At 40.4% G+C, this 57,671-nt stretch carries 58 protein-coding genes (2 of these 58 running past the window's edge); 14 read left to right on the top strand and 44 right to left on the bottom strand.

What is annotated here, in order from left to right; all coding sequences use genetic code 11:
* The 16 genes from JW886_RS09090 to pheS form a co-directional block, all read right to left on the bottom strand.
* Positions 1-172 carry the start of a cystathionine gamma-synthase gene (locus JW886_RS09090; RefSeq protein ID WP_205871912.1) on the bottom strand. Its footprint begins 920 nt before the window's first position, so the window shows 172 of its 1,092 coding nt (coding positions 1-172); its start codon is at positions 170-172; its stop codon lies beyond the left edge, outside the window.
* 20 nt (positions 173-192) lie between these two features.
* Positions 193-1,149: a homoserine O-succinyltransferase gene (locus tag JW886_RS09095; protein WP_205272020.1), complete on the bottom strand. Its 957-nt coding sequence runs from the start codon at positions 1,147-1,149 to the stop codon at positions 193-195.
* 141 nt (positions 1,150-1,290) lie between these two features.
* Positions 1,291-2,376, bottom strand: a complete 1,086-nt coding sequence (locus JW886_RS09100; protein ID WP_420844227.1) for an NADH-dependent flavin oxidoreductase — start codon at positions 2,374-2,376, stop codon at positions 1,291-1,293.
* The gene (locus tag JW886_RS09105) at positions 2,370-2,951 is read right to left on the bottom strand and encodes an NUDIX hydrolase (RefSeq protein ID WP_241003762.1); all 582 of its coding nucleotides are present in this window, start codon (positions 2,949-2,951) and stop codon (positions 2,370-2,372) included. The genes JW886_RS09100 and JW886_RS09105 overlap by 7 nt, the downstream gene beginning before the upstream one ends.
* Positions 2,952-2,956: 5 nt before the next feature.
* Positions 2,957-3,865: an AEC family transporter gene (locus JW886_RS09110; RefSeq protein ID WP_205871914.1), complete on the bottom strand. Its 909-nt coding sequence runs from the start codon at positions 3,863-3,865 to the stop codon at positions 2,957-2,959.
* Positions 3,866-3,972: 107 nt separating this feature from the next.
* Positions 3,973-4,842, bottom strand: a complete 870-nt coding sequence (locus tag JW886_RS09115) for an aldose 1-epimerase family protein (RefSeq protein ID WP_075525856.1) — start codon at positions 4,840-4,842, stop codon at positions 3,973-3,975.
* 116 nt (positions 4,843-4,958) lie between these two features.
* The gene (locus JW886_RS09120; RefSeq protein ID WP_075525857.1) at positions 4,959-5,903 is read right to left on the bottom strand and encodes a 3'-5' exoribonuclease YhaM family protein; all 945 of its coding nucleotides are present in this window, start codon (positions 5,901-5,903) and stop codon (positions 4,959-4,961) included.
* A 150-nt stretch (positions 5,904-6,053) separates the two neighbouring features.
* Positions 6,054-7,355: a DNA recombination protein RmuC gene (locus JW886_RS09125; protein WP_205871915.1), complete on the bottom strand. Its 1,302-nt coding sequence runs from the start codon at positions 7,353-7,355 to the stop codon at positions 6,054-6,056.
* Positions 7,356-7,407: 52 nt separating this feature from the next.
* Positions 7,408-8,082, bottom strand: a complete 675-nt coding sequence (gene rpe / locus JW886_RS09130) for a ribulose-phosphate 3-epimerase (protein ID WP_205871916.1) — start codon at positions 8,080-8,082, stop codon at positions 7,408-7,410.
* Between the two features lie 18 nt (positions 8,083-8,100).
* Entirely contained in the window at positions 8,101-8,361 is a 261-nt protein-coding gene (locus JW886_RS09135) for a hypothetical protein (protein WP_205871917.1), read from the bottom strand.
* Complete coding sequence (locus JW886_RS09140; RefSeq protein WP_200407496.1) at positions 8,336-8,587, bottom strand: hypothetical protein; 252 nt, start codon at positions 8,585-8,587, stop codon at positions 8,336-8,338. Before JW886_RS09140 ends, JW886_RS09135 begins: the two co-directional genes overlap by 26 nt.
* Positions 8,584-8,844: a hypothetical protein gene (locus tag JW886_RS09145; protein WP_075525862.1), complete on the bottom strand. Its 261-nt coding sequence runs from the start codon at positions 8,842-8,844 to the stop codon at positions 8,584-8,586. Before JW886_RS09145 ends, JW886_RS09140 begins: the two co-directional genes overlap by 4 nt.
* Positions 8,816-9,757, bottom strand: a complete 942-nt coding sequence (gene rsgA, locus JW886_RS09150) for a ribosome small subunit-dependent GTPase A (RefSeq protein WP_205871918.1) — start codon at positions 9,755-9,757, stop codon at positions 8,816-8,818. The genes JW886_RS09145 and rsgA overlap by 29 nt, the downstream gene beginning before the upstream one ends.
* Positions 9,758-9,812: 55 nt before the next feature.
* Entirely contained in the window at positions 9,813-11,006 is a 1,194-nt protein-coding gene (locus tag JW886_RS09155) for a 3D domain-containing protein (protein WP_205871919.1), read from the bottom strand.
* Between the two features lie 254 nt (positions 11,007-11,260).
* Entirely contained in the window at positions 11,261-13,654 is a 2,394-nt protein-coding gene (gene pheT / locus JW886_RS09160; protein WP_205871920.1) for a phenylalanine--tRNA ligase subunit beta, read from the bottom strand.
* Positions 13,655-13,691: 37 nt separating this feature from the next.
* Positions 13,692-14,732, bottom strand: a complete 1,041-nt coding sequence (pheS, locus tag JW886_RS09165; RefSeq protein WP_075525866.1) for a phenylalanine--tRNA ligase subunit alpha — start codon at positions 14,730-14,732, stop codon at positions 13,692-13,694.
* 591 nt (positions 14,733-15,323) lie between these two features.
* Between pheS and JW886_RS09170 the strand changes: the two genes are divergently transcribed.
* Complete coding sequence (locus JW886_RS09170; RefSeq protein WP_075525867.1) at positions 15,324-15,857, top strand: phenolic acid decarboxylase; 534 nt, start codon at positions 15,324-15,326, stop codon at positions 15,855-15,857.
* Between the two features lie 146 nt (positions 15,858-16,003).
* Positions 16,004-16,564: a PadR family transcriptional regulator gene (locus tag JW886_RS09175; protein ID WP_205871921.1), complete on the top strand. Its 561-nt coding sequence runs from the start codon at positions 16,004-16,006 to the stop codon at positions 16,562-16,564.
* Between the two features lie 14 nt (positions 16,565-16,578).
* On the opposite strand, the gene JW886_RS09180 is transcribed toward JW886_RS09175, so the two are convergent.
* Positions 16,579-17,871: an adenylosuccinate synthase gene (locus JW886_RS09180; RefSeq protein WP_205871922.1), complete on the bottom strand. Its 1,293-nt coding sequence runs from the start codon at positions 17,869-17,871 to the stop codon at positions 16,579-16,581.
* 278 nt (positions 17,872-18,149) lie between these two features.
* On the opposite strand from JW886_RS09180, the gene hslO reads away from it, so the two are divergent.
* From hslO to JW886_RS09200, 4 genes are all read left to right on the top strand, one after another.
* Entirely contained in the window at positions 18,150-19,019 is an 870-nt protein-coding gene (gene hslO, locus JW886_RS09185) for an Hsp33 family molecular chaperone HslO (RefSeq protein WP_075525870.1), read from the top strand.
* Positions 19,020-19,077: 58 nt separating this feature from the next.
* Positions 19,078-19,614 (top strand): dihydrofolate reductase family protein, encoded by a 537-nt coding sequence (locus tag JW886_RS09190; protein ID WP_205871923.1) that lies wholly within the window; start codon positions 19,078-19,080, stop codon positions 19,612-19,614.
* A 99-nt stretch (positions 19,615-19,713) separates the two neighbouring features.
* Positions 19,714-20,718, top strand: a complete 1,005-nt coding sequence (gene dusB, locus JW886_RS09195) for a tRNA dihydrouridine synthase DusB (RefSeq protein ID WP_205871924.1) — start codon at positions 19,714-19,716, stop codon at positions 20,716-20,718.
* A gap of 95 nt (positions 20,719-20,813) precedes the next feature.
* Positions 20,814-21,044, top strand: coding sequence for a hypothetical protein (locus tag JW886_RS09200; RefSeq protein ID WP_004254795.1), 231 nt, complete (start codon positions 20,814-20,816; stop codon positions 21,042-21,044).
* Positions 21,045-21,131: 87 nt separating this feature from the next.
* Here JW886_RS09200 and JW886_RS09205 read toward each other — a convergent pair whose 3' ends face one another.
* The 11 genes from JW886_RS09205 to yfmF all read right to left on the bottom strand — a co-directional run bounded on the left by JW886_RS09205 (position 21,132) and on the right by yfmF (position 33,147).
* A complete protein-coding gene (locus JW886_RS09205) occupies positions 21,132-21,653 on the bottom strand; it encodes a hypothetical protein (protein WP_205871925.1) in 522 nt (173 codons plus the stop codon).
* A gap of 26 nt (positions 21,654-21,679) precedes the next feature.
* Positions 21,680-22,090 carry a hypothetical protein gene (locus JW886_RS09210; RefSeq protein ID WP_200407504.1) on the bottom strand — a complete coding sequence of 137 codons (411 nt, stop codon included), beginning with the start codon at positions 22,088-22,090 and terminating at the stop codon, positions 21,680-21,682.
* 103 nt (positions 22,091-22,193) lie between these two features.
* Positions 22,194-23,078: a YitT family protein gene (locus JW886_RS09215; RefSeq protein ID WP_075525875.1), complete on the bottom strand. Its 885-nt coding sequence runs from the start codon at positions 23,076-23,078 to the stop codon at positions 22,194-22,196.
* A gap of 151 nt (positions 23,079-23,229) precedes the next feature.
* Positions 23,230-24,105 carry a YitT family protein gene (locus JW886_RS09220; protein ID WP_075525876.1) on the bottom strand — a complete coding sequence of 292 codons (876 nt, stop codon included), beginning with the start codon at positions 24,103-24,105 and terminating at the stop codon, positions 23,230-23,232.
* A gap of 184 nt (positions 24,106-24,289) precedes the next feature.
* Positions 24,290-25,219 (bottom strand): YitT family protein, encoded by a 930-nt coding sequence (locus JW886_RS09225; protein ID WP_205272005.1) that lies wholly within the window; start codon positions 25,217-25,219, stop codon positions 24,290-24,292.
* On the bottom strand, positions 25,203-26,972 hold the full coding sequence (gene aspS, locus JW886_RS09230) for an aspartate--tRNA ligase (RefSeq protein ID WP_205871926.1): 1,770 nt from the start codon (positions 26,970-26,972) through the stop codon (positions 25,203-25,205). The genes JW886_RS09225 and aspS overlap by 17 nt, the downstream gene beginning before the upstream one ends.
* Before the next feature lie 89 nt (positions 26,973-27,061).
* On the bottom strand, positions 27,062-28,357 hold the full coding sequence (hisS, locus tag JW886_RS09235; RefSeq protein ID WP_200407507.1) for a histidine--tRNA ligase: 1,296 nt from the start codon (positions 28,355-28,357) through the stop codon (positions 27,062-27,064).
* Positions 28,358-28,715: 358 nt separating this feature from the next.
* Entirely contained in the window at positions 28,716-29,288 is a 573-nt protein-coding gene (gene pgsA / locus JW886_RS09240) for a CDP-diacylglycerol--glycerol-3-phosphate 3-phosphatidyltransferase (protein ID WP_075525881.1), read from the bottom strand.
* A 92-nt stretch (positions 29,289-29,380) separates the two neighbouring features.
* The gene (locus JW886_RS09245) at positions 29,381-30,268 is read right to left on the bottom strand and encodes a helix-turn-helix domain-containing protein (protein ID WP_205871927.1); all 888 of its coding nucleotides are present in this window, start codon (positions 30,266-30,268) and stop codon (positions 29,381-29,383) included.
* Between the two features lie 277 nt (positions 30,269-30,545).
* Positions 30,546-31,829 carry an EF-P 5-aminopentanol modification-associated protein YfmH gene (gene yfmH / locus JW886_RS09250; RefSeq protein WP_205871928.1) on the bottom strand — a complete coding sequence of 428 codons (1,284 nt, stop codon included), beginning with the start codon at positions 31,827-31,829 and terminating at the stop codon, positions 30,546-30,548.
* Entirely contained in the window at positions 31,819-33,147 is a 1,329-nt protein-coding gene (gene yfmF / locus JW886_RS09255) for an EF-P 5-aminopentanol modification-associated protein YfmF (RefSeq protein WP_241003764.1), read from the bottom strand. The genes yfmH and yfmF overlap by 11 nt, the downstream gene beginning before the upstream one ends.
* Positions 33,148-33,357: 210 nt before the next feature.
* Between yfmF and yaaA the strand changes: the two genes are divergently transcribed.
* From yaaA to JW886_RS09270, 3 genes are all read left to right on the top strand, one after another.
* On the top strand, positions 33,358-33,720 hold the full coding sequence (gene yaaA, locus JW886_RS09260) for a S4 domain-containing protein YaaA (protein WP_200407511.1): 363 nt from the start codon (positions 33,358-33,360) through the stop codon (positions 33,718-33,720).
* Positions 33,720-34,808: a DNA replication/repair protein RecF gene (gene recF / locus JW886_RS09265; protein WP_205871930.1), complete on the top strand. Its 1,089-nt coding sequence runs from the start codon at positions 33,720-33,722 to the stop codon at positions 34,806-34,808. Before yaaA ends, recF begins: the two co-directional genes overlap by 1 nt.
* 147 nt (positions 34,809-34,955) lie before the next feature.
* Positions 34,956-35,333: a MerR family transcriptional regulator gene (locus JW886_RS09270; protein WP_205871931.1), complete on the top strand. Its 378-nt coding sequence runs from the start codon at positions 34,956-34,958 to the stop codon at positions 35,331-35,333.
* Here the strand turns inward: JW886_RS09270 and JW886_RS09275 are convergent.
* From JW886_RS09275 to JW886_RS09310, 8 genes are all read right to left on the bottom strand, one after another.
* Complete coding sequence (locus tag JW886_RS09275; RefSeq protein WP_205871932.1) at positions 35,330-36,265, bottom strand: alpha/beta fold hydrolase; 936 nt, start codon at positions 36,263-36,265, stop codon at positions 35,330-35,332. The two genes, JW886_RS09270 and JW886_RS09275, sit on opposite strands and share 4 nt — an antisense overlap.
* 106 nt (positions 36,266-36,371) lie before the next feature.
* Complete coding sequence (gene galE / locus JW886_RS09280) at positions 36,372-37,352, bottom strand: UDP-glucose 4-epimerase GalE (protein ID WP_075525889.1); 981 nt, start codon at positions 37,350-37,352, stop codon at positions 36,372-36,374.
* 139 nt (positions 37,353-37,491) lie between these two features.
* Positions 37,492-40,524 carry a beta-galactosidase gene (locus tag JW886_RS09285; protein ID WP_205871933.1) on the bottom strand — a complete coding sequence of 1,011 codons (3,033 nt, stop codon included), beginning with the start codon at positions 40,522-40,524 and terminating at the stop codon, positions 37,492-37,494.
* Positions 40,525-40,652: 128 nt separating this feature from the next.
* Entirely contained in the window at positions 40,653-42,140 is a 1,488-nt protein-coding gene (galT, locus tag JW886_RS09290; protein WP_205871934.1) for a UDP-glucose--hexose-1-phosphate uridylyltransferase, read from the bottom strand.
* A gap of 79 nt (positions 42,141-42,219) precedes the next feature.
* Positions 42,220-43,419: a galactokinase gene (locus tag JW886_RS09295; protein WP_205871935.1), complete on the bottom strand. Its 1,200-nt coding sequence runs from the start codon at positions 43,417-43,419 to the stop codon at positions 42,220-42,222.
* A 3-nt stretch (positions 43,420-43,422) separates the two neighbouring features.
* On the bottom strand, positions 43,423-44,445 hold the full coding sequence (locus JW886_RS09300; protein WP_205871936.1) for an aldose epimerase family protein: 1,023 nt from the start codon (positions 44,443-44,445) through the stop codon (positions 43,423-43,425).
* Positions 44,446-44,558: 113 nt separating this feature from the next.
* Positions 44,559-45,947, bottom strand: a complete 1,389-nt coding sequence (locus JW886_RS09305; RefSeq protein ID WP_075525894.1) for a glycoside-pentoside-hexuronide (GPH):cation symporter — start codon at positions 45,945-45,947, stop codon at positions 44,559-44,561.
* Between the two features lie 151 nt (positions 45,948-46,098).
* Complete coding sequence (locus JW886_RS09310; protein WP_200407519.1) at positions 46,099-46,839, bottom strand: MurR/RpiR family transcriptional regulator; 741 nt, start codon at positions 46,837-46,839, stop codon at positions 46,099-46,101.
* Positions 46,840-46,952: 113 nt separating this feature from the next.
* On the opposite strand from JW886_RS09310, the gene mgrA reads away from it, so the two are divergent.
* Positions 46,953-47,963, top strand: a complete 1,011-nt coding sequence (mgrA, locus tag JW886_RS09315) for an L-glyceraldehyde 3-phosphate reductase (RefSeq protein ID WP_205871937.1) — start codon at positions 46,953-46,955, stop codon at positions 47,961-47,963.
* A 45-nt stretch (positions 47,964-48,008) separates the two neighbouring features.
* Here the strand turns inward: mgrA and JW886_RS09320 are convergent, their stop codons facing one another.
* From JW886_RS09320 to JW886_RS09330, 3 genes are all read right to left on the bottom strand, one after another.
* On the bottom strand, positions 48,009-49,148 hold the full coding sequence (locus tag JW886_RS09320; protein WP_205871938.1) for a nicotinamide-nucleotide adenylyltransferase: 1,140 nt from the start codon (positions 49,146-49,148) through the stop codon (positions 48,009-48,011).
* Between the two features lie 101 nt (positions 49,149-49,249).
* Positions 49,250-50,548 carry a peptidase U32 family protein gene (locus tag JW886_RS09325; protein ID WP_205871939.1) on the bottom strand — a complete coding sequence of 433 codons (1,299 nt, stop codon included), beginning with the start codon at positions 50,546-50,548 and terminating at the stop codon, positions 49,250-49,252.
* A gap of 318 nt (positions 50,549-50,866) precedes the next feature.
* Positions 50,867-51,790, bottom strand: a complete 924-nt coding sequence (locus tag JW886_RS09330) for a peptidase U32 family protein (RefSeq protein ID WP_205871940.1) — start codon at positions 51,788-51,790, stop codon at positions 50,867-50,869.
* Between the two features lie 222 nt (positions 51,791-52,012).
* Here JW886_RS09330 and JW886_RS09335 point away from each other — a divergent pair, with 222 nt between their 5' ends.
* Positions 52,013-52,294 carry a DUF3270 family protein gene (locus JW886_RS09335; protein WP_205871941.1) on the top strand — a complete coding sequence of 94 codons (282 nt, stop codon included), beginning with the start codon at positions 52,013-52,015 and terminating at the stop codon, positions 52,292-52,294.
* 28 nt (positions 52,295-52,322) lie between these two features.
* Here JW886_RS09335 and JW886_RS09340 read toward each other — a convergent pair whose 3' ends face one another.
* Positions 52,323-53,144, bottom strand: a complete 822-nt coding sequence (locus tag JW886_RS09340) for a putative RNA methyltransferase (protein ID WP_205871942.1) — start codon at positions 53,142-53,144, stop codon at positions 52,323-52,325.
* A 307-nt stretch (positions 53,145-53,451) separates the two neighbouring features.
* Between JW886_RS09340 and JW886_RS09345 the strand changes: the two genes are divergently transcribed.
* A complete protein-coding gene (locus tag JW886_RS09345; protein ID WP_200407525.1) occupies positions 53,452-54,075 on the top strand; it encodes a copper homeostasis protein CutC in 624 nt (207 codons plus the stop codon).
* A gap of 39 nt (positions 54,076-54,114) precedes the next feature.
* Here the strand turns inward: JW886_RS09345 and JW886_RS09350 are convergent, their stop codons facing one another.
* Together JW886_RS09350 and JW886_RS09355 are read right to left on the bottom strand one after the other, a co-directional pair.
* Positions 54,115-55,131, bottom strand: coding sequence for an ABC transporter permease (locus JW886_RS09350; RefSeq protein WP_205871944.1), 1,017 nt, complete (start codon positions 55,129-55,131; stop codon positions 54,115-54,117).
* Positions 55,124-55,897, bottom strand: a complete 774-nt coding sequence (locus JW886_RS09355) for an ABC transporter ATP-binding protein (protein ID WP_200407527.1) — start codon at positions 55,895-55,897, stop codon at positions 55,124-55,126. The genes JW886_RS09350 and JW886_RS09355 overlap by 8 nt, the downstream gene beginning before the upstream one ends.
* Positions 55,898-56,034: 137 nt before the next feature.
* Between JW886_RS09355 and JW886_RS09360 the strand changes: the two genes are divergently transcribed.
* Entirely contained in the window at positions 56,035-56,436 is a 402-nt protein-coding gene (locus tag JW886_RS09360; protein ID WP_205871945.1) for an HIT family protein, read from the top strand.
* An 11-nt stretch (positions 56,437-56,447) separates the two neighbouring features.
* Positions 56,448-56,669, top strand: coding sequence for a hypothetical protein (locus tag JW886_RS09365; RefSeq protein WP_075525906.1), 222 nt, complete (start codon positions 56,448-56,450; stop codon positions 56,667-56,669).
* A 12-nt stretch (positions 56,670-56,681) separates the two neighbouring features.
* Here JW886_RS09365 and JW886_RS09370 read toward each other — a convergent pair whose 3' ends face one another.
* Together JW886_RS09370 and JW886_RS09375 are read right to left on the bottom strand one after the other, a co-directional pair.
* Complete coding sequence (locus JW886_RS09370) at positions 56,682-57,023, bottom strand: hypothetical protein (RefSeq protein WP_075525907.1); 342 nt, start codon at positions 57,021-57,023, stop codon at positions 56,682-56,684.
* A 56-nt stretch (positions 57,024-57,079) separates the two neighbouring features.
* Positions 57,080-57,671, bottom strand: partial view of a pilin N-terminal domain-containing protein gene (locus JW886_RS09375; protein ID WP_205871947.1) — the 3' portion only. The gene runs 128 nt beyond the window's last position; only the last 592 of its 720 coding nucleotides appear in the window; its start codon lies beyond the right edge, outside the window — the gene reads right to left on this strand; it ends in the stop codon at positions 57,080-57,082.

The following is a 57,671-nucleotide window of genomic DNA, read 5'->3' on the forward strand; positions in this document are numbered from 1 at the left end:
CTAAGGTTGCCCGGGTCGGATTTTTTGTTCGAGTATAATCATAGCCGGTCGAATGACCAAACTCGGGATGTTGATAAGTGGTGGAAAAATGCAGAGGGGCGACCAAAGCACCCGTTATTTGGTCATGACGTGTCCCAGCTTGGGCTAATAAAGTATCTAATCTTGTTACCATCTTTTGTTCCTTTTCTAAGATTATTCCGCTTGATTAAAATCATAGTCTTCTTCATAGTGGCTGCTTAACCGCTCACCTACATAAGGGGTTGCTTGATAGACAGCATAGTTCAGCCAGTTTGAAAAAAAGAGCGAGGCAGCAGAAGCCCAGGTTTTAACGGGCGGTTGCTGCTCATCATCTTCTGGAAAATAATTTTGGGGTCGCACGGCAGTTAGTCCCGCCGCTTTATCGCGTTGATATTCCCATTCTAAAGTTTCACGATCATACTCTAAATGGCCAAATAAATAAATTTCTCGCAAGTTTTTCTTAGCAACAATACCCAAACCTGCATGTTGTGAATGAGAAAGAATTTCAAAATCATCTAAAATGCGAATTTGTTCTTCAGCACAAGCTGTATATCGTGAATGAGGAAAAGAAAAATAATCATCAAAACCCCGAAAAAGAGGATGCCTGTGGTTTTCCACTGTGCTTTTAAAAACCCCACAGACTTTCTGCGGCAGCTGCTGCTTGGTTATGCCATAGCGCGCATAAAGGCCAGCTTGAGCTCCCCAGCAAATATGAAGGGTCGAATAAACATGACGTTTGCTCCACTCAATAATCTCTAAAAACTCTAACCAATAATCAACGGCCTCAAAAGCCATTTGCTCTAAGGGTGCCCCCGTTATTATCAACCCATCATAATACTTTGCTCTGACCTCTGAAAAAGAGTGATAAAAGCTGTCAAGATAAGACTGTTGTGTGTTCTTTACCACATGGCTGCTAGGATAAAGCAAATCCACGTTGATTTGAAGAGGGGTATTGGATAGCAACCGTAAAATCTGGGTTTCAGTCACCATTTTACGGGGCATTAAATTCACAATAAGTAAATTGAGCGGTCGAATATTCTGTTGCTCAGCCCTTTCACTATCCATTACAAAAATATTATCCGCCCGCAATTGTTCAATCGCAGGAAGATTTTTGACTACTTTTACTGGCATTCTACCCTCTTTTCTAATTTCAATTAGACTTAATTATAGACTTCTAGACCATTTTTTCAAGAGGTTCAGATTAAAATTTTGTGATGGACTTATTTAATTTTTTTAAGTTGAGAAGGATAAAAAACTTGCCCTAGAGCAAGTTTATTTATAGCGTTTTTCTAAGTATTTAAACATAGGATGTGGCATTGGCAAATCCTTAATTGCTTCACCAAAAGGTTTACTGACAGGGTCGTCAGTAATTTCTCCAGTTACTTTTAAAGGAAATTCTGGGTCGACTAGGAGCTGCTGCGCAATGGCCGCTGCATCAGCATTTTCAAGGAGCGCTTCAACATCTTCTTTTGTACGCACACCTCCTACCCCAATGACAGGCATAACACCCGCTACCGCTTCATGAATGTAAGCCAATTCTGATTTTTCTTGATAGGCTTGCGAATTAGCACGGCGAGTGAAGTGTTTTAAAGAAATATGTAAATAATCGAGAGGCTTTGTTTTCAATTGTTCTACAAAAGCGAGCGTATCTTCAAAACGGATTCCTGGTACTGTCGCTTCTACAGGAGAAAGACGATAACCGATGGCAAATGGGCGTGAAGTTTTCGCTACTTCTTGTGCCACACGGTCAATAACAGCAAGAGGAAAGTTCATCCGTTTTTCTAGACTCCCCCCCCAGTGATCCGTGCGGCGGTTAGAATGGGGAGAGAAAAACTGATGAAGTAAATACATATTAGCCCCATGGATCTCCACACCATCAAATCCTGCTGCAATCGCTCGGCGTGTTGCTTGACCAAACGCTTCAATGAGGGCTTCAATTTCGTTTTCTGATAACTCCCGTGGAATTTCTGAGCCAGGAACTTCTGCAGCAACACTTGAGGCTGAAACGGGTTGCTCACCAATGGTTTTTTCAGAGGTCATACGTCCTGCATGAAATATCTGTAAGATTGCCTTTGCCCCACCAGCATGGATAGCCGCTGACAGCTCTGTCAGCCGTGCAATCGCATCATCAGTAGCAATCGTCAGCTCACCTGGCCAGCCTTTCCCGTTATCCGTTACATTCGCCGTCCCCGTAATGACAGCACCTAATCCCTTACTCCGCATCCCGTAATGTTGGATTTCTTCTTGCGTCACAATTCCATCATGAAAACTCAGTACAACAGTCATTGGTGCCATGATTAAGCGATTCTTCAAGGTCACACCAGAGCGAAGCACTAAGGGTTGATTTAAATTCATAATTTGTCTTCTTTCTTTTTTTCAATAATTCGTGAAATAATTTTATCATAAATAATTTTCATCTCTTCTTCAGAAGATTGGGAGGAAAATTCTTCAAGAGGAATCCAAGCTACTCCGCCTGTTTCCTCTTTATTTTCGCGCAACAACTGTTGGTCATCCGCTTCAAATAAAAAAGTCACATTCAGGTGTAAGTGGGCTGGAACGTAACCTCTTGAACGATGAAAATGACCGAATACTGGTAAATTTTCAATCGAGATCGGGTCAGGTAAAAGTAATTTCAACTGCTCAATTCCACTTTCTTCTCTTACTTCTTTTTCAGCCACATGAAGCAAGTTCACATCGCCATCAGCATGACCGCCCATCCAGCCCCAACTCTTATAAATTTTGTGATAAATGCCTAAGACCCGCTCATGTGCTTGATTCAAAACGAAAGCGCTTGCTGTAAAATGGGCTAAAGCATCACGCGTCAAATTTTTCGCATCAGATGCACGAGCCTTAAAAAGCGGTAAGTCAGCCTCTTCTTGGGGTCCTTTAGGTCTAAACCGACCTAATAAAATTTCTAATTCATTTTTCATCATTAACCTCATAAAATAATTACTACAAGACTCATCAAAACTAAAGATACAAACATTGATAAACTAATTACTAAACCTGCGACAGCCCGATCATTTCCTAACTCAACTGCCTGAATCATGTGCAAAAATGACATGGGGCAAAAGAAAATCAACAAAAGTACCTCTTTGATAAGTGCTGGAAAAGGAACCAAAAAATAGAAGAAAATCGCCAGTATTATTGCTAATAAATAGCGCCACCACAGTATGCTCAAAATTAATTTAAGTTGTCCCTGCGGAAGCCTAAACTCCATAAACAAACCTATCGTAAAAACAGAAAGGAGCGTATTGGCATTGCTGAGTGGACGTAGAGGAATAAGCCATTGTTCCGGAATACTCCATCCCAAAATGGCAAGTCCAAACATGAGGAGGTAGACAACAAAAGGAGGGTTTTTAAGCAAAGTATTAAAAAGCGCTCCCCCCAACCCTCTTTGCTTCTTTTTCCACAAAGAGCGCTCGACGATTGCCTGAGTTGTTCCCGTAACCATGAAAGAATTCCCCATATCAAACATTGCTAAATAAGGAATAGCTGCTGGAAAAAAGCTACTAACAAAAGGAATTGAAAAATTCCCAATGTTGTATCCTGATAGGTCAAACATGTAGAGTCCTTGCGCTACGGGATCTTGTTTTCGGCCCAAAATTTTTCCCAGAAAAACTAGAAAAAGATTGGTGCAAATTCCTAAGCACATCAACACCAAAAAGGTGGAGGAAAGCTTCGTATGGTTGACCCCAATAAGAATCGTAGCTGGCAGCGTCAGATATACAACCAATTTTGAAACGAGGGCACCATCTTTTTGAGCTAATAAACCTAATTTTTTCAGTAAAAGCGCGAGCAATAAGATAAGTAAAATGCTGAATGCATTTAAAAAAATCGTTAACATAGCCGTTCACAGTCTATCAGTCTTCCCTTTTAAAAGAGAGCTGAACTTTCTTCTTCATTTTATCACTTTTTCAAATAAAAAATCTCGTAGAAATACGAGACTTTTAGTTATTTTATTTCAATGGTATACTCACAAGAAAATTTACCGTCTGGTGCTAATTCATTGATTCCAAATTTTGTAATGAGGTCTCCATCAGTATTTTGATCATCGGCAATCCCGCACCATGGTTCAATACAAACAAAAGGAGCTTCGCTTGGATAAGGGGACCATAATCCAAAATAAGGCATGTCTTTCCAAGATACTGTAACCCCGTGATCATCAATCGAGTTCGTAAGCGAAACGCTCATTTCATCAGATGAGCTATAGACGAGTGCATCTTGCTCGAAAAGGGCGCGAGTCAAGGGCAAGGTACTGACCGTAACTTCTTTGCGCTCATCCACTTTGATTGTTCCCGTAGGTACATCTAAAGGAATAAAAGTGCGTGCCCCATCAGGTTTGATGGTGAGTTGATAATCTTCAAATTTCCCATTTTTGAGGGGAACATTAAAAGCTGGATGAGCACCCACACCAAAACTCATAAATTTTTCATCTTCATTTTTCACATCGTAGCGAACTCGAATTTTATTAGCTGAGAGTTTATAAGAAACGCGGAAATTGAAATGGAAGGGGTAATGATTTAGACTATCTTCATTTTCATGCAGTTCAAAGACTAGCTCATCTTGTGTAGCCCGAATTAATTCAAATTCATTGTCACGTGCAAAACCATGACCTGACATTTGATAGGTTTTATCAGCGTAACGATAACTCCCATTTTTTAATTTACCAACAATAGGAAATAAAACTGGGGCATGACGTCCCCAAAATTTAGGATCTGCTTGCCACAAGTATTCCATTCCCTCATGTTCAATAGAATGCATCTCAGCACCGAATGTGTCTACTTGAACAGTCACTTGGTTATTTTTTAAAGTGTATTGCATCATAAGCTCCTTCATTGAATCTTTTTCATCTTATTTTAACATTTTTATTGAGAGATGGCAGTCTTTAAAAGCAGCAGTCTTGGTGAGTTATATTAAAAAAACCGTACGCATACGGTTTAATCATTTCTTGGTTTATAGAAATTACGGTTGGAGAGTGCCCAGACACGCTGACTAAATTGTCCTGGCTCAAGTGTGGCTGTAGCAGTAGTCATCATCATCATATTCGCATCCATCACATCAATTTGGTGGATCATTTCCGCTTCCATAATCTGTGGGCGAACGGGACTACCATATTCCAGTTCTCCGTGGTGGCTAAGCAAACAGTGACGGAGCATCAAAAGCTCTTCATTATCATCATCAAAGCCAAGCTCCAAGGCTACTTTACTGACTTCTTCGTCAATCAAGACAATATGGCCAAGCAAGTTCCCGCGCAGGGTATAACTCGTATTTTCGCTTCCGGTAAATTCTAAACATTTAGCCATATCATGAAGTAGAACACCCGCAAACATTAAACTCTCATCGAGTTGTGGGTAAACTTCACAAACCTTTTCGGCAAGATGGAGCATGGTCGTTGTATGGTAGGCAAGTCCTCCTTCAAAAGCGTGGTGATTTGTTTTTGCAGCGGGAAATTCATAAAATTCTTTATCAAATTTCTTCAAAATCGCTCGAACGATCCGATTTAAAGTGGCATTCTCAATTTTAAAAACAATCGATTGAACATACTCACGCAAATCTTTTTCTTGAGCAGGTGAGCTTTCACGATAATCCCGTGGATTATTGGGTTCATTATCATTAGCTATTCGCAGCTGAATTTTATTGACTTGTGGCATGCCATTATAAAGTTCTTTTAGTGCTCTCATATGCACCACCCGTCCTGCACGAAATTGCTCCACTGCTTTAGGATTGGCATCCCAAATATTTCCGTTAATTGTGCCACTACGATCTTGGAAACTTAACGCAAGGTAATCTTTCCCTGCACGCGTTTGACGCAGTTCAACAGACTTAATTAAATAAAAGCCTTCAAAAAAATCGCCAATTTCTAAATTTTTAATGAGAACCATCTTTTCTCCTTTATGGTTTGAATCCTAGAGGTGAAAGCCTAACTATAAATAAGCAGAGCTAGTAAAGCCCGGCTTAGGTTTAGTTTAAAAGTGCGTGCGTTCTAGGTGTAATTAAAAACAAGTGTTAATTTTTACTTTATATCAGCAAGCTTAGTCATCAAGCTCCAAAAGTTTACTGCTACTTCCTTCATCAATCCGATCTACGGCGCGAAGTTTTCGATTCATCACATTGGTGCGTGTCGTAATCAGGGTATTAATTTCTTTTTCGGACTGTTGTAAACGTTCGTGTACCTTTTTAAGTGATGTTTCAAATTTACCAAACTCCGTTTTGACTGCACCAAGGAGCTCGTATACTTCAGAAGATTTTTGTTCGATTTGCAAAGTTTTAAAGCCCATTTGGAGACTGTTTAAGACGGCTGTCATTGTCGTTGGTCCTGTAACGTTCACTTTGTAATCGCGACTGATTTGTTCATAGAGTTCTGGATTGTTGACGACTTCCATGAACAGGCCTTCCGTTGGTAAGAACATAATCGCGAAATCAGTTGTTTTAGGAGGGACAACGTATTTCTCACTGATTGACTTAGCTTGAGCCTTGACCGCATTAAATAGTGCTTTACGAGAACGTTCTATTTCAACAGCATTATTGGTTTCTAATGCACTTTGTAAGCGTTGATAATCTTCCATTGGGAATTTCGAGTCGATGGGGAGTAGCAATTCAGAACCTTCTACTTTACCTGGCAAAACGACAGCGTAGTCAACGGCATTATTACCAGCGATATTGACTTGCTCGCGATATTGACTGCTTGTAAAGATTTGTTCCAAAATTCGTCCGAGCTGGATTTCTCCGACAATCCCGCGTGTTTTGACACCAGTCATGACTTTTTGGAGACTGTCCACATCACTCGCCAAATTACGCATCTCCCCTAGGCCTTCTTCTACATTTTTCAAATGCATTGTGACCTGTTCAAAACTTTGTGAAATCCGACGATTGAGCGTTTCTTGTAGTTTCTCATCAACCGTTTCTTGAATTTGTGAGAGCTTTTTATCATTGGATTCTTGTAAATCTTTGAATTTGAAATCAAACTTTTGAGTAATAGATTCTGTCAGCTGTGAAAGCGTGCTGACCGTTCTGTCAGTAGATTCTACCAAACTTACAGATATTTTTTCCAATTTTTGCTCATTCGAGTTTTGTAAATCTTTAAATTGTTGGTCAAATTTTGTATTTAAGTTTTCTGTTAATAAAGATAAGTCTGTATTGACAGAGCGCAAACTTGTGGAGAGTTCTTGGCGATTTTGGCCAAGTTGTTGACTCAAATCTCCCCGCAAATCTGATAAGTTTTGACTCAGATAAGTCAGTTGATTATTGATTTTGCTATGATCAGCCTTTTTAAAAAAATTGGCTAAAGAAAGTAAAATCAGGACAATCAGCAAAATGATAATGACGATTTCCATTTTATTTCTTGTACTTCCTTGTTTCTAAGATAAAATTTTACTGACCAAGCTGTCAGTAATTATGGGGTGCTGATAGTGCGAGATGTTCCTTTAAGGCTGCAATATTTTCTTCCACATCCCCTTTAAAAATAAATGATCCTGCAACAAAAACATTGGCACCTGCGGCTTTGGCAAGTTGAATCGTGCGTGGATCAATTCCACCATCGACTTCAATTTCAAAACTAAGCTTTTTATCACGCCGAATCTGAGCAAGTTCGCGAACTTTATCCATCATTTCGGGAAGAAAAGCTTGCCCACCAAAACCGGGATTGACTGTCATAACAAGCACCATATCTACCATTGCTAAAACAGGTGTGATAGCTTCAACAGAGGTGCCAGGGTTAATCACAACAGAGGCTTTCATACCCGCCTGTTTGATTTTTTGAAGTGCCCCATGAATATGAGGTGTGGCTTCTGCATGAATGCTCATGCTATCCGCCCCTGCTTTGGCAAATTCACTGACGTAATTTTCTGGTTTTTCCACCATCATATGGACGTCAAAAAAGAGCTTGCTAGCCGGACGTAAAGCAGCCACAACACCAGCGCCAAAAGTTAAATTATCTACAAAATGTCCATCCATCACATCAATGTGAACCATATCCGCACCAGCAGCTTCAAGGCGTTTCACCTCCGCAGTAAATTTTCCAAAATCGGCGGACAAGATTGAAGGGGCTATTTTATCTTTCATTTTATATCCTTTCTAAAATCAATCTTTAAAAAAATTCTTTCTTGTACTAAGCAACAAATAGAGGGCAAGCCCGAGCAAAAAAATAACTAAAAGAAGGAACACTCCCCGTAATATCAACGGAATCTGAGTGCGAAATGCAAGCGCACAAAAGCCAAAAACGCCAGCAAGCAGACTTGCCGCAATAGAGGTATGCAACTTGCGGTTAAAATTTCGTATTTTTTGTTCTGAAAACAAAGCTTGCTCTTTACTTAGCTCATTTTTCTGTTGATTTTTCTTCATGAAGTTCTTCTTCGATAATATTTTTCCACGCTTCACCTTCACGTTGATGTTCGACCACCGTGGCGGAACGTACACCAAAGACAATTGCCAAGGCTAAAGCGAGCACAGTAATTAAATTAAGCCAAAAATCTGCTGTTTTACTTGAAAAAGCAAACATTGCGAGAAGCTGGCAAACAAGAGCTACTGCTACCGCAAGGCCAGCCTCTCTTTTAAAGCGTTTTTTCATTGGTGATCCTCTTGCCCTTTCTCTTTAGAGCTTTCATCAGTTGCTGACGAAGCGGTCAGTCCAAAAAAGGCGCGATTCAGCCAAAAAAGGACAAAAATAGTTGCGACCACTAACAAAATAAAAACCGTAATCATCATCGGTCGTGACAGTTCGTTTTTAAAAAATATAGCTAAAATCCAAGCCAAAACAACGATAAAAAAGCCTGCTTGTTTCAGCCAAATATTATCTTTAGCTTTGCTTTTTCCTTTTTTTTGCATAAGTTTCCCTCGTATTATTAATTTCATTAAGGAGTTGTAAGTAATTTTGATAGCGACTTGGAAGGATTTCACCTTGGGCTAGCGCTTCTTTTACCGCACAATCCGGCTCATGGGTATGCGTGCATTCCCGAAATTTGCAGCCATGACTGATCTTCAACAGTTCAGGAAAAGCCGCATTGAGATCGGGTTGATTATCCACCTCATAGTCCAAACTTGAAAAACCTGGCGTATCGGCAATCAATCCTCCAGCAACTTCGAAAAATTCAACATGGCGTGTGGTATGCCTTCCACGTCCTAATTTATCAGAGGTCTCACCCGTCTCAAGATGCATTTCTGGAGCAATTTTATTGAGCAATGTTGTTTTTCCAGCACCTGTTTGCCCCATAAATACAGTGGCTTTTCCTGCTAAGTGACTGACCAACTCATCCGCATCAAAAAAAATCTCATAACCGATTTGCTGATAGTCTGACCGAAATGTTATATAATCAGCCCGTCGGTCAAAGTTGCTATCAGAAGCTGACGGAGCCGTCAGTTCCTTTTTCCCTTTTTCATCATCTGCCAACAAATCCATTTTTGAGACATAAATCAGGGGTTTAATCCTTTTATGTTCAAGAAACACTAAAAATCGGTCCAGCAGGTTTAAGCTAAAGTTCGGGCTAAGGGTGGACATAATCACCACAGCTTGGTCAATATTAGCAATAGAGGGCCGAGTTAAACTATTGCGACGTGCATGGACTTCCAATACGTACCCTTCCGAATTTTCCTCTGCTGTGAAATCCACAAAATCCCCCACAACAGGTTTTGTTCCTTTTTTGCGAAAATTTCCACGCGCCCGGGTCTGGTAAATATGACCCGCACTCTCTACATAGTAAAATCCCGCTAAAGATTTAACAATACGTCCTTTTTTTATCATGTTCTCATTATACCAAAAAAAGGCTTAACTGTAAGCCTTTTATCATTTTTTCTCTTTAATTCAAAATCGTTACTTGCAACTGTTGACGTCCCCAAGCAACAGCTTGCGCGTTTGTTGGAAAATGCACATCGATGATATTTCCGACAATTGCACCTCCAGTATCACCAGCAATTGCGATGCCATAGCCCGGCACCTCAACCATTGAACCTAGCGGTATAACACTTGGATCCACAGCAATACACATTGGGTTTTGGCTCAAATCTATTCCCATAGCTGTAGTTCCATTTAAGGCATAGGCCGTCGCTTCCACACTTATCGTTTTACCACCAGTTGAAGGGGTAACAGGGGTTTGCGTGTCAGGTTTCGTCGTGTCATCCCTTGTCTCTTGGGTTGCAGTGGAACTCTGTGTAGTCGAACTTTCAGAAGTACTTGAGCTTGAAGAGGGTACCGTCACTTCTGTCTTAGCACTTGTAGCAGCTGTTTTAGCTTCAGCAGCTTTCTTAGCTTGCGCTGCTTTTTCTGCTTTAGCTTGGGCCTTAGCTTGAGCAACAGACTTGGCTAATGCCTCATCATGCGCTTTTTGCTCGGCAGCCGCTTTCGCTTTCATCTCGCTTAAAAGTTTTTGATTTGTATTAATTTTTTCTTTTAAGCCAGCGATATCTCCTTGCAAGCTTTCAACTTGAGTTTGATAATTGGCTTGATTCTCCACCAGTTTTGTTTGTGAACGCTCAAGGCTCGTCTTCATCGTTTTTAACGAAGACTCTTTTTCAGCTAATGTCTTCGCTTGTTTTGCCTCCGCAGACATGACCGCATTTAAGTTCGAAAGGCGCATTACCATATCTGAAAGATCCTTAGAGGAAGCAACGACATCTACAACGGATACCCCAACTCCGCCACTAGACTGCATGGCGCGCATTTGATGGGCGACATTCTCTTTCAAATGAGCCACATCCGTTTCGGTTTGAGCAATATCGGACTCTAAGCCGCTAATTTTTGCTTTCGATTGATTAACTTTTTCTTGTGCAGCTTGCGCTTTAGCATAGACAGCATTCACTTTCGTCAATTCGTCATTTAGCTGAGCCTGGAAGTTCTCAATTTTTTGGTTAACTTCTGATTGCGACGTTTCCGCACCCACCTTTTTAGCTCCCATAAGATTCAGTGAACTGACAGGTAGTGCTGACAGGGCCATCAGTGATACTCCCATAAGCATTCCAATTTGTTTTATTTTTCTAGAAATTAAATTCTTCATACCTCATCTATTCTAACACAAGGCAAGCACTTTTTTATTTCTAAAAGATTACAAATGTAAAGTAATTTTTAATTATAAGTCATTAAGATATATTTACGTAAGCGTAATCACAGTTTGTAAGCTGATTTTCATTATATTTCTCTCCCTTTTTTCTAAAAATGAACGAACATTTTCACTCAAAAACATTCAAAAACCACCACTTGTTAATTCTAGTGGTGGTTTCTCATTTTTTTACTGACCAGTCTGTCAGTAACTTAACGGATTTCTGCAGCGAGTTGGTTAACCAAATTTTTGGTAATCTTATTCACAGCTGAGGCAATTTGTTCGTCTGTCATCGAATTTTCCACAGGTTGGAAAGTCAAACGGTAAGCCATTGATTTCTTGCCCTCCGGAAGTTTTTCCCCTTGATAAATATCAAAAAGTTCTACTTTTTGGAGCGTCTTCACTTTACTAGATTCAATAACTGAAACAACTTCTGCATGACTGATAGTAGCATCAATCAATAAAGCAATATCTCGTTCTACCGCTTGAACTTTTGGAATATCGTGAAAGACCGTTTGAGCAGGCATTTCTTCTTGCATCACTTGTAAGTTAAGTGTAGCTACATAGGTTGGCGCAATGTCGTATTTTTTAGCTGTTGCAGGATGAATCTGTCCAACAAATCCGGCTTGACGACCGTTGATTTCAACCATTGCTGTGCGCCCTGGGTGCATACCTGGTTGATTTGCAGAGGGGATAAATTTCACTTCTTCATACGCTGCTAAAAGGTTTTCCACAATTCCTTTTGTGGCATAGAAATCCACAGGAACAGCTTTCGACCGGTAAGTCTTATCCACAAGATGACCTGAGAGCGCAAAGGCAAGATGTGGAATTTCAAGGGGACGGATGTCCTCTGGATTAGGCCAGAAAATATTGCCAATTTCATAGAGCGCTACATCTGCATTTTTACGATTTTGATTATAATTGACAATGTCCAAAAGTCCTGGAATCATCGTTGCACGCAAGGTCTGACGGTCTTCTGTCATTGGCATCATAAGCGTTGTTGTTTCCAGCTCTCCGACAAACTCTGTGGCTTTTTCTGGTGTAACTAAAGAATAGCCAATGACTTCATCAAGACCCGCAGCTTCAAGTTCACTACGCACTTTTCGACGGAATTTTTGCATAGCTGTCAATTCACCAGCATTTTGTGATACAGGAAGCGTACTTGGTAAATTGTCATAACCATAAATCCGCGCCACTTCTTCTACTAAGTCTGCCTCGATTGAAATATCCCAACGACGCGATGGAATTTCACAAATAAAGTTTTCCCCATCTACTTGTACACCAAAGCCCAATTGGACGAAGATTTTTTCCACAGTTTCCAGTGACAAATCTGTCCCTAAAGCGCCATTTACTCGACTTAAAGTAATAGAAACTTTTGGCAAAGCAGGTTGATAATCATTTGATTCCACTACTCCAGACAAAACTTCACCACCAGCCAATTCAACAATCATAGCAGCTGCAAAATCAAGGGCTTCACGTACTGTCCCTTGGTTAACCCCTTTTTCAAAACGACTTGAGGCCTCAGAACGCAAAGCAAATTTTTGGGACGTTTTACGAATTGAAGTTCCATCAAACAAAGCGGATTCGAGGGCTACCGTGGTAGTTTCATCAGTAATCTCACTATCAGCGCCACCCATCACACCACCAAGGGCGACAGGTGTCCCATTAGCAGTAATCACAATATCTTCTGGCGTAAGTTCACGTTCAATATGATCTAAAGTCGTGATTTTTTCATCCGTTTTGGCTTGACGAACGACAATTTCGTCTGAACCAAATTGATCAAAATCAAAACTATGCAAAGGTTGACCAAAAGCCATCAAAACATAATTCGTCACATCTACCACGTTATTAATTGGTTTAACGCCAGCGTTCATCAAGCGGTTTTGCAACCATTGCGGCGATTTGGCGATTTTGACCCCTTTGATTAAGCGAATTTTGTATGTAGGAACCTTATCAGTATCAACTTTCACTGATACTTTGTCCGCCGCATTTACTGACGACTCTGTCAGTGATTTCTCTTCCAACTTAACGGGCAAACCGTAAATAGCACCAACTTCCCAGGCTGCCCCGTGCATTGACAAAGCATCCGCACGGTTTGGTGTAATTGATAATTCAATGATTTCATCATCCATATCAAGATAAGGAAAAATACTGTCGCCGACTTTAGCATCCGCTGGCATTTCAAAAATACCCTCTTCATGTTTCATTGGATTAATTTTTTCATCAATCCCAATTTCATCAAGCGCACAGAGCATTCCAAGTGATTCCACCCCGCGGATCTTACCTTTTTTGATTTTATAATTATCAGCAATTCGAGCACCAACCAGTGCCACAATTGCTTTCATGCCCACACGAACATTTGGGGCACCACAAACGATTTGCAAAGGTTCATCAGCCCCGACATTGACTTGCGTGATGTGTAAGTGTGTCTCAGGAATATCTTCACTTGATAAAATTTCCCCCACAACAAGTTTTGACAAGCCTTCCATTGGACTGGTCACACCTTCAACCTCAATCCCTGAAGTTGACATCTTTTGTTCCAATTCTGCTGATGACGCTGTAAGTTCAGGCACCAACTCTTTTAACCATTTATATGATACTAACATTTTATTTCAACTTTCTATTCACAGCTTTTAACAAGTTTTATTTTCCAAATTGCTCTAAGAATCGTACGTCGCCTTGATAGAATCCACGAATATCATTGATTCCATAGCGAAGCATCGCAATACGTTCTTGTCCCAATCCGAAAGCAAAACCAGAATAAACAGAAGCATCTAAACCAGACATTTCAAGCACATTGGGATGGACCATGCCTGCACCAAGAATTTCAATCCAGCCGGTATGTTTGCAGACGTTACAGCCTTTTCCACCACATTTGAAACAAGAAATATCCACCTCAACAGAAGGTTCAGTAAATGGGAAATAACTTGGACGCCAGCGTAATTCACGGTCTTGGCCAAACATTTTTTTCATAACCAAATCAAGCGTTCCTTTAAGGTCTGCCATTGTGATATTTTTATCTACAACCAAACCTTCAATTTGATGGAATTGGTGGCTGTGAGTGGCATCATCGGTATCACGACGGTAAACACGACCAGGAGCAATCATACGTAAACCACCTTTAGAAAAATCATGAGCATCCATTGTCCGAGCTTGCATAGGTGAAGTATGTGTACGGAGCAACACTTCATTAGTGATATAGAAGGTATCTTGCATATCACGAGCTGGGTGATCTTTTGGCAAATTCATGCGCTCAAAATTATAATGGTCAGTTTCTACTTCATAGCCATCAACGATTTCGTAACCCATTCCAAGGAAAATTTCTTCGATCTCTTCTTGCGTTTGAGTTAAAATATGGCGACTTCCTTTTTTCTGAACATCCCCAGGCAAAGTAACATCCAATGTTTCTGATTCCAAAGCCGCATTCATAAGGGCTTCTTCAATCTCCACCTTCTTCGCTTCAAACTTTACCCCAAATTCATCACGAAAAGCATTAGCAAGTGCACCAATAACTGGACGTTCTTCATTGGTCAAGTCTTTCATCCCTTTTAGGATTTCAGTCAATTCCCCTTTTTTTCCCAACATGACTGTTCTCAGATTATTGAGCGTTTTTTCATCTGCAACAGCACGTAAATCAGACATTGTCCGCTTACGAAGGTCTTCGATTTTTTCTTGTAAGTTCATTATTATCCTTCCATTTAAGAAATTGTCGCTATAAAACAGGCCATTTGTATGACGCTATGATACAACATGCGCGAATAGAGTGAGCTTTTTAGCAAAAAAATACCGCGTCCTCACTCCAAAGGAGCGAAAACCGCGGTACCATCCTATTTTATCACTTAATTACATTATTTAACGTTTTACTAAAGCTTGGGAGTCTCCACTTTCAAGAGTTACAGCGGAGGTCTCTCTGCTTTGCAAGGTGAACTTCAACCATAGCCCCGTATTGTGGCTTTCAGTCGGTGACCACAACTCCCTAAAACTTCGCATATCGCTTACTCTTCTTGCATGATTATTCTAATTTTATCACTTTCCAAAAATTTGTCAAATTTAAGTCGCTTTTCCTCTCGTCACCTCTTCATCATTAATGATGAAATTGGAAGTTTTCCCACCTCTTTCTTATCAAAAACACTGCCGTGCTCCTTTTTGTAAACATTGCTAATTTTTTTTGAAAAAAGACTTGACAAAGAATGAAAATGGCGTTATACTAAATATGTTTTTAAAACATGTATTTAAAACATGTTTAATTTAACTACTTTTAGAAAGAAGGACACTATGAAAAAATTTAGCACATTAGAAGACTTTGTTGGTACACACTTTATCTATACTTACGATAACGGGTGGGAATATGAACTTTATGTCAAAAATGAACACACTATTGATTATCGTATCCATGGCGGAATGGTAGCTGGTCGTTGGGTTAAAAACCAAGAAGTTTCTTTGGTAATGTTGACAGAAGGTATCTACAAAATTACATGGACCGAACCTACAGGGACCGATGTTGCCTTAGACTTTTTGCCTAATGATGAAAAAATGCACGGAATGATTTTCTTCCCTAAATGGGTTCATGAACATCCAGAAATTACCGTATGTTTCCAAAATGATTTTATCGACTTGATGCATGAATCACGTGAAAAATACGAAACTTACCCTAAATATCTCGTACCTGAATTTGCTAAAATTACCTACATTGGTGAAGCAGGTAAAGATAATGATGAAGTTGTTGCCCAAGCACCTTATAAAGAAATGACGGACGATATCCGCGCTGGTAAATACTATGATGCTAACTACAAGATGATGAATAAATAATTTCAACTTCCTCTGAAATGTGCAGCGACCATGCTCGCTGCCTTTTTTATACGAAAAAAATCATAAGGCAAGAAGTCAGAACTCTAGGGTTTTCTAAATTTACATTCCTTATTTTTTTGTGTATCATTGTAATAAAGGAGATTCCAATGCGTAATAAAGATAAACTCTCTTACATTATCTTAGGCCTATTAAGGACAGAACCTATGAGTGGTTACGACTTAAAGAAAAAATTTGAAAGTGAGGTAGGGGAGTTCTGGCAAGCGAACACAGGACAAATTTATCCTTCACTAAAGGTCTTACTAAATGACAAAGCCGTAACTTATGATGTAGAAATTGTTGGTGAAAAATTAGAAAAGAAAACTTACCGCATCACAGCTTACGGAGAGGAACTTTTCAATACTTGGCTAACCCATGCCGTCGATCGCTATCCGATTCAAAAAGATGAGTTTATGTTACGACTCTATTTTATGGATACTGATAATGAAGAAAATATGCGAAAACTAGTTTCTGATGAAAGAGAAGTTCATCAAAAAAAATTGAATTATCTGCTTCAAAGAAAAGCGATTATTTTTGGTGATGACGATACTGCTCAAAAAAGTGGGCATTATCTAGTTTTAGATTTTGCGATTCAACGTGAAACGATGAAGATTGAGTGGCTCTCACAACTCTCTCTTTCATTTGATAATAAAAAAACCAGAGTTAAATAACTCTGGTTTTTTTATTAAACGCCCCATACAGATTCAAGCACATTTGTTTGCTCACGTCCAGGTCCTACTGAGAACGTAGAAATACGTACCCCAACTAACTCACTGACACGACGAACATAATTACGAGCAGCTTCTGGCAACTCTTCTAAAGTCCGGCATGAAGTAATATCTTCGGACCATCCTGGCATTTCTTCATAGATTGGTTTGCAATCTGCTAATTCTTTGAGAGAGGCAGGATAATGAGTGATGTATTCACCATTACTGCGCTCATAAGCCACACAAATTTTTACAGTTTCAAGTCCTGAGAGAACGTCAATTGAGTTCAAGCTAAGATTTGTTAAACCAGAAACACGTTTTGCATGACGCATTACGACTGAGTCAAACCAACCAACACGACGTGGACGTCCCGTTGTTGTTCCATATTCATGTCCTACTTCACGAATTTGATGTCCCACTTCATCAAAAAGTTCTGTTGGGAATGGACCATCACCCACACGTGAAGTATAGGCTTTGCAAACACCAACAACTTTTGAAATTTTTGATGGACCCACGCCAGAGCCAATTGTTACCCCACCAGCTACTGGATTTGATGAAGTTACAAATGGATAAGTTCCTTGGTCAATATCAAGCATTACCCCTTGTGCCCCTTCAAAAAGGACACGTTTTCCAGCATCAAGGGCATCATTCAAGATAACTGAAGTATCTGTCACGTATTTTTTAAGTTGTTGACCATATTCATAGTATTCTTCAAAGATTTCATCAAAATCAAGGGGTTCTGAATCATACATTTTTACAAATTCACGGTTTTTGACTTCAAGGTTTGTACGTAAACGTTCCTCAAAGATTTCTTTATCCAATAAATCAGCTATACGAATCCCCACACGCGCTGCTTTATCCATGTAAGCAGGACCAATCCCTTTGATCGTGGTTCCAATTTTTTTATCCCCTTTAGATTCTTCTTGAAGGAAGTCTAATTTTTTATGGTAAGGTAAAATGACATGGGCACGGTCTGAAATACGTAAACTCTCTGCAGAAACACCATTTTCAGCGAGATAAGCGATTTCTTCAATCAGTGATTTTGGGTTAACAACGACACCATTCCCAATAACGGAAATCTTTTCAGGGAAGAAAATTCCTGATGGAATGAGGTGAAGTTTGAACTTTTTGCCGTCGATGACGATGGTATGACCTGCATTGTCTCCCCCTTGATAACGGGCAATAACTTCTGCATTTGAGCTTAGGAAATCGGTAATTTTACCTTTCCCTTCGTCTCCCCATTGCGTTCCGACAACTACTACTGATGGCATAATATTCTCCTTTTGGATAGTTTTGACTATCCATTTTTATTAAAATATTTTGCACGCTCCAAGTTCGCTTGGCTGGCATTTCTAGAAAATTTATTTTATTTTTTCCGAAAGCTCCTATCGCACTATTTTTTATTTTATCAAAAAAGCCTAGTGATTGACTAGCAATTTCTGTTATTTTTCTAATCACTTCAAAGTAATGTTCGGAAATGCTGAATTTATGGATAGAAAAACAGCTAGTGCTCAACCCTCTATTTCTATAGATATGCTATAATGAAATTATGGATAAAATTATCAAATCAATATCAAAAAACGGTCATTTCCGTGCTTTTGTTTTAGATTCGACTGAAACAGTGCGCGAGGCGCAAAGACGTCATCAGACTTGGCCAACTTCTACGGTGGCGCTTGGGCGCACACTCATTGCTGCACAGATTTTAGGGGCTAACGAAAAAGGAGACGCTAAGATTACCCTTAAAATACTTGGTGATGGAGCAATGGGCGCAATTATTGCTGTCGCTGACAGTAAAGGTCACGTTAAAGGTTATGTCAAAAATCGGGAGTTAGACTACAAGCGAGCTTCAACTGGTGAGGTTTTAGTCGCCCCCTTTGTCGGGAATGGTTTTCTCGTTGTGGTCAAGGACATGGGACTAAAACATCCTTACAGCGGACAAGTCGACTTGATTACCGGTGAAATCGGCGAAGATTTAGCATGGTACTTCTTAAGTTCTGAACAAACGCCTTCTTCTGTTGGAGTTAATGTCCTACTGGATGAGGATGCTGACACAGTTAAAATTGCGGGAGGCTTCATGTTACAGGCCCTTCCTGATGCTACTGACGATGAGATCAGTGAAATTGAACGTAACATCAAAACCATGCCGGCTATCTCTACCATGTTAGAAAGTGATAATCCTCTTGAAACCATGTTAGCCAATATCTACGGTGAGATGCCTTACCTCTCCCTTGAAGAAACGCCTTTAAGTTTTGAGTGTGATTGTAGTAAGACGCGTTTTCTTGAAGGGATTAAGTCGCTAGGTCGACAACCCATTGAAGAAATGATTGCTGAGGATCACGGTGCTGAAGTGGTTTGCCAATTTTGTGAAGAAAAGTATACTTTCACTGAAGCAGAACTCCAAGCACTTATTTCCGAATAAAGTAAGTTACTGACTAAGCTGTCAGTAATTCAGGATGTTCTGTAAGGAAAGGTTTGCTATGCGTGTAGGACTCTTTATTGCAACTACTCTAGATGGTTATATTGCGACGACTGACGACGAGTTGCAGTGGCTCTTTGATGTTCAGGGTGAAGGAGATAATGGTTATGGGCACTTTTATGAAGGGGTCAATAGTATCATCATGGGAAGACGGACTTATGAATGGTTAAAGCGCGAACAGCCTGAGCAATGGGCCTATAAAGGGAAGCAGACCTACGTCGTAAGTCAACACACTTTTGAAAATACTGCTGAGATTAGTTTCATCAAACTGACAGAGTTGCATGCGCTACTTTCTAGTTTTAAGGCTACAGATCAAAAAATTTGGGTCGTTGGAGGCGGACAGCTCATCAAGTATTTTCTAGAGCAGGACTGGGTTGATGAACTGCAAGTTACAGTTGCCCCCGTGCTTCTTGGAAAGGGGATTCCTCTTTTCCCTGAGGGGTCTTATTCTCAACACTTAAAATTAGTAGAAACAACGACTTACGGTCAGTTCGTTGAACTCCATTATCTTGTAGAAAAAACCAGTACGACTGATTAGTGCTGGTTTTTTATCTGGTCATACTCCTGACAGCGTGGTCAGTAATTTTTCAATGCTAAAAACCTTGTTAAATTACAAAAAAATGCTAAAATATTCCTTATGACTATGGACAAAAGATATAACGAACCGTGGAAGATCCGCGATATCGAAATTAAAAATAAAATTGTACTCGCCCCAATGGCAGGTATCACCAATAAAGCCTTCTTAACTACTGCCAAAGAGTTTGGAGCAGGCTTGGTCGTAACGGAGATGATTTCTGATAAAGGGATTGAGCATCGTAACAAGAAAACTTTGGAAATGATGGACTTTGATGGAGTGCCTCATCCACTTTCTATGCAAATTTTTGGCGGTGAAGTCGAAACTTTGGTAGAGGCTGCAAAATTTGTTGAAGCCAATACCGTTGCGGACATCATCGACATCAATATGGGATGTCCCGTGCCTAAAGTAACCAAAAATGAAGCAGGCTCTCGACTCTTACTCAATCCCGACAAGGTTTATGACGTGGTGAGCGCAGTGAGTAAGGCCATTTCTAAACCTTTGACAGTAAAAATCCGTATCGGTTGGGATGATGAACACCTCTTCGCAGTAGAAAATGCAAAAGCCATCGAGGCAGGCGGAGGCAGCGCTGTTTCCATGCACGCCCGTACGAAAGCTCAAGCCTATACTGGTAACGCTCAGGAAAATTGGCACTGGCTTAGTCGGCTGACAGATTCTGTCAAGATTCCGGTCATCGGAAATGGGGATGTCAAAACGCCCGAAGATGCAAAACGGATGATTGATGAGACTGGTGTAGCAGCAGTTATGATGGGGCGTGCAGCTTTAGGAAATCCTTGGATGCTCCACCGTACTGAGCATTATCTGCGGACTGGCGAACTTCTTGCTGAACCTAGTGTGGCAGAAAAAATGGATATTGCTAAATTACATCTGGCGCGCTTAGTTGAACTCAAAGGAGATAATCTCGCTAGTCGAGAATTCCGTCAACATGCTGCTTACTATCTTAAAGGAGCGCCACGTGCGGCCAAAGTCAAAGTCGCAGTGAATCAAGCAGAATCTCAGGCTGAAATTATCACTATCTTAGATAATTTTGTAAATGGAATCAAATAAAATAGCATAAAATCTGGAATTTTCCAGATCTTTTCGTTATAATGAAGAGAGACAGAAATGTTCAAACAATTCTAATAATAGAAAGGGCTTTCTCTATGCGTACAACTAAAGCAACCGAAGAAATTGAAAAAGCCATCATTCATTTGAAAAAGGCCAAACGAGAAATTAGCAACTACACCTTTGAGTATAACGTTCAAAATCTGATTCAGTTAGACAAAACAATCAAGCAACTTGAGAATATTAAAACAGGGATTAATGCGGACAGTTTCTCAGTGGAGGGAGTCAAATCTACGGGAGAAATCGAAGGGGCTCGTCTTTCACGATGAATAAGCTTAAGTTTTACTGACCAGCTGGTCAGTCTCAATTATTCTCCAAAAAAATAGCTCAGTCGAGCTATTTTTTATGTTCTCTCGCTACCTCTCCTCTTCAACTTCCTCGCTTGAGGTTAAAAGACGCATGATTTTGTGTTCAATAGCTGCAGTTTGCATAATTTTACCAATTCTCTTTATCGAGGGAGAAAAGTAATAAAGGTAAAAATCATCTTCCAAAGTACCAACGCGCACATAACCCATTAAGAAACTAGTAGAAATTTTCACATCGGTCAAGCGGTCAAACATGACACTCTCACTGACCGCTTTAAAAGGGCGCCAGTGAGCATAAAGGAGACGATTCAAGTTTGTTAAAGCAAAAGCATAATAACCTTGACTTGTTCGCCACGTCAATTTTTTTGTACGTTCTTTTCCCTCTTCATCAAGTAGATTTTGTGCCGTTTCAAAGCGCACAAGAAAGCTAAGACTTACCTCTTCATCCTCCAGTAGTGCTTCTTCAATCAACTCAAAATGTTTCTTTGATAACCATTTTCCTAAAATAGGCAGTAAATGTCGGCCCAAGCGGTTTTCTCGGGCGAATTCTTGCATAGCCGTAGCGTCTCTCATTTTTTCTTCTTTCCTTTATCTCTTTACTACAAATTGGAAGCTTTGGCCGATAACCAGATATTACCTAAACTGATGACTAAGATTACCAAAGGATAATAATCAGTCAGGACAAACTGCCCCTTTGAAACGTAAAAAGCAATCCAAAACGCCGTTAAAACCGAAACGACGGTTAAGAAAATAAAAGTTAAGCGCCAAAGCTTGATGACCAGCACGACAAGGGCAAGGAAAACGATAAGCAAGAGTAAACTCTGCCAACTTAAAATAAAGTGGCGAACCTGAAACCACTGCATTCCAAACCATTTGGACAAATCACTCACTGCCCCATTAAATCCTCGATCAAAAGGGGTGTCTGGCGCGCTTAGAACGCGGACTAAGCGCTGCAGCGTCTCCACCCAGAGTCCCAGGTTGATAACTAAAAACAAATATGTTCTTTTCATTACAAAAACCTTCTTTTTTATCATTTGGTTTAATCTATTATACGAAATTTTGTCAAAAAAGAAAGGTTTGAACTTATTTTTAAATAAAAAAATAGCAAAATTGCTATTTTTTCACTTTTTTATCAATTTTATAGCGGCTACGTGGATAGGTAAAATCTCCGATTACTTCATGAACATTAATAATTGAGGTAAAAGCATTCGGATCCAAAATTGAGAGAATCTGTTTAACTTCCTGAATCTCTCCTGGATTCAGCACGACATACAAAATTTCTTTTGAGTGACCCGTATAGGCGCCTTCACCATGGAGATAAGTCGCACTGCGTCCAATTTCTTCAATAATTGCTTTTGCAATCTCAGCATGCTTATTAGTAATAATAAGCATGCCACGTACTGTATACCCACCACTTTGCACTACATTGATGACTTGGGCCGCTACAAAGCTTGCAATCAAAGTATACATCATATGGCGTAAATCAATATAACTTAAGGAAAGTAACATCACTACTGCATCAAAAATAAAAAATGTTCGCCCAACAGCTACGCCATGCTTGATTTGAAGGAGTTTTGCGATAATATCTGCACCTCCCGTTGTTCCACCAAAACGAAAAACAAAACCAATCCCTACCCCTGCAAAAACTCCGGCAAGTAGTGCAGCAATCAAATAATCATGTCCCACATTGACCGTTACTGGAATCCGTTGGAAAATCCACATCCAAATGGAGAGACTCACAATGCCCCATATGGTATAAACAAATGTTCGTCGTCCAAGAAAACGGTAGCCAAGAATTAAAAGTGGGATGTTCAAGATTAATTGGGTATAAGAGGGGTCTATTTTCAATAACGCATAGCCAATCAGAGACAGACCAGCTACACCACCTTCTGCGAGATGATTGGCCATGTTAAATTCGACAAAGCCAAAGGCATAGATTCCAGTCCCCACAGCAATAGCAAGAAGTTGCAAGAAATGCACTCTTGATAATTTTTTCATAACATCCCCCCAAAAAGTCCAATGAAATCTCCCTGCCTTATGGCACGGAGTTTTAAGACTATTGTAGTTCAAATTTAGAATTTAGTCAACTTTTGAAATTGTCTTCTTCTTGGTAATTTTAAAAATAAAATAAAGTGCACCTCTGTGCACTTTATTTTTTCAGTTCTTTATAACGTCCTCGTGTGGGTGAAAAATCGCCAATTACTTCATGAACATTGATGATTGAGGTAAAGGCATTTGGATCAACAATCGCTAGGACTTCTTTTACTTCTTGAATTTCTCCAGGGTTCAACACAACATACAAGATTTCTTTAGACTGACCTGTATAGGCACCCTCACCATGCAAATAAGTTGCACTGCGCCCAATTTCTTCGATGATTGCTTTTGCTACTTCAGCATGCTTGTTCGTAATAATCAGCATACCGCGTACAGTGTAGCCGCCATTTTGAATAAGATTAATAACTTGCATTGCAATAAAGCTAGCGATAAGGGTATACATCATTTGTTTTAAGTCTATATAACTTAAAGAGAGGGCTAACACCCCAGCATCAAAGACAAAAAGCATCCGCCCAACTGGGATTCCCTTTTTTATCTGGACAAGTTTTGCTAAAATATCGGTTCCTCCCGTGGTTCCCCCAAAGCGGAAAACAATACCAATACCAGTACCAGCAAATACCCCAGCTAAAAGAGCCGCTATTAGATTATCGTGCTCAATATTCACTGTGAAAGCCACCCGCTGCAAAATCCAAATCCAAATAGCGAGACTAAGGATGCCCCAAATGGTGTAAATAAAGGTTCTACGTCCCAAAAAGCGATAACCTAAAATTAAAAGGGGGATGTTCACAATCAGCTGCGTATAAGAAGGGTCAATGTGCCATAATGCATAACTGATCAAGGAAAGTCCAGCAACTCCTCCTTGGGCCAAATGGTTTGCCATATTGAAAGCCACAAAACCAAAGGCATAAATCCCTGTCCCAACCGCAATGGCAAGTAAATACAAAAAATGTACGCTTGCTAATTTTTTCATACTCTTCCTCCTTTATTCTTAAATATAAGAAGGGGAGAAAGTTCTGATTGCTCGCTTCCTCCCTTTTGCTTAATTATTTACTGATCAGTTGATCAGTAGTAACTGTTTCTGTTGAAATATGTCTTTCAATGGCATTGAGCCTTTTATTGATTACATTATTAGTAAAAAGAAACTGACAGAGCTGTCAGTCCTCGACTTCAGCGAATTTACCCAAAACGCGTACATTTTCTGAGATAGAAACAAACGCATGTTCATCGTATTTATGGATAATATCTTTGAAATCTTGATATTCATACATGGTGATTACTGTCATGAGAACTGTTTGACTACTGTGTGTGTAGCCGCCCTCAGCATCATGTAGAATGGTGACCCCATGTTTAAACTGTTTGACCAACTTATCTGTCAGTAATTCTGGGTTTTTTGTGACGATCATGACCTGAAGTCGTTTTTGTCTTGTAAAGATAGCATCTTGGACACGTGAATTAACAAAAATGGCAATAAGGCTATAAAGCATATACTCCCAACCAAAGAGAACCCCTGCAGTGAAGATAATCACCCCATTTACAATAAAGGAGAGTGTTCCCACGTTACGTCCCGTTTTTTTACGCATGTAAAGACTGACGACATCTGTACCACCTGAGGAGATTCCCGATTTCATCGCATTTCCTACCCCAAACCCCATGATAGCTCCCCCAAAGACAGCATTAATCACTGGTTCTTGGGTTAAAGGGGTCACAGGGATGAAATGAATAAATACAGAGCTCATGACTACTGTAATCACTGTATAGACCGTGAATTGCTTGCCGATACCGTGCCAAGCAAGAATAAATAAAGGGGCATTTACCAAGACCAGAGAGACGGAGATGGGTAATATTTCATGTCCACTGAGTCGCGTAAGGAGTTCTGTCACAACCTGCGCAGCTCCTGTCGCCCCAGAAGCATAGACATGTCCTGGCTGATAGAAAAAATTTAGCGCAAAAGATGAGAAGACAGCGTATACCACGGCTGCTGAGAACTTACTGGCCATTTTTTCGGCACCGATGGATTTTAATACTTGATAAAGTCCAATTTTGTCTAACAAGGCACCGAGGACTTTGTTAATCTTTGTTTGCAAGATGGATACTCAATTCTTCAAGTTGTTTTTCGGCAACAGGGCTTGGTGCCTGTGTCATTGGGTCAGTTGCTTTATTATTTTTTGGAAAGGCGATGACTTCTCGAATATTGTCCTTGCCGGCTAGAAGCATGACAAAGCGGTCAAGACCAATCGCCAAGCCCCCGTGTGGTGGGAAACCATAATCTAATGCTTCTAAGAGGAAGCCAAATTGTTCATTGGCGTCTGCCAAATCAAAGCCTAAGGCGTGGAGCATTTCTTCTTGGAGTTCACGTGTGTTAATCCGCAAAGAGCCACCACCCAACTCATAACCGTTGAGAACAATGTCATAAGCATGCGCACGAACCTTCTTCAACTCAGAAGATTTAGAATGACCGTCTGCTGACAAGAAGGCTTGACTTTCTTTAGTTGGCAAAGTAAATGGATGATGAGCAGACATATAGCGTTCTTCTTCATCAGACCATTCAAACATTGGCCAGTCGATAACCCAAAGGAAATTAAACTTACGGAAGTCAATCAGCCCTTGTTGTTTCCCAACGGTCAAGCGAAGCGCACCAAGAGCTGCATTTGCAACATCTAAAGTATCGGCTACAAAGAGGACCAAGTCATTTTCTTCCAATTTCAAATTGCTGACGAAGCTGTCAGTAGAAGGCGCCAAGAATTTTGATACGCCACCAGTAAATTCACCTTTTTCAAATTTGACCCAAGCCAAACCTTTAGCACCATTTTGTTTAGCCTGCTCCGTTAATTTATCAATGGCCTTACGCGAGTATTTGTCAGCTGCATTTTTGACAACAATGGCTTTCACCACTTCAGCCTCTTGGAAGACCTTAAAATCAACTGTTTTTGCAAGATCTGACAGGTCTGTCAGTAGTAAGTCAAAGCGGGTGTCAGGTTTGTCAGAACCGTAAAAATTCATGGCATCGTCCCAAGTCATGCGGGGGAATGGCAAAGTCACATCAATGCCTTTGACCTCTTTCATGACCTTGGCAATCAAACCTTCTGTCAAATCTTGAATTTCTTCTTCACCTAAAAATGACGTTTCCAAATCGACCTGAGTAAATTCAGGCTGACGATCTCCCCGCAAATCCTCATCGCGGAAACATTTGACGATTTGATAATAGCGGTCAAGACCAGCTGTCATCAAAAGCTGTTTCATAAGCTGAGGAGACTGAGGAAGCGCATAAAATTCCCCTTTATTAACGCGGGAAGGCACCAAATAGTCACGAGCACCTTCTGGCGTTGAGCGGTTCAAAAATGGTGTTTCCACATCAATAAAGCCAGCACCATCAAGATATTCACGGATGGCATGAGTTGTTGCATGACGCATGCGCAAATTGTTGAGCATCTCTGGGCGACGAAGATCCAGATAACGGTATTTCATCCGTGTATCATCAAGAGCTTCGACATCATCTTTGATTTCAAAAGGTGTTGTTTTTGAAGTCGATAGAATCTCAATTGATGTCGCTTCAATTTCAATGGCACCTGTTTTGATTTTATCATTTTTGCTCGCACGCTCAACAACTTGACCTGTGACTTCAAGGACAAATTCGTTACGTGCTTTGTCAGCAGCTTCTGCCACTTCAGCCGCTGCAGTATCTGGGTTCACCACAATTTGGACAATCCCTTCACGATCTCGCAAATCAATGAAAATCAAGCCTCCAAGATTACGGCGTTTTGCGACCCAGCCCTTTACCGTGACTGTTTGATTCAAGTATTCTTCAGTAATATTTCCAGCGTAATTTGTACGTTTCATATCAGATGTGAGCCATTCCCAATAGCTTTCCTATTTTCTTAGACTCAATTCCTCTTTCTACTTTATTCTATTTTTTCTTTAAAGGCTTCTTACTCGTTTATTTCATCTGCATAGATTTCTTCAAATACAGGTGCAAATGAATCGTAAATCTTCTGAAGAGTTGTTGTGACTTGTCGACGTGTTTTGTTGTGTTTAACTTTGACCTCACCTGTGCGAATTTCGTCGTCACCCAAAGTAATAATCAGCTCGGCACCCAGCTTTTCAGCCGTTTTAAATTGTGCACCAAGTTTACGATTAGAGAAATCACGTTCTACTTTAAAGGCTTGTTCGCGCAAGGCTTCAGTCAATTTTGTCGCTTCAAGATTGGCTTTAGAACCCATCACAGCAATGAAAACATCTAGTGTTTCTTCTGGCATAAACGCTATTTCTTGTTTTTCAGCAATCATTAACAAGCGCTCAATTCCTAATCCAAAACCAAAAGCCGGAGTAGCAGGTCCATCAAAATATTCTACTAACCCATCATAACGGCCCCCACCACAAACAGTAAGTGCTTTGCCATCTAACTCGACAATGAATTCAAAGATTGTGTCATTATAATAGTCTAAGCCGCGTACCATGTTAGAGTCGACCGTGTAAGCAATGCCTAAATTTTCCAACATCGCTTTTACTTCCTCAAAGTAAGCTTTTGAAGCGGCATTAAGATAGTCCAAAATTGAAGGCGCATCTTGTACAATGGCGATATCTTCTGGTTCTTTACTGTCTAACACGCGCAACGGATTTTCATTCAGCCGACGACGACTGTCCTCAGAAAGTTCACTTTCAAATGGAGTCAAATAATCAATGAGCGCTTGGCGGTATGCTTGACGACTTTCCATGTCTCCCAGGGTATTTAAGGAAAGCTTAATTCCTGAAATTCCCAATTGCCGAAAAAGTGCATCCGCCATCGCAATAATCTCGACGTCGACTGCCGGATTTTTTATCCCCAAACATTCTACACCAAACTGGTGGAATTGACGTAAACGGCCAGACTGTGGACGTTCGTAACGAAACATTGGTTCTTCATACCATACTTTTACAGGTTTGACAATTTCCGGAGCATAAAGTTTATTTTCAATGTAGGCACGTACGGCACCCGCTGTCCCCTCAGGACGAAGTGCAATGTGACGGCCTCCTTTATCCTCAAAGTCATACATTTCTTTGGTTACAATATCAGAAGTTTCACCAGTTGCACGACTGAAAAGTTCATAGCTTTCAAACATTGGTGTTCTGATTTCTTTAAAATTATAATCATTAAATACACTGCGCGCAATCTCTTCTACATACTGCCACTTAGCAGAATCTGCAGGGAGGATATCCGCTGTGCCTTTTGGTTTTTGAAGTTTCATCATTCTTCCTTTCGCTATCAAAATGAGTTGAACTGGCTTTAAAGAGACCACAATCCGATAAAAGAGACCGTTTACAAATCAAAACACCCTAAAGCCATCGCTCTAGGGTGCATTAGTTTGCACGGTACCACCTAAATCCGCTCATACCTATAGAGCCTCAGATTGATTATAACGTTATCATCGCTTTTTATGTCACAGTCTCAATGAGCTTTCACCAGATGCCCACTCTCTTGCTTATTATTGTAACGCAAAAAGCCGCCCAAAGCAAGCGACTTATGTATGATTAACTCTTTTTTTTAATAGCTGATATTTTCAAATAGGGAATAGAAAATATTAGATATTGAGATGCTTCATAAACCTAATCTGCATTTTTAAATACTTGCATATTTTTAGCGAAGTAATCATAACCACTGTAAATGGTAAAGAAGACACAGATATAAAAGAGAATAGTTCCGATGTATAAAGGATTGCCAATGAAAAGGAAAATGACACTTAACATTTGAGTTGCTGTTTTGATTTTACCGGGCATAGCAGCTGCCATAACAACTCCACCTTGTTCAACGAGTAAGAGACGCAATCCTGTAACCGCAAGTTCACGACAGACAATAATCGCTACCGCCCAAATAGGAACCACATGCAAGGCCACCAGTACGACGAAGGCTACCATGTTCAACATTTTATCCGCTAAAGGATCAGCAAATTTCCCAAAATTGCTGACCACGTGCCATTTACGTGCTAAATAGCCATCCAGCCAATCTGTAAAAGAGGCAACCGCAAAGACAATTGCTGCAATTACCCACATGACTGAGCTATGCGCTTGAGAAACAAAGCCTTCAAAATGAGCACCTTGTGGTAAATAAAATAATATGACAAAGATTGGAATCATAAAGATTCGTAACATGGTCAATTGATTGGGTAATTTCTGTTTCATACTTCTCCTTAAATATCGAGACTTGCTCGTTCTATTGATAGCGTCATTTTACTATGAAGTGCACAACCAAAAACGCCTTAACTATTCTGATGTTAAGAGGTTGTCGTTGTCCGATCAATCTGAAGGGTAATTTTAGATGCCCCTGTTGTTGTAAGAGCAGACAAGTCCAGTGGTGTCCCATTAATAGTAATGGTTAAGCCTTGGGCTGTTCCGAGCGTAATCACTGAACTGGTAGCACCTGTAGTTATCACGCCATCTAGGGTATTAGCTCCATCAGTCAATATTTGACCGCCTGCTGAGACGTTCGAATTTGTCATTCCCACCCAGATCCGACTACCAGCAGCGGCTGAAAAACTCACTGTAATCGGGTCAGTCATATTAGACACCTGTGCAGTAATCGCTGTGGTCGTAGCTTGAGTAACGGAGACAGTAGGTGCAGCTGCTGTACTGCTACTGCTACTCGTCTCACGTTTAGCCGTTTGACTGCTTTTGGCTTTCTTTGCTGTGCTTGCTGTATTTGAGTAAGCATAGTCATTTGTAATAAGGTTTGGTGTTTCTGGACGATTAAGAATGACAGCAGTAACCACCCCAACAAGAATTAAGAGTGCTACAGCTGAGAGCGAAATGATGGGCACATAATGTTGCCACGGCTTTTGCTCCTCTTCTTCAGGTTCTACCCGCTCACTGGGTTTGACAAAATGATAGGTTTCTTGGATATCATCTTTATCCTCTACTGTAATGCCCTTACCTTCATCATAAGCCTGAATGATTCGCTCAGCATTTAGCCCTAATTTTTCTGCATATTGCTTAAGGTACGCCTTTATATAGAAGTCCCCAGGTAAAGCCTGGTAGTCATCCGTTTCTAGGGCGACGATATATAATTTTTGAATTTGAGTTAATTGTTCTGCTTCTGAAAGACCAAGCCCTAGCTGTGTTCGCTTTTCTTTTAGGACTTGTCCGATTGTTTTGATTGCCACCATGTCCCCCCTTCGTTGTTATACTGCACATCGATTTTTGACTATCACGGTTCTTTATTATGTTGAGCTCGGCTCACTTAGATATGCGCTGACAAAGGTTTTCAAGGGTTATTAAATTCTGCCTCATCTGAGCTGATCCAACAGCTCTTTTGTAAGCATTCCATTTATTGTTTGAATCACACCTTATCAGTGACTTTTGTTGCGGTTGATTTTCTGACTTTGCTTTTTATGCATTCAGAAAAAATTTATACTTAGAAATTGCTGACAGACCTGTCAGTCTTTATTTAGGCACAATAGTAAATGTGACCACTTTCATTGCTTTAATAAATTGTTCGGCTGATTTTTCAATATCTGCCAAGGTGAGTTCATTTAATAATTCAGGAAGATCAAAGAAATTTAAATCTTCGTATATTTCCGAAGAAAATTGACTGGCAATATATTCAAGTGAATTGAGTGAACTAAAATAGTCTCCCAACATTTCTCTTTTCAACAGTTGTAAATGTTCTTCACTGAAATCTCTATCTATTTTATAACTTTTTAGCGCTTCTTGCAAAGTTTCACTTAACTTTTTGGGATTTTCTGTATCACCCGTAAAAACAGCAAAATGAAAACGTTCGTCTAACTCAAAGCTTAAGCCAAAGGAGTCGTCAATAAGCCCTTGATTATAGAGTTCTTCATAGCGTTGACTAGTACGACCAAAGAGTAAATCAAGAAAGATTTGATTCCCAATTTTGTACTTCATTCTTGCCCGCGCTTCTTGAGGAAGAAAATCTTCCCCACGTAAGCCTAAGGCAAGTTTGGGCATAGCCACTTCAAGAGCTAAAACCTCACCTGATTTTGGTTCAGCGGCGCTAAGTTCCTGTCTTAAGGGAACCTCTTGAGCTTCAAAACACTTAGTCGCTTGATTTTCTCTGACAAAAGCTGCCATTTCTTCAACCTCAAAAGGGCCTGTCAAAAATAAATTCATGTTGGTTGGATGATAAAAGACTTCATAATTTTTGTATAAATCATCCGCGGTAATCGCATTAATCGTTGCAGGAGTGCCGGCAATATCTGCAGCTAGTGGAGATGCGGGATACATTTTCTCAAGCAACCCAGCAAATAAACGCCAGTCGCTATCATCTTGATACATCTGAATTTCTTGCTGAATAATTCCTTGCTCTTTACGAACGTTCTCTTGCGTAAAATAAGGGCTTTGTACAAAGTCTAGCAAGAGCTCGGTGCATGCATAGCTGTTTTCTAAGGTAGAAAAAAGATAAGAAGTCCGTGAGAAACTTGTAAACGCATTGGTTTGAGCACCCAAAGCGCTAAACTTATCCATCACATCTCCGTCTTCTTTTTCAAAAAGTTTATGCTCTAAAAAGTGCGCAATGCCTTCGGGAAAAGTTTGAAAAGTGCTTGCCCCTTTAGGAATAAAAGTCGTGTCTAAAGAGCCAAAGTTGGTCGTGAACAGGCCATAAGTTCGATTATAGTCCGCTTTGGGAAGGTAGTAGACGGTGAGACCGTTAGGCAAAATCTCAGTGTACAAGGTTTCTCCCGTTTTTTTATAAAACTTACTGTGCAAGACTTTCCTCCCTTTCATTCATTCCAACGGTACCTTTCATGAAATACTCTACTTGTAACGTCAATTTTTGAGCTAAGCGAGCTACCTCTTCTGCTGATACCGCTGTCAGCTGACTCAAAAACACTTCTGTTGGCAAATAACGCTCTGGCAGTAAAGCTTTCACATATTCTAATTCAATCGTATTCGAGATAGAATCTTGTCCTACCAGATAAGTGTTGCGCAACATCGTCTTTGTTTGTTCTAAATCGGCGGGGCTAAAATCACCCTCTTGTAATGCTTCAAGCTGTGCCGCAATCAGCTCCCGAGCCGCTTCAAAATTCACAGCATCAATACCTGCCGCAATTTTCAAAAAACCAGTAAAGGAATCAAATGTGGATGAAATAGAGTAAGCGAGGCTTTCCTTTTCACGCACATTTTTGAATAATTTAGAATGGGCAAAGCCACCTAGTAAGCCATTGAGTACTTGCAGTGTCATATAGTTAGCATCGCCGTATTGGACAGGCAAATGATACCCCAATTGCAAGATGGATTGGGTTGCTTCTTTTGCTTCTGTCAGGACTGACTGCTCAGTCAGCTCTTGTTCATAAAACAAATCCGTGTGTTCTAAAACTTGGGTTGGTGCTTTATCCCCCTTAAAAGAAGAATTTTCTACATTTTGTGCAAAGTCAAAATCTGAAAAAAGCTTGTGAACGCGCGCTTCATCAACATCCCCCAAAACAAAGATATCTATAACATTTGTTTTTAACATTTCTTGGTAATAGGCAAATACGGCTTGCGGCGTTTCGCGCTCGATAAGTTCAACCGTTCCAACACTAGGGAGAGCTTGTTTTGGATCTTTAAAGAATTCTTGGGCTAATTGACGGCTGGCGTAGTAAGCACGGTCATCGTTCATGGCTTCCAAATAATGAATCAAGTTGGTCTGTTCTCTTTTGAAAATAAAGGGGTTGAATGCTCCATCTTTTACATCTGGGGCAAAAAGAACAGCTCTCAAAAAATCAACACCAGCTTTTAGGGTATCAAAATCGACGAGTGCAGGATTTACAACCGTCATATTAAGACTTAAAAGGTGTTGTTTGCCTTTTTTAGCCACTCCAGTTGTAAATGAAGCACCAAATAATTCAGACAAGCGGCGACTAAAGGCTTTTCCTGTAGGATAAATAGCATTGGTTGTTTCCAACAAGTTGGAGAGCAACACCCGCTTCCCTAAGTGTTCTGGGGTAATTTCCTCCCGAAATCGTACCATCATTCTGACGGTCTTAAATTTTGTTTCTTTTATGACATGGAGATGGACTCCGTCTTTTCTTTTAAAATCTGTCAAATTATGATCACTTTCCTATTTTAACTTGCTTTTACGTAAGCTTTATTATACCAAATTCTAGCACAAATTTGTGCCTGTTTAGCGTAAAAATCTGAGAAAAGTTACGCGCACTAAAACTAAAAGTTCGACTTCTTGTTTATGTAATTTTTGAAAATGGATTTCACTGGGCTCTTTTGACCATTTAAGGCGACTTCTTGTTATAATAAGCATATGGAAAAATATATTTTATTTGAAGAATACATTACTCTAGGACAAGTTCTCAAAGAGCTTGGTTTAATTGCTACAGGAGGACAAGCAAAAATTTTTCTGGCCGAACATACGGGTGAAATTTTTTATAATGGGGAAGCTGAAAATCGGCGCGGCAAAAAAATGCGAAATGGCGATCTGCTAGAATTTCCAACTTTTGATTTAGCTGTGACGTTTGTGCAAGCCAGCCCAGATGAACAGGCCGAACATGAAGCGGAAAAAGCCGAAGAGGCGCGTGTGAAAGCTGTGGTAAAGAAAATGAACGCACAAAATAAGAGCACAAAACCTAGCAAAAAGGTTGCGCCTCGCTTCCCAGGACGTAAGTAATGAAACTCAAGCAAATTGAACTCAAAAATTTTCGAAATTATGAGCAAATCCAGCTTGATTTTCATCCACAGCTTAATATTTTTTTAGGTCAAAATGCTCAAGGAAAAACCAATATTCTTGAAGCCATTCATTTTCTGGCGCTCACGAGAAGTCATCGCACTAGTCACGATAAAGAACTCATTCGCTGGAATGAGCAAGAAATGAAAGTTTCTGGAATTGTCGAAAAGGCACACACAACAGTTCCGCTTGAGGTCCAACTCACAGCAAAGGGCAGAATTGCAAAGGCCAATCATCTCAAGGAAAATAGGCTAGCTGATTATATTGGACAGCTCAAAATCTTGATGTTTGCTCCGGAAAATTTGGAATTGGTTAAGGGAGCCCCTGCCGTTCGCAGACGTTTTTTAGATATGGAAGTCGGGCAGATACATGCCGTCTACCTCTATGATGCCATGCGTTATAATCGAGCTTTAAAAGAGCGGAATGCCTACCTGAAATTTGATAAAGATAAAATTGATAAAGCTTTTTTATCTGTTCTTGATGAGCAATTAACAGAACATGGCAATAAAATTATACAAGAGAGGGCTGCTTTTGTAGCAAAACTTGAACAGCACGCTCGTAATATTCATCAGCAACTGACACATGGTCTGGAAGACTTACGGATTAGCTATGCCAGCCACGTCAAAACAGATTTTGCCAAAGAGCTTTCGGCGCGTCATGACCACGATATTTTCCGCCATCAAACCAGTGTCGGGCCTCACCGTGATGATTTGCAGTTTTTTATCAATGACATTAATGTGGCCGATTTTGGCAGTCAAGGGCAACAACGCACGGTTGCTTTATCTGTTAAACTTGCAGAAATTGATCTCATTTTTGAAGAAACAGGCGAGTATCCCATCTTGCTTTTAGACGATGTCATGAGTGAGTTGGATAACAGTCGTCAATTGGATCTGATTGAAACCAGCCTAGGAAAAACACAAACATTTCTTACCACAACAACCCTCGATCATCTCAAAAATTTACCTGAAAATCTTAATATTTTTAATGTTGAAAATGGGAAGATTAAAGAGGCAGAGAAAAAAAGTTACTGATCATCTGGTCAGTAACTTTTTCACAACTTTTGAGGAGCAAACCCTTCTGTTGCAGTGAAAACTGCAGCTAGGGCACCTAGAAAAGTAGCCTTATGGTAGAATCATTATAAACGCGCATGCACGTAAAAAGTACAATCAGGATGTAACATGACAAAAACCTATAAAATCTCAGAAATTAGTTCACTGACAGGCCTGTCAGTAACAACCTTACATTATTATGAAGACTTAGATCTCTTAAAACCTCAGCACAGTGACAGCAATTGCCACGAATTCACCGAACAAGATTTAGCATGGCTTGATTTTATCAAACGAGCCTTGGCCACAGGGATGCCGTTAGCAAAAATCCAAGAATACGCCAAACTGCGTGAGCAAGGTGATGCCACCATCATTCAGCGAATTGGACTTTTAGTTGAGCAAGAGCGGGTCTTGCGCGGGCAAATCGCAGAGCTTGAAGCACACTTGGATTTTATTTTACAAAAAAAGCATGGCTACTATGATCACTTACAAAAAAACTCAGAGCGCTAAGTCTGAGTTTTTGATTTTCCAAAAAGGAAAGTTTTGATGTAAGCAAGTGCTGTGGGATTATTTTTATCAGCTACGTGCTTCACCACACTCGGATAAATGCGCCAAGTTACTGGATTACCATTTTCTTTAAAGAAATGATAGACAGAAAAGCCATCGGCCCAAGGTACTGTACCATCCGTTTGCATGAGCGCATTATAATCTCCCATGAGCAACAAAGTTTTTGTCTTAGAGGAGAGGCGTTGGTAATGCTTGGCGATGTACTGGTACATCGGTGTTTGAGCGCTTGGGCCTGTTTCCAGCACTTGTGCTAATGTTTCCCCCGCTTGTAAAGGGGTCTCGCTATTGTACTCTCCATCAAGCGATACAAATTTTTTGACCCTTGGAAAGTTGGGATTGCCACCTGTATCGATCATATAGTAAAGCGCACCTGTCCCACCCGAGGAAAAGCCGACAAGGTTAATTGCGGGGACTCTGTAATGCTTAGTCAAATAAGTCATCATTTTTTGAAGGGCAATCGAGTATGATTCTCCCGCGGATGTCCCCTTGACCGTATTAAAATCAATCTGTGGAAAATGATTCGTTTGAGCAATATTTCCCGAAATCGTTAGCGCATTGTTCCGTCCAATATTCACTGCAAAACTTAACGGTGCTGACTTTGCGACCTCTTGGGGCGCTACCTGCGTCATCATGTCAAATAAATCTGTGGCACTTCCCCCCGATCCCCCGATATAAATCGTCGGGTAAATGACCTGCTTACTTTTTTTATTTTTACTAATTTGGGAATGGGGTACTTCTTTAACTAAGTGATAATGCCCCATTTTCAAAAATCCCCAGAATGTACAACTCGCCATAACGAGTGTCGCACTCACCGTCATAATAGCCGTCACAATCCGCCGCTTCCGGCTTCTTTTTCTTGGACTCTGTTTTTTCATAAAGATATTATAACAAAATTTGACATTTTATTTTTAAAGATTAAAAAAAAGTTACTGACAGGGCTGTCAGTAACTTTTTATTCTATTTTTTAGTGCACTACTAATTTTAATAACCTTTGGGATGGCTTTGATGCCATTTCCAAGCGTTGGTAATGATGTGTTCCAAATCATGTTGAACTTTCCAGCCCAAAATTTCGCCTGCTTTAGTGCTGTCTGCCACCAATTCATCAGGATCTCCTGGGCGACGTTCGCCCATTTGACTTGGAATCGCATGACCAGTGACTTTGCGCGCTGTTTCCAACACTTCCAGATTAGAATAGCCTTTGCTTGAACCCAGATTAAATTGGTCAGACTTACCGCCCGCTTTGAGGTACTCAAGCGCTTTGATGTGGGCATCAATCAAGTCTTCCATGTCAATGTAGTCGCGAATGCAAGTCCCGTCTGGCGTATTATAGTCGTCGCCATAAATCGTGATAAATTCACGTTGTCCCAGCGCCGTTTGCAAAATAATCGGAATCAAATGCGTTTCATTTTTGTGGGCTTCGCCAATCGTCCCGTCGTCTTTAGCACCCGCCACATTGAAATAACGCAGAGCCACATAAGTCATGTCCGTTGCCTCAGACTGCCATTTCATCATTTTTTCCATGATAAGCTTAGACTCACCATAAGGATTGATTGGTTTTTGCGGTGTTTTCTCAGAAATTGGCGAATGCTCTGGAATGCCAAAAGTCGCAGCTGTACTTGAAAAGACGATATGTTTCACGCCAAATTCTTGCATGGTTTCAAGAATGACTTGTGCCCCACCAACATTGTTGTTGAAATACATGAGCGGTTTTTGCATAGACTCACCCACCAAGCTATAAGCGCAAAAGTGCATGATTCCTTCGATATTTTCTTTTTCAAATACACTCGCAAGAAAACTGTGATCACGTACATCTCCTTCGTAAAAGCGCACATCAGCAGGAACAGCTTCACGGTGACCTGTCACCAAATTATCTACGACAGCGACATCGTAACCTTTTTCTACCAACATCGCTACCGCATGGCTCCCAACATAGCCTGCACCCCCAAGTACTAATACAGTCATAATCCACTTCCTATCCTTTTTATTTGATTCTATTTTATCATAAAAGCGCTTGGAAATCGTTCCATCCTCATCTCCATTTAGTGAATACGTTTTCTTTTTCTTCTGTCTCATGCCTAAATGGTGCTCGTTTTAAAAAGAGTTATGGCTTTTCCACTCCTGTCAGCTGACTACTCAATTGAAGTTCATAATGGTAATGAGGTTCCCGCAACAAATCAAGCGCTCCAACACTGGGACTCCAGGAATCGTCCCCTCCAACACCCATATGAAAACCGTCAATATTAAGCCACGTTCCTGCTTCTTCTTGCAGAAGATGCCAATGATCGACTTCATGCAGCTGTTGCTGACTATAAGGACTGAGATTAAAGGCAAAACTCTGACCCGATGCTTTAAAGATGAGCGAGCCGTAGGACAAGCTTTGCACTCCCATGCGTAAGCCATTTTCACTCGGAAAGACATAGGGCGTCGAAAGCTCAGTAAGAGGCTGTTGCCAATTGCCCAAGCGAGCGGTACCTTTTCGATCGGGATAATTCTCATCTGGACCTAAGCCAAAGTAAGAAGCGTCTTTCGCACGATCAGCCAGTTGTACCGTCAGACCAATCCGAGCAGGTTCAGGCAATTTTTGATGGCGCATCACATCTACTTGGAGTAAGAGTTTGCCAGCACGATCAATCCGGTACCGACGTTGCGTCCTAAAAGCAACGCTACCATGCGCGTGATACTCAGTTACGGCACAAACCGTAATTGCATCAGACGATTCTTCCGTCGTCAGACGCTTAAGATGAAGTTGTAAGTCGTAAAAACCTGCTGCTTTCCACCGTTCATACCACGCCCAAGGATCGATATGCTCTACTTCACTGACGCCGATGTCATTATCAAGTGGAGCTCGGGTAAATTGTTCTGACAGCCCGGTCAGTAATTTTTCGTCCCCTTTTTCATCAACCCACTGACTCAAATCACCCGTCCGCTGGTCAAATACAAAAGTTTGCCCGCCTGCTGATACGGTGACGGTCTGCTTATCCGAGCTTAAACGCAATTGACTTTTAATGACCGGGCTGTCAGTAAGCATTTGCTCGCTGTCCACAAGTGTCAGAGCTTCTTGCAAAATAAATTGCTCATGAGCTACCTCAAAATGTGCTGGCAAAAGAGCGGTGGCAGCAATCGTTTCCACTTCTACATTTAAAAGAAGCGTTGAACCCTCTCTTTCAGGAAGATGACTAAGGGGTAGAGTGAGACTTTCGCCTGGGGAGAGTTTAAGGTCTACGGCGGCCTCAAAGAAAACCTCTTTCCCATCGGTCAGCTGATAACTTAGACGCTCATTGTCTGTATTGCGAAACAAATATTCACTTTTTACTGTCAAACTCACAGGATTTCCGATAGGATCTTTCTGTAATGTAAATTGCAGATATTGCTGCCAATATTTAACCTCAGCAAGAGCTGGCTTAGGCGTCCGATCAGCAAAGACTAAACCATTTAAACTGAATTGCCGATCATTAGGCAAATCGCCAAAATCGCCACCATAAGTGAAGTGCCCCTCTTTCCAGAGACTTTGATCTGCCCAATCCCAGATAAAACCACCTTGCAAGCGATCAATTGTTCGAAAAGCTTGCCAATATTTACCAAAACCTCCCATAGAGTTTCCCATATTATGCGCGTACTCACACAGGACTAATGGTCGTGTCTCTCCTGCTACCCCCATCCATTCTTTAAGCGAGTAGGGTGCATTGATACTAGAGTCATCTACTCGTGCGTACATAGGGCAGATAATATCCGTCGCAGGGCTAGCTCCTCGTGTCTCATCATCTCCCCCTTCATAATGTACAGGCCGTGTGGGATCAAAAGCTTTACACCATTCGTAAAGCGCTTGATGGTTCCGTCCATAACCTGCTTCATTTCCTAATGACCAAATGATAACACTGGGATGATTACGGTCTCGTACTACCATTCTCGTTACCCGCTCACTCATCAAAGGAAGATAGGTAGGATCATCAGTCAGTCGATTCATAGGCAGCATACCATGTGTTTCTATATTAGCCTCATCTACAACATACAACCCATATTCATCACATAACTCATACCACCGCGATTGATTAGGATAATGCGAACATCTTACCGCATTAAAATGGTGGGCTTTCATCAACTTAATATCTTTAAGCATCACCTCTTCGGAGACGACATAACCATGATCTGGTGTAAACTCATGCTTATTCACCCCACGAATCAATAGAGGTTTTCCGTTAACCTTAAGCTGACCTTGCGAGATTTCAACTTTACGCACACCAATTTTTTTAGTTTCTTGTTGCAACAACTCGCCTGCTGCATCCCATAAAGAAAGTTCCAATCGATAAAGATGAGGGAGTTCATCGGACCAAAGGATCGGATGCGTAAGCTGGAGTGTTGATTGAAAACCCGTCGCTTGGGCCACTAACTTTTCAGCATCATAGAGTTCAACTTTGAGCGTTGCATTATTCATATCACAAGCTTTTGCCTCAACAAAAATTTCGGCAAAATCAAAATCTGCATCTAGCTCAGTCACAACAGAAAAATCTAGCAGATAATTTTCTGTTAAATGTTGAAGTTTTACTGGACGAAAAATGCCAGACATACGCCACATATCTTGATCTTCAAAATAGGTCGCTTTAGACCACCGTAAAACCAAAACACGCACTTCGTTCATTCCTTTTTGCGCCTGAGAAGTCACATCAAATTCTGCAGGCAAACGCCCATCTTCTGAATAACCCACATATTGACCATTAAGCCAAACATGAAAGGCTGAACCTGCTCCTTCAAAAGTTAAATGAATATGCCCACTTGCTAGCCATTCCTCACTAAGTTCAAATTGACGACAGTAACCCCCCACAGGGTTACTATCTGGTGCATAGGGAGGATCAACCGGTATTGGGTAAGCCACGTTCGTATAAATTGGAACATCCGTTTCATCTGGAAAAGTAAGTTGCCAATTACTTGGAACTGGAATTTTACCCTCAAAATCGCTACGCTCCAGCCAATCTTGTGGAATTTCTTGAATACTTGAAAAATGAGTGAAGTCCCATTCTCCGTTTAAATTTCTGGTTTCCTCATAAGCCATCGGCGTATGCATCGCAAGGCGATGCCAATTGCTTATACTTGGATTTTCCCAGTCCTTACGTGCCAAAATATCACTCAATTTAATCATTATGATCCTTTCCAGAATTTTTCAGCGTGACGATTGACTAAAAAACTAGCGTGTTGAATCATGCCCAAGAGCTGGGTTATCAACAACATGCTAGTTTTTCTCAGCCGTTCTTCTCTGTCTTCATTTTTTTAGTTGTCTTCATTGATGAAGTTGACAAACTTTATAAACCCTGCTTGTCCAGGTGCATCATCTTTAAAGACTCCGGCATCTTGTAAAACTTCTTCAAAAACAGCACCGACGGCTTGTTCCACTAATTCATGAACTCCTTGTGAAGTGATTGACTCCGTGGCTTTTAACTTTTCTGCCCAAGTTCGGTGAATTTCTTTCATCTCATTTGGTTCGTCCAACAAATACTTTTCAACTTCTTTGAGTTCTGCCTTCAGACGTGGCGGCAAAATGGCTAGCCCCATTACTTCTATCAGGCCAATATTTTCTTTTTTTATGTGATGTAGCTCTTGGTGAGGATGAAAAATGCCATCAGGATATTCTTCACTTGTACTGTTATCTCGTAAGACAAGATCAAGACAATACTCCGTCCCTTTTCTACTTGCAATAGGCGTAATGGTGTGATGGAGAATTCCCTCTTTGTCAACCGCTGTGATATCCAGTTCTTTATCACTATAATGTTGCCATTTCTCAAGAATTTCACTGCTTGCCTCAAGGAGTTCTGCTTTATCACGACTCTGGAGGCGTAAAACAGACATTGGCCAGTTTAATATTCCAGCCTTAACTTTTGGATAATGTACCAACTTGATTGGGGTACGAACGCTCGCTTTTAACATTGGAAACTGATGACGTCCTGCTTGATAATGATCATGGGTTAAAATGGATCCTCCCACAATTGGCAAATCTGCATTAGACCCAATCATATAGTGAGGGAAAACCTCAAGAAAAGCGAGGAGATTTTCAAAAGCCTTCCGGTTGATTTTCATCGGTTGATGCTTTTCATTAAACACAATTGAGTGTTCATTATAGTAAGCATAAGGTGAATATTGAAACCCCCAATTTTGGTCGTTAAGACTTAAGCGAATCACGCGATGATTACTTCGTGCCGGGTGATTTCCCCCTCCGTAGAGTCCTTCGTTTTCCAGACAGAGGGCACACTGAGGATAACTTGAATGGTTTTGCATTTTAGCTGCTGCAATGGCTTTGGGATCTTTTTCTGGTTTTGAAAGATTAATCGTGATTTCCAAGTCACCATATTTCGTTGGATGTGTAAATGCCAGATTTTTAGCAATATCCCTTGTTTTAACTTGATTAATTTGGCGGGCTAGGTCATAAAAGTAAGCTGTAGCGTCTTCGGGACGGTCTTGATATTTTTCCCAAAATACTTGGTTAATTCGACTAGGCTTTGGCGTGATGAAATCCATTAAAGCCGCTTCATAAAACTCACCTGTAGTGACATCATATTGTTTATTTTCTCTGGCTTCATCTAACAGTTTATCCATCAAAAGTAAGGCATCTTGCTCATGTTGATGTTTTTCTGGTTCTTTCCAATCCGCCATGCCTAGAAAATGCAGGAGTTGATTACGCAAGTAGATGCTGTCCATCGCTTCAATCGCTCCATTATTTACCGCCAACTCTACAAAATCTTGAATGGTTTGATATATTGACATTTCTACTTCCAATCTAAATCATTATTTTCCCACGAAGGTAAAACTTAAGCGTGGGTGCTCTTTTTTGTGAGCTTTTTAGTTATTCAACATCTAATTTGGTAGAGCCTGATCCGATTTGGGCTACATAGAAGCTTGCAGGGTATCCCACTACTTTTTCATAAGTTTCCCCTACAGCCTTTTCAAAACTAGGAACATTATCATGAGCCACAAGAGCTATGGCACAGCCACCAAAACCTGCCCCTGTCATCCGAGCGCCAAGCACACCAGGTTGCTTTTGCGCGGTTTCAGCAAGTGTGTCAAGTTCAAGTCCTGTTACTTCATAGTCATTTTTGAGTGAAGCATGAGAGGCGTTCAGCAGTTCACCAAATTTCGTCAAATTACCAGCCACAAAAGCTTTTTGAGCAACTTTTGTGCGATTGTTTTCATAGACAGCATGGCGCGCCCGTTTAATCAATGTTTCATCCCCAATCAAAGCGGTATTTGCGTCAAAATCTTCATTGGAAAGTTCACCGAGTGACTGGATATTGAGTTTTGTTTGCATCCGTTTGAGCGCTTCACGCGTTTCAGCGAAACGTTCATTATATTTAGACTCTGTTAAAGCGCGAGGCTTATTCGTATTCATAATAACAATGTCATAATCACGTAATTCGACAGGGACCATTTCGTATTTCAAGGTATTACAATCCAACAAAATGGCTTTTTTAACTTCCCCAAAACCAATAGCAAACTGGTCCAAAATCCCTGAGTTTACTCCGATAAAATCATTCTCCGTTTTTTGACCAAGTTGGACAAGCTCAAGTCGAGGAACATTGAGCTTAAAGAGGTCATCCAACACGACACCAACCAAAAGTTCTAGTGAGGCAGAAGATGAGAGCCCTGAAGCTGTAGGAATTTCTCCCTTGATAAGGAGTTCAAAGCCTCGATCAATGGTGTAGCCTGCATTTTGTAACATGGTCATCATGCCTTTAACATAATTTGCCCAGCTCTCCCCATCTTTATGATGACTATCTGCAAGATCAAACTCTATAACACCTGCTTCAGGAAAATTTTCAGAGTAAAGTTTGATTTTTTGATCGGCTCTTAAACGCGCAAGACCTGTGGTACCGATGGTAATTGAAGCCGGAAATACGTAACCCCCATTATAATCGGTATGTTCACCAATAAGGTTAATGCGACCAGGACTAAAGAAATATTCAAGATCTGCTGTTCCCCCAAAAACATGGTTAAAACGTTCTGTTAAGGCTGATAAGATTGTACTATTTTCTACAACTACTGACATTTTTTATTCTCCTAAATTTACTTTATAGATGGTTGTGGCTTGATAGGTTTCCCCGGCGTTTAAGGTAATGTCGCCTAATTCGGGAATTTGGGGTGAACCAGGTGCAACTTGAGTTTCAAAGGTAATTCCACCATGGTGAGCTTCAGGTTTTCCACGATAAACCGTGCCCATATCCCCAAAATTAGCTGTAAAAATAACGACACTTGGTTGATCGGTATAGGTGGAAACACTAAGTTTTCCTAAAGTCAATCGGGCCTGTTCCTTAGCCAAATTGCGCTCATCCAGTAAGAAACCATGGTCAAGTCCATCAACAAGTCTGATCTGAGGATCTGAACTTGAAAATACTTCTGAGAGCGTTTGTGGCGCTCTAAAATCAAAAGGTGTACCTGTTACTTCTACAAGATCGCCCCGGACAACTTGCGATTGATCCAACAAGGGAACATAGCGCGATGCTGCAATCTGTAACTCATGATTATCAATGGGTTGGTCTGCTTCACCGTTAAGATTAAAGTACACATGCCCGGTTGGATTAAAGACTGTATCTTTATCAGATACTGCCCGATACTCAATCTTCCATTCTCCAGCTTCATTGAAAGTGTGGATGGTAGTAAAATCAAGATTACCAGGATAACCTCCTTCGCCATCTTTTAAGCGTAAGGTATATTCAACGCCCGCCTCTTCTTCTTTTTGAAAAGTTTGGGCTTGCCAAATTTGGGCTTGTGAAGGATTGGATCCCCCATGAATCGCTTGAGGAAAATCATTTTGTTCCAGTTGAACGCTTTGACCATTAATAACCACTAAGCCATCTTTAGTGCGTCCTGCGATCCGTCCCACCGTTGCACCTGGGAAAATATCTTTTTCTTGGTATTCTTGTGCACAATCAAAACCTAGAACAATATGCTTTCCTTCTACTACCCAATCAACGATGCGCGCGCCATAATTTGTAAAGGCAATGCGCATTCCTTTTTTATTCTCAATGGTGAAAAGTTGACTGCCTAACCCAAAATCTGATGTTGTAATTTTCATATTTTTCCCCAAATAGAGCTGACTTAAAAAATCTAGCTCTTTTCTTTTCTAAGCACTAACTGACAGTATGGTCCGCTGGCTCAGGCCAACTGACCACGCTGTCAGTGAATTTCTTATTTGAAACGTTCTTCAAGTTCTGCAACGATTTCTTGGTGACGTTTTTCTGTCAATTTTACTTTAAATAAGTAAATGGCAAGTGAAATAATCATCAAGATGGCTGGGACGATGAAGGCATAGAGTTTAAAAGTTGCTACTCCATAAGTGCGTCCTGCAATATATTTTGAGCCCGTCATTCCAGCTGCAATAGCTACAAAGCCATAGATACCATTTGAAAAGGCTCCCGCAATTTTATCAAGTAATGGACGCATTGCCAAGGTAACAGCTTCATTTCGGACACCGTTCTTCCATTGACCATACTCAACAGAGTCTGTAATGGTCATCAAAACAGATAAGAAGACCAATTGGTAAGGTGTTGTTAAAAAGATTAACCCTGCAACAGTCATTGGCACGGAGCTACCAAGTACAAAGAGTGCATAACCAATCAACATAGAAATGATTGCCCCAGTCAAGACTTTACGTCGTCCAAATTTTTTCGCCAACATTGGAAACATTGGGACTAAAATGATGGAGCCGATAAAGCCGACAATACCCGTAATAGAGTAAAGACTCGCATTCCCAATAACAAATGTAAAATTCAAAATCAAAGTGGCTGTAGTGGCAACATAGGCAATAGCAAATAGAATGTAAGAGAGTGACAACCACATCAACTGGTCATTTTTCATCAGAGCTTTGAAGACGTCTAAGGTATTGGTTTTAGTGCCTTGTTGACGAATAGCAGATTGTTGTTCTTTTGTTCCCCACGCAGTCACCAAAGCTGAAATTCCTTGAACAAGTGCTGCGATAACTCCAAAGGCGAAGAAGCCGCGCGCCCCTTGCATATGACCACCTTTAGTAAAAGCAATCGTAATAGGTATAGCCAGAATTGTTGCGCCTTGAGCCCCAATGGCTGAACCAAAACGAGCGAATGTCCCAAGTGTTTCACGTTCAGAATTTTTTTCTGATAGGGCGGGAATCATTGACCAAAAAGCAATATCTTTGAAAGAATAAAAGGCATCCAATATGATGAAAGAAATAGTGAATACAATCGCAAACAACGTACGGTTGTCACTCTTAGCTAAACCAAAGAAATCGGAGAACATCAGCATAATCATCAATGAAGACATGATCCCACCGACCACTAGCCAAGGTTTAAATTTCCCCCACCGTGTCTGAGTATTGTCAATGATAGATCCGATGATCGGGTCAAAGATAATTTCAATCAAACGAATAATGACGACTAATCCTGTAACTAAGGCAATCATAGCATCTTCGTGGGGCGAACCTGCAAACATTTGTGCCGTTACAAAGGCAATGAAAAATGTACTGATTGAGTAATAGTAAACATCATGCCCTAACGCACCGAATGCATACGATAAACGTTGTTTCATTTTTCCCTTATTCATGGGAATCCTCCTTTAGATTTCTTTTTTTGAAATCGCTCACATTTATAGTATAGCACGCTGTGTAAAGAAAGGGTTTCCAATTTTAGAAGCTTTGTTTGGAAACCCTTCCAAACTGCCACAAAAAAATCACTGACCAGCCTGTCAGTAATTTTTAAAACTCTTTTTCTTTTTGATAAATCGAGTAAACATCCACAAGGACACGTTCTAAGATAAACAGTGGCAGACGACTATGCACATCCAAGTCAAAATAATTAACTTCAAGTCGACTCTTATAACCAATCAAACTAACGTCTGACAGGGCGGTCAGTTCACTTTCTGCATCCGTGGTCAGCGCAATGATTTTCCCCCCTTGTTGTCTGACCGTCTTTAAGGGGATGTTGATTTCAGGATTTTCACCAGAGAGTGACAACGCCAGTACTAACTTATCGGCAGTGGCGAACTGTGCATAATAGGTGATTTGCTCTGGGTCATCATAGAGACTGACGGGCTTATGAAAAAGCTGTAACTTACGTAAGAGTTCGTTAGCGACGTTAATCGTCAAACCTCGCGCAAAAATCAAAATTTCTTTAGCTTCATCCACCATTTTCACGGCTTCCTCGACTTCTTGGGCTGAAATATTATTGATGGTTTGCAAGAGTTCATCTTCATTTTTGGCAATAGCACTCAAAACTTCTGTGGAAAAACCACTTATCTCGGGTAATTTTTTTTCTCTGATAGAGTAGCGAAATTCACCATAACCCGCAAAACCTTTTTTCCGTACCGTTCGGTTAACGGTGGACAAAGAAACATGGGCGAGTTCTGCAAGTTCCGAAATAGAAATTTGGGGGATTTTTTCATAATTTTCCTGAATTACTTCCCAAGTATATCGTTCTGCATTGGTTAAATTTGACATTGTGCGTACTCCATTGATTATAATTCCTGCTGATTAAATTATACCATTTAGCGTTTACATTTGCTATAATGTTTTTGAAACCGCTTCACAATATTTTTTGAGGAGAACTATTCATGACTTATCAACCTAATCCACATCGTTATGACAAGATGCTCTATCGTCCTGTCGGAAATTCCGGTTTACTTTTACCCGCCATTTCGCTAGGGCTCTGGCATAATTTTGGTTCTGTGGACGATTTTGAGAATGCCCGACAAATGATTCATACCGCCTTTGATTTAGGAATTACACATTTCGATTTGGCAAACAATTATGGACCCGTCCCTGGCTCCGCCGAGATTAACTTTGGAAGAATCCTCCATGAAGATTTCAGAAAATATCGTGATGAGCTAATCATTTCAACGAAAGCGGGTTACGTCATGTGGCCAGGACCTTACGGAAATTGGGGCAGTAGAAAGAGCCTTTTAGCCAGTTTAGATCAGTCCTTGCAACGACTTGGCCTTGATTATGTGGATATTTTTTATTCCCATCGTCCTGATCCAAACACTCCGATTGAAGAAACGATGGGCACTCTAAAAACGGCGTTAGATAGTGGAAAAGCGCTCTATGTCGGTCTTTCAAATTATTCAGCTGAGCAAACACAAGCGGCTGCATTAGCAGCTAAAAACTTGGGCTTCAAACTTTTGATTCATCAGCCTCGCTATTCCATGTTGGACCGCTGGATTGAGGAGGATTTACAAGAGACATTGACGACAAATGGGATGGGAGCAATCGCCTTCAAACCATTGGCACAAGGCCTTTTGACAAACAAATACCTCCATGGAGTGCCTGAGGATTCTCGCATGCGCGACCCGCATTATGCCACTTTGCAAGAAGACAGCTTGACACGCCCAACACTGGCTAAAATTGAAAAACTCCAGAAATTGGCCCAAAAACGTGGACAGAGCTTAGCACAACTTGCACTGGCTTGGGTGCTTCGGACGGATTTAGGACGTGGAGTCACTCCCGTTACTTCTGCGTTAATTGGAGCCAGTCGCCCACAACAAATTATTGAGAACGTTGCGGCTTTAGAGCAGCTTGACTTTAGTACTGCTGAACTCGAGCAAATTGAACAAATCTTGAAATAAAAAGTTACTGACCAGCTGGTCAGTAACTTTTTAAGGTGTTCATACTTACGAACGCAAGCGTTCAATTGTTATGCCTGTGTAAGCTTTGACTGCATCAATCGCATGATGATAACGTGATAAATATCCAGCTCGATCCTTCTGATTTCCAGAATCATCAAGGATGACGACACGATCCATCAAATCAAATGCGGCGAGCTGACGTAACAGCTCCTGATGAAAAATCAGGCGTGGGTCTTGAGCCCCTTCTTGAAGTGCGCACCCCTCTTCTTTTTCCACTGAAGGAGGGATGACCAAGATTAAATCCATCCGTTCTCTAGCAATCGTTTTTTGAAAAAGGAGTTTAAGTTCCTCGAACTCCGTTTTGGGTAAGTTCATTTTTGCATGAACACTTGTTACCAAAGCGTCCGTGTCCAAAAACACGATTCCCTGATTCGCTGGTGAATTTAGCTGCTGTGAGTTAGCATCGTATTGACCAGTGATGAGACGAGCATAATCTTCCTGACGTAATTCTTCGTCAGTGAGGTTATAAGTTGCTTTGTAAGCTTGGAGGTAATCTTCAGAAAAAGGGGCATTAATAGAACGCGCTAGTCGCCGAACGAGTGTTGTTTTTCCTGTTGAAGCTGAACCCATCACTGTCACAACTTTCGAAAAATGCCGCCTAAAGACACGATTGATTTTGTCCCATTGGGCTTGCGGATTTTCACGTATCTTTGTCGCAGACATCGCGATATCTTGACGGTCAGCAAGTTCTACCTCATAGCTGTTGCCGTCCTTTGGAAATCGACGCTTAAGTTCCGTAGCATAAGCAGATTCGCCCACATAAAAAGTAATTTCGAGCTTATCACGTGTGGTGTACGTATTAATCAGGTTTAAAAGACGACTCACCCACTCATCCCAACCATGAGGCATTGCAGGTAAGTCATTTTCATCGAGTTTAGCGACTTGTATCGCTTCTTCATCTCGAAAAGCTTCTCGTAAATAACGAAAACGTTTCTCCAAAGGTAACCCAATCTGTGCGCCGCGATCTTGATCATCGCCTGAAACGACTAATAACACGCCATCATTCAGACTAGCACATTTATAGATTTGCTGTTGATGACCAACATGCAAGGGGGCAAAGGTTCCAAAATAGACCCCTATTTTTTCACCTGTTAATTTTTTATTCGAACGTATATTTGACATCATGATAGCCTTATTTTACCAAAAAAATCTTCTAAGTAAACTTTTACGGGCAGCCACAGCGTTAAAAAATACTGACCAGCCGGTCAGTATTTCATCAGTCCTATTTAAGCACGCGCACGCACTGTTTTAGAGATGCCTGTTTGTTTATCATAAAGATTGATCAACCCTGAACCATTTTTACGAATCATATCGCCTGCTTTGACCGCAAATGGCACGTCAATGTGCAAGAGGGTCATAGGGTTTGGCGCACGGTCAATATGCTCGTCTGTCTCAGCCAAGCGCAAGTTGGTCACGACCGTATCCACATGGCGGAAGCCCGGCCCGTAAAACTCGATTTGGTCGCCTTCAGTTATGACATTACGTTGGCGGATTGTTGCCACCATTGTCGTTTCATCAAAATCCACCACTTCGCCGACAAATTTGTATTCAGGAATTTTCCGACGTGCGCCGAAAAGTTGTTTATTTTCATCAGGTGTTTCATAGTAAAAGCCAGTGTCCAACTCACGTTGTGCGACTTTCCAAAGCTCATCAACCAAGCGTGGCTTGATTTCTTCAAAACGTTCTGGCGATTCCCAGTAAGCATCAATTGCTGCTTTGTAAACATTGGCAACCGTTGACACGTAGTGAATTGATTTCATCCGGCCTTCAATTTTGAGCGAATTCACCCCATTTTCAATCATATCTGGAATATGCTCAATCATAGACATATCCACGGCTGACATTGAAAATTCTTCAGAAACTTCACCTGTGATGGAATGACGCTCTCCACCAAAGGGCAGATCATACAAATCATATTTCCAACGACATGACTGCGAACAGCCCCCACGATTGGCATCACGCATGCTCATGTAGTTGGACAAAACACAGCGCCCAGAATAAGAGATACACATGGCACCGTGGACAAAAGCTTCGATTTCAACATCCGTATGCGCGCGGATTTCGCGCAATTCTTCCATAGAGACTTCACGCGCCAAAACGACACGTTCAAGACCAAGATTTTTCCAAAATTCTAGTGTTTCGTAGTTCGTCGCTGAGGCCTGAGTTGATAAGTGAATTGGCAAGCCTGGTGCTTCTGCCGCACAGATGGCAATAAGTGCAGGATCAGATACGATAACCGCAGAAATACCTAAATCGCGCAAAGTACGGAACCATTCGCCAGCGCCTTTTTCATTGCCTTCGTGCGTGACCATGTTGGCCGCCACGTAGACCTTAGCATTATGGCTAGAGGCATAAGCCACCCCCTCAGCCATTTCTTCAAAGGTGAAATTACCCGCCCGCGAGCGCAGACCGTAGGCTTGCCCACCGATATAGACAGCATCAGCACCGTAATCGATCGCAACTTTTAGTTTTTCAAGCGTACCAGCAGGTGCAAGCACTTCTGGACGCGTTTTTGTGATTGACATAATAAATTCTCCAATTTTCAAGATTGTAAGTATTTTGAAAAGGCTGGTGCAGAACAACCCCCGCACCTCGGTAAACTCCTTGTCAAAGAGTACCTGCCAAAACTTCTTAACAACAGCAACTTGGCACCTTAGCGCTTAGTCACTGGATGCTCCAAAAGACAAAGCCTTCCAGATTCCTTATAGGTTTATTTTACAGGATTTTGAAGGAAATGGAAACTGTCAAAGATGACAAAGTTCTTTGACATTATAGTATTTATCGAGGTAATAGGTGGGCAAAAACAAAAAAATTACTGACGTACCTGTCAGTAAATTTTTCACTTATTTTACAGCATCTTTATCCAAATCATAGAAACCATGTGACAATGTACGGCCTGCTGGATGCAGCTTACGCACCTTTTCATCCAACTGGAAAGCTTTAAGTTCAGTAAATTCTCCAGATTCAATCAGATTTTTTGCTTCCACAAAACATTTTGTAATTTCAACAAAATTTTCTCCTCGAGTGAAAATACCATCAAGTTTCCAGTGGTCGTAACCCATATCCACTAAATCAGAAAGCTCTGTCATCATATCCAAGTCATCATTTGCAAAGATATGCGTCCCGTGTTTGTCCTCAAAAATTGAGTAGTGGGTTTCTTCTTTTTTGGGTTCCGAAACAAAGAGATTGCGTGCACGATCTTTTCCAGTCTCTTCGGTTTTGATAAAGTTATAGTAATTTTGTACCAGTGGACGCTTACTATGATGTATCACAGTTGCACCGTAAACTAGTAGTTCACCAGGAACTTGTAATTCTTGTGCCATGTCTGCTAGCTCTTCTTTAGGTAATTCACGAGCATGGACAGCTTCTACAGCTCCTTGTTGTGCCCAAAAATTAACTTGCCGTGCTGACGCCACCATCGTGGAAGCATCATAAGTAAAGGGAAGGGCGTAGTGGTCACGTTGCAAAACAAAGATAACTCCTGCATCCCCTACTGCAATACGATCCACCTTAATTTCCACTAAGAAATCAAGGTAAGGCTTAATTTTAGCCATCATTTCTGTATGCATCAACGCATTAACCGCTACTGTGACAGTTTTTCCAGCTGCATGCGCTAATCTCGTAATTTCCTGCAGTTCTTCCCGACTCAAAGCCGTCGGAACACGTAATCCGTAGTTTTCTTCACCAATGTATAAACGATCGACTCCTGCTTCAAGCAATGCCTTCGCTTGCTCAACGCTCTCAGCCGTAGAAGTAATAGTAATCATATTGCTATTATATTATAAAATAATCTATTAAGCGAGTGTCAAAAAGATCCTCCTTTAAGATTCCTCTCAATCCCCTACTCTTTTCACCCTTTTTCAGGCTCTTTAATCATGTTTTGCGCTTACAGTAATTTTTTTGTAACCAAATTAACTCTAATATAACATTTATTGGATAAATTTATACTATAATAATGACATAAATCTCGGAAAGCTGCTAAATTATCTATGGAATTAAGAAATCTCAAAGACTTTTACGAAAAACAAGAATATTACAATTATGAAGAAACTCAAGGACGTGAACAACGACAATTCAATAAAAGGGTCGAAGAATTAAATTTCTTTACCAATATTGCTGTTTTTTCGATTTTCCTTGCAATTATTACTTATATTTTAGTTTCTGTGCTGATTAGTTGGATTGCAGTTCCCGTTGCTGTGGTGGTTTCTTTAGGCCTTTATGTTTCTGTCAAAAAAGGGATTTCTAAAGCAATTAAATTTCTCATGAAATAAAACAAAACCTATCGTTTAAGATAGGTTTTTATTTATGCCCGATTAAGAGTTGGACATGGATTGTTGCTCGCATTGGTGGATTTTTACGCGCCTGCTCCTTACGCTCTGGCGAAACCGCCCACTCCAGAGGACTCATGGATAAGAAATCCTGGCGTAATGGTTCTGGGAGTTCAAAAGTATAACGCAATTCCTTTTGTTCTACTTCAGAAAACTCTGCTTTAAAGCGATCCACAACCGCTGTGTTTTCATAGTCAATAGGGAGTCCATAAACGTTACGGAGTTCCTGTAAATAATAACGGTCAGGCACGACTTTAATTACCACTCCACTTGGGACAAGTACCCGTTTGAATTCTGCATAATTTGAAGGGGTAAAAATGTTCAGAACCGTCGAAAAAGATTGATCAGCAAATGGGAGATTGGTTAGATCAGCCAAGCTCAAAAAACTTCTCATTTCGAGTTCTGTTGCCATTTCTATGCCTTCTTTCGCAATGTCAAAAGCAAATTTTGTTCCTTTTACATCTAACTCTTGTAAAAATGTCCCCTCACCTGTACCCACATCTATCAAATGTCCCTCTTTCAAAATCAACTGAATTTCTTTCAAAAGTGGTTGATACATTCCTGATTCGATTAGACGTCGCCGCGGTTCAAACATTTTTCGTGTATAATGTACTGTATCCGGTTTTGTTTGCAAAAAATTAACATAGCCTTTTTTGTTCAAGTTATAAGTATGTTTATTTTCGCAACGCAAAGCATAGGGGCTGAGTTGGAACGGGCGATGACAAAGCGGACACCTTACAAGTTGCAAATTTTCTTCTAATAATTTATAAGACTTTTCAATTTTTTTTAACATAGCTATTATGTTATAACAATTCTCAAAGATATGCAACTTCTCTTAAAAGTAACTTTCAGTCGATTAAACTGCCTTTTCTGATCATTTTTGATACCCACATTTGTTACATCACAAAACTTGCTCGTCATGCTATAATAATTACGGCTAAATACTAACAAATTTTATTGATTAATAACCGCAAAGCTATTTTACACCATGCTCGACTCCAGCCAATTCGAGCTTTTTTTATTTTAACCTTCCCTTATAACATTGCAAGTCCTGATAATATCGTTTATAATTGTTAGAGAACTTTTTGAAAGGAAAAACTATGATTATTCGAGAACTTTGTGTTGAAAATTTTACGAAAGTGCCTCATGCTATCCGAGAAGGCGTAGAGCGTATTGAGCTGTGTGATAACCTTGCGGCGGGAGGAACTACCCCATCTTACGGTGTTATTCAACAAGCAGCCGAACTCGTTGCTGAAAGCAAAACAACCCTTGCAGTGATGATTCGTCCTCGCGCAGGAGATTTTGTTTATAACTCCTATGAACTTAAAATCATTGAAACAGATACACTCAAAGCCATTGAAGCTGGCGCCCAAAACATTGTCTTTGGTGCGTTGACCGAGGAAAATGAATTAGATACTGATGCCCTAGAAACTGTGATGGTAGCCGCACAAGGCCTCCCTGTAACTTTCCATATGGCCTTCGATGAAATTAAGAATCAAAAAGAAGCCATTGACCAACTGATTGAATTCGGTGTGGATAAAATTTTGATGCATGGTGGCCCACTTAATCAACCACTCAACACAGAAAAAATTAAAGATTTAGTTACCTATGCCAATGGTCGGATTACAATTTTGATTGGCGGAGGTGTGACATCAGCAAACTATGAAAGTTTAGCGCAAGCTTGCCAAACCTCGTTTGTTCATGGTACAAAAATCATTGACTAAAATAAAAAAAAGCTTCATAAAGTAGAAGCTTTTTTATTTTTATTTTTTCAATCTAAATCTAACATAAAACTTAGTAAGTATGAAGTTAAACAGAAAAATGACCACCGCCAAAACAATTGGACGTATAAAGATTAGGCTCATTATCAATTCGATAAGGGTGGTTACGAGCATCACTCGAAAAAGAACAACACGCAAACCTGCAGTTTTCGCCGTTTTTTTCACGGGATAAATTCGTGTCAAAAGTTGATAATCAAATGTCGTACGCAAAGAGAGGAGCTGAAAAATTAAGAGGTAATTAAAGACCAAGACAATAATAAGCGCTACAATCCCATTGCTGATAAAAATCATGGACAGAATTGATAAAACTAAAAGTCGCAAGGTTAAACCTAGGAAATCTCCACTGCGCAAGAAACTCCGCATAAACAGATAATCATAAGTCCTTCTGGTATCTGGTAAAAGAAAATCTAGATATTTCCTACGGTGACTATGTGATTTTAGACCTTTGACATTCGTAAATAAAGCAAAGAGACGCAAAGTAGCAGTTTTACGTGTTTCTTCTGACTCAATCATCGCTGTCCAATTCAGGATACCTGTCTGTTGCCAACGCCAGATTTGAGAGTAAAACCACGCCCCTTTTAGTGCCACTAAAAGAATGAACCAGATAATGAATATAACTACGTTAAAGTTCAACAAAGGTGCAACAATGAGTATCAAAAGTAGTGATAAGACCGCTGGTAGTATCAATGAACGTACTAGACATTGCAAGAGATAACGCTTTAGCGCGAGTTCTTGTGGAAGGAGAAACACCTTATCAGCTGCTTCCACAAATGTAGCGATGCGTCCCACAAGCTGACTAAGTACTGTGACTAGCACAACAAGAATTATCTTCTCTAAAAGATGTGCTTGGTGTGTTTGAAGAAAAGTCACATACTGAACGACTAAGGCACCTAGCAAAATCATTAAGAATAGAACAAAATGATCATTAAAAACATAGCGAAGATATTTTAAATTTTGCTTGTACCAGTCTTTTCGACGTTTCGCAAAAATTTCAGTCATGAGTAACTTCTTCCCCCTTCTTCAGCGGGTCGCTGGGGAAATTTCCCTTCGTCAAAGAAAGATAGATTTCATCCAAGCTTGCTTCTGGCTGACCAAATTGTTGACGAAGTTCTTCTACTGTTCCTGTAGCAACAACTTGACCTTCATGGAGGACAACAAATTTATCACAGAATTTTTCTGCTGTTGATAAGATATGAGTACTCATAAGAATCGAGCTACCTGTTTGTTTCATTTCCAACATCAAATCAATCAAATCTTGAATCGCTAGTGGATCCAATCCCATAAAGGGTTCATCTACAATATATAAAGAGGGTTCCGTCAAGAAAGCACAAATAATCATGACTTTTTGCTTCATCCCCTTTGAGAAATTAACAGGGAACCAGTCCAATTTATCACTTAATCGGAAAGTTTTTAGTAATTTTTCCGCACGCTTTAGAGCTAGTTCCAAAGGAATTCCATAAGCCATTGCCGTAACTTCAATATGTTCACGAAGCGTTAATTCTTCATAAAGACTTGGAGTCTCTGGAATAAAACCTATCTTTTTTCGATAGCCCTCTAAATCTTGCTGCAAAGTTAAACCATCGAGCTCAATCTGTCCTGAGTAAGGAGTCAAAAGCCCAATCACTTCTTGAATTGTTGTCGATTTACCAGCACCATTGAGACCAATTAGCCCCACAAGTTCGCCATCTTTGATTTCAAAATTAAGATTTTTTAAAACAGGATGCCCAAGATAGCCACCCGTTAAGTTTGTTATTTTTAGTACCACGTTATGTACTCCAATTCTACTTAAATTTGGTATAATCTAAGTATATTATAACATTTTCCTTAGCAATTCTGCTCAATTTTTAGGGTATTCATCGCTCAATAGGTAGAAAAGCTAAACAGTTTGGAGGCTAATATAAAATGGAAGATTGTATTTTTTGCAGAATCATCGCTGGAGATATCCCCAGCACAAAAATCTATGAAGATGATGACGTTGTAGCTTTTCTTGATCTCACTCAGACAACTAAAGGACATACCCTTCTCGTTCCTAAGCAGCACGCACGCAATATCCTCGCAATGCGCCCCGAAGATGCTGCACTATTATTCAGTAAAGTTCCTCTGATTGCCAACAAACTTGTCCATAAACTCCAAGCCAAAGGGATAAATATCTTGCAAAATAATGAGGAGATTGCTGGTCAAACAATTTTTCATACGCATGTGCATTTGATTCCCCGCTATGATGATAACGATGGCTTTATTGGTAAATTCACTCCACACGACTATGACTTAGCTGAAATTGCGGCTCAAATCAACAAAGATTAAAGGAGAAAGCAATGTTTGAACTTTTTAAGGATTTAAAAACAATGATGGGTGAACTCTCAGATGATTTCAAAACCATGAAAGTCAACTTAGCACGTGTTCAAGAAGAAACCCTCAAGGCAGAGCAAGTTGGCAAAGCACTGCAAACAAAAGTTAATGAATTTGAAATCTCTATTGCTCCTCGGATTGAAAAAATCAATAGCTTAATTGATGAAATAACAAAACAGGTTGAATGATTCAACCTGTTTTTATTTTGTTTTATTTTGTTGTTTATAAAATTGTCTTCCCCAAAAAATGCCTAAAAGTTGCGCTAAAATGAAGCCAACAATGATAACTAACAGTTTTTCGATATCATGATGCTGGATATAAGTGAATGTATGCTGTGAGATGGATAAAACAGCAATAAAAATAATCAAAATAAGATTCATCCCAATAATACGACGATATCTTCCTTTTCTGCTTTCCCAAAAACTGATAAACAAGATTAAAATCGTTACCATTTCAAGTCCGATTAAGGTTAACCCTAAAAGCTGAAAAAGGTACGCAATCCCAAATATAATTGTTGTAAAACCCCATAGAAATAATAACATAACATTATTTTAACATGTTTCTCTTAATTACTCAATACTGTACAAAAAAAGAGGGTTTACCTCCTTTTTCTCATCAGAATAATGTCACCAAGTAAGAGAGAAATGCCTAGTAACCCCATCAAAATTGAAATTTTAACACCCGTTTTAGGGAGGTATTTTTCAAAAATATTGGTTTGTTGTATTTGTGTGTCTTTAAGTTTCCTAGACCCTTTTTGTTTTGTTAGTGATGTTATAAATTCTGCTGGATCTACGCTCGATTTGGGATACAGATAAACAGTATCTTTAGTTTCTATACCTGTGGTGTCAGGTAAGGGCAACCTCACCACAACGGGAGGTGAAGCTTGTGAAAGCTTGAGCATCGGATTTGGCTGCTCACTAATCAAGTAGTCACCGTCCGGTAACATTGTGGTCGCCATACCGTTTTTATCAGTGACTAATTCTTGTGGGCTTCCAACTAAACGATAAGTCGAAGGATTGGGATTTTCCGTCGCTACATCACGAGCTGCTCCTGTCGGGACAAACCGCTGTACAATATAATGAATTCCAGCCATCGGCGACAATTGATTGCCTAGATTATCAATTGGAAGATTATTAATTTTCTGCCCATCATCAGTTGTCTGTGAGGGAATAAAGCCCGTTGCACCAGCA

The sequence above is a fragment of the Lactococcus taiwanensis genome, assembly GCF_017068355.1.
Classification (GTDB): domain Bacteria; phylum Bacillota; class Bacilli; order Lactobacillales; family Streptococcaceae; genus Lactococcus; species Lactococcus taiwanensis.

Bases quoted from the DNA above. Each gene is read 5' to 3' on its own strand.
- JW886_RS09095 (WP_205272020.1), bottom strand. From the start codon at position 1,149: ATGCCAGTAAAAGTAGTCAAAAATCTTCCTGCGATTGAACAATTGCGG.
- JW886_RS09105 (WP_241003762.1), bottom strand. From the start codon at position 2,951: ATGATGAAAAATGAATTAGAAATTTTATTAGGTCGGTTTAGACCTAAA.
- JW886_RS09110 (WP_205871914.1), bottom strand. From the start codon at position 3,865: ATGTTAACGATTTTTTTAAATGCATTCAGCATTTTACTTATCTTATTG.
- JW886_RS09115 (WP_075525856.1), bottom strand. From the start codon at position 4,842: ATGCAATACACTTTAAAAAATAACCAAGTGACTGTTCAAGTAGACACA.
- JW886_RS09120 (WP_075525857.1), bottom strand. From the start codon at position 5,903: ATGGTTCTCATTAAAAATTTAGAAATTGGCGATTTTTTTGAAGGCTTT.
- JW886_RS09125 (WP_205871915.1), bottom strand. From the start codon at position 7,355: ATGGAAATCGTCATTATCATTTTGCTGATTGTCCTGATTTTACTTTCT.
- rpe (WP_205871916.1), bottom strand. From the start codon at position 8,082: ATGAAAGATAAAATAGCCCCTTCAATCTTGTCCGCCGATTTTGGAAAA.
- JW886_RS09135 (WP_205871917.1), bottom strand. From the start codon at position 8,361: ATGAAGAAAAATCAACAGAAAAATGAGCTAAGTAAAGAGCAAGCTTTG.
- JW886_RS09140 (WP_200407496.1), bottom strand. From the start codon at position 8,587: ATGAAAAAACGCTTTAAAAGAGAGGCTGGCCTTGCGGTAGCAGTAGCT.
- JW886_RS09145 (WP_075525862.1), bottom strand. From the start codon at position 8,844: ATGCAAAAAAAAGGAAAAAGCAAAGCTAAAGATAATATTTGGCTGAAA.
- rsgA (WP_205871918.1), bottom strand. From the start codon at position 9,757: ATGATAAAAAAAGGACGTATTGTTAAATCTTTAGCGGGATTTTACTAT.
- JW886_RS09155 (WP_205871919.1), bottom strand. From the start codon at position 11,006: ATGAAGAATTTAATTTCTAGAAAAATAAAACAAATTGGAATGCTTATG.
- pheT (WP_205871920.1), bottom strand. From the start codon at position 13,654: ATGTTAGTATCATATAAATGGTTAAAAGAGTTGGTGCCTGAACTTACA.
- pheS (WP_075525866.1), bottom strand. From the start codon at position 14,732: ATGAACTTACAAGAAAAAATCGAAGACCTTCGTAAGCGGACAATGTCT.
- JW886_RS09170 (WP_075525867.1), top strand. From the start codon at position 15,324: ATGAAAAAATTTAGCACATTAGAAGACTTTGTTGGTACACACTTTATC.
- JW886_RS09175 (WP_205871921.1), top strand. From the start codon at position 16,004: ATGCGTAATAAAGATAAACTCTCTTACATTATCTTAGGCCTATTAAGG.
- JW886_RS09180 (WP_205871922.1), bottom strand. From the start codon at position 17,871: ATGCCATCAGTAGTAGTTGTCGGAACGCAATGGGGAGACGAAGGGAAA.
- hslO (WP_075525870.1), top strand. From the start codon at position 18,150: ATGGATAAAATTATCAAATCAATATCAAAAAACGGTCATTTCCGTGCT.
- JW886_RS09190 (WP_205871923.1), top strand. From the start codon at position 19,078: ATGCGTGTAGGACTCTTTATTGCAACTACTCTAGATGGTTATATTGCG.
- dusB (WP_205871924.1), top strand. From the start codon at position 19,714: ATGACTATGGACAAAAGATATAACGAACCGTGGAAGATCCGCGATATC.
- JW886_RS09200 (WP_004254795.1), top strand. From the start codon at position 20,814: ATGCGTACAACTAAAGCAACCGAAGAAATTGAAAAAGCCATCATTCAT.
- JW886_RS09205 (WP_205871925.1), bottom strand. From the start codon at position 21,653: ATGAGAGACGCTACGGCTATGCAAGAATTCGCCCGAGAAAACCGCTTG.
- JW886_RS09210 (WP_200407504.1), bottom strand. From the start codon at position 22,090: ATGAAAAGAACATATTTGTTTTTAGTTATCAACCTGGGACTCTGGGTG.
- JW886_RS09215 (WP_075525875.1), bottom strand. From the start codon at position 23,078: ATGAAAAAATTATCAAGAGTGCATTTCTTGCAACTTCTTGCTATTGCT.
- JW886_RS09220 (WP_075525876.1), bottom strand. From the start codon at position 24,105: ATGAAAAAATTAGCAAGCGTACATTTTTTGTATTTACTTGCCATTGCG.
- aspS (WP_205871926.1), bottom strand. From the start codon at position 26,972: ATGAAACGTACAAATTACGCTGGAAATATTACTGAAGAATACTTGAAT.
- hisS (WP_200407507.1), bottom strand. From the start codon at position 28,357: ATGAAACTTCAAAAACCAAAAGGCACAGCGGATATCCTCCCTGCAGAT.
- pgsA (WP_075525881.1), bottom strand. From the start codon at position 29,288: ATGAAACAGAAATTACCCAATCAATTGACCATGTTACGAATCTTTATG.
- JW886_RS09245 (WP_205871927.1), bottom strand. From the start codon at position 30,268: ATGGTGGCAATCAAAACAATCGGACAAGTCCTAAAAGAAAAGCGAACA.
- yaaA (WP_200407511.1), top strand. From the start codon at position 33,358: ATGGAAAAATATATTTTATTTGAAGAATACATTACTCTAGGACAAGTT.
- recF (WP_205871930.1), top strand. From the start codon at position 33,720: ATGAAACTCAAGCAAATTGAACTCAAAAATTTTCGAAATTATGAGCAA.
- JW886_RS09270 (WP_205871931.1), top strand. From the start codon at position 34,956: ATGACAAAAACCTATAAAATCTCAGAAATTAGTTCACTGACAGGCCTG.
- JW886_RS09275 (WP_205871932.1), bottom strand. From the start codon at position 36,265: ATGAAAAAACAGAGTCCAAGAAAAAGAAGCCGGAAGCGGCGGATTGTG.
- galE (WP_075525889.1), bottom strand. From the start codon at position 37,352: ATGACTGTATTAGTACTTGGGGGTGCAGGCTATGTTGGGAGCCATGCG.
- JW886_RS09285 (WP_205871933.1), bottom strand. From the start codon at position 40,524: ATGATTAAATTGAGTGATATTTTGGCACGTAAGGACTGGGAAAATCCA.
- galT (WP_205871934.1), bottom strand. From the start codon at position 42,140: ATGTCAATATATCAAACCATTCAAGATTTTGTAGAGTTGGCGGTAAAT.
- JW886_RS09295 (WP_205871935.1), bottom strand. From the start codon at position 43,419: ATGTCAGTAGTTGTAGAAAATAGTACAATCTTATCAGCCTTAACAGAA.
- JW886_RS09300 (WP_205871936.1), bottom strand. From the start codon at position 44,445: ATGAAAATTACAACATCAGATTTTGGGTTAGGCAGTCAACTTTTCACC.
- JW886_RS09305 (WP_075525894.1), bottom strand. From the start codon at position 45,947: ATGAATAAGGGAAAAATGAAACAACGTTTATCGTATGCATTCGGTGCG.
- JW886_RS09310 (WP_200407519.1), bottom strand. From the start codon at position 46,839: ATGTCAAATTTAACCAATGCAGAACGATATACTTGGGAAGTAATTCAG.
- mgrA (WP_205871937.1), top strand. From the start codon at position 46,953: ATGACTTATCAACCTAATCCACATCGTTATGACAAGATGCTCTATCGT.
- JW886_RS09320 (WP_205871938.1), bottom strand. From the start codon at position 49,148: ATGATGTCAAATATACGTTCGAATAAAAAATTAACAGGTGAAAAAATA.
- JW886_RS09325 (WP_205871939.1), bottom strand. From the start codon at position 50,548: ATGTCAATCACAAAAACGCGTCCAGAAGTGCTTGCACCTGCTGGTACG.
- JW886_RS09330 (WP_205871940.1), bottom strand. From the start codon at position 51,790: ATGATTACTATTACTTCTACGGCTGAGAGCGTTGAGCAAGCGAAGGCA.
- JW886_RS09335 (WP_205871941.1), top strand. From the start codon at position 52,013: ATGGAATTAAGAAATCTCAAAGACTTTTACGAAAAACAAGAATATTAC.
- JW886_RS09340 (WP_205871942.1), bottom strand. From the start codon at position 53,144: ATGTTAAAAAAAATTGAAAAGTCTTATAAATTATTAGAAGAAAATTTG.
- JW886_RS09345 (WP_200407525.1), top strand. From the start codon at position 53,452: ATGATTATTCGAGAACTTTGTGTTGAAAATTTTACGAAAGTGCCTCAT.
- JW886_RS09350 (WP_205871944.1), bottom strand. From the start codon at position 55,131: ATGACTGAAATTTTTGCGAAACGTCGAAAAGACTGGTACAAGCAAAAT.
- JW886_RS09360 (WP_205871945.1), top strand. From the start codon at position 56,035: ATGGAAGATTGTATTTTTTGCAGAATCATCGCTGGAGATATCCCCAGC.
- JW886_RS09365 (WP_075525906.1), top strand. From the start codon at position 56,448: ATGTTTGAACTTTTTAAGGATTTAAAAACAATGATGGGTGAACTCTCA.
- JW886_RS09370 (WP_075525907.1), bottom strand. From the start codon at position 57,023: ATGTTATTATTTCTATGGGGTTTTACAACAATTATATTTGGGATTGCG.